Source organism: Terriglobia bacterium (assembly GCA_020072565.1).
Classification (GTDB): Bacteria; Acidobacteriota; UBA6911; order UBA6911; family UBA6911; genus JAFNAG01.
Genome location: JAIQGI010000044.1, coordinates 1 through 54,521 on the forward strand (window position 1 = coordinate 1; position 54,521 = coordinate 54,521).

Consider the following 54,521-nt stretch of genomic DNA (forward strand, 5'->3'; position numbering starts at 1 on the left):
GCGGAAGTTCAAAAAGGCGAGACAATGGAATGGCTGGTGGAGGATCGAAACACTTTCATCCTCAAGCGCGTCCGCTCCCGAAACTCATTTCTCAAAAAGCGACACGCTCCTTAACTTGACGCGCATGCCTGAAGGGGCGACACATTTATTCTCGGGATAGCGTGACAGAAGACAATTCCCAGCCCCGACGGGGCGGAAGCAGCCTAGCCCCGGGCGTGAGCCCGGGGTTGGGAGCAGGTGAAGAAGGAGCCCTGAAGGGGCGACACATCAATCTCGTTATCTTCGCGCCCTCCGCGTTCACCTTTTGCTCTTCTTGGATCCTCAATGAACCTTAGCATCCTCGCCCCGTCGCACTGGCTCGCCAGATCCGGCCGCTATCAGACCGACGATCTCCCCGTCATTGCCGACGAAGGCCTCTTCAACTACCTCCTCGCGCTCGAGCGCAAACGGACCGAGCGCACCGGCGACCCCTTCGTCCTCATGATCCTGGACCTCACCACTCTGAACGGCAGCGCCCCCCCGCCAAGAATATCGGAAATTTGCGCCGCCATCCGCGCCGAAACCCGCGATACGGACCTTTACGGCTGGTACAAATTTTCCTCCGCCATCGGCGTGATCTTCACCACCTTGCGCACCGCGGACCGCGCCACGATCCAATCCGCTCTCGCCGGCAAGACCGACCGGGCGCTTCACGAAGTGCTGCCTCCGGCTGAAGTGAGGAAAGTGGCAATCTCCTTCCACTTCTTTCCGGAGGAGATCGATAAAAACACGCCGGCCTTCAAGTCGGATGAAAAGCTCTACCCGGATCTCAGAGACCAGAAGAGATCGCGAGTCGCATTTCACTTTTTCAAGCGGACAATTGATATTCTCGGCAGCCTTGTAGCCCTGATCATTTTCTCCCCTCTGTTTCTGGTCATCTCGATTTCGGTCAAGCTCACCTCAAACGGTCCCGTGCTTTTCAAGCAGCGCAGAATCGGAAAGTTCGGCAAGGAGTTTGCATTTCTGAAGTTCCGGACCATGCATGTGAACACCAGCCATGAGATCCACGAACAGTACATCCGGAAACTCATCGAGCAGGATAAGGGTATCGCCGCGGCGGGCAAAGCAGGCCCCGTCTATAAGATTGTCAACGACCCGCGGGTCACCCGGATCGGACACTTTCTCAGGAAATCCAGCCTGGATGAACTTCCCCAATTCCTGAACGTCCTGAAAGGGGACATGAGTCTCGTAGGCCCCCGCCCGCCGATCCCCTACGAGGTCACCCATTACCGATCCTGGCACAAGCGTCGCGTGATTGAGGTAAAACCGGGCATCACCGGCCTCTGGCAGGTCTATGGCCGGAGCAAGACGACGTTCGATGAGATGGTGCGTTTGGACATACGGTACATCAAAAACCAATCCGGCTGGCTCGACTTCAAGATCGTGCTGAAAACCCCGGGTGCGGTTTTCTCCGGCTCGGGCGCCTACTAGCCCAGCCTATTCCTGAATGGCAAATATAGATTTATGGACGTCAAAACACGCAGACGCACGTCGATAATCTTTACTTTGTCAGCGAGCAGGAGCTTTTGCCGCCGTGCTTGCCGGGAACGGGCTGTCGAGCGCTCGTGGATTCCGGGCATCCGCTTACCACTTACATGCGCGAGCATTCGACAGCCCGTTCCCGACAAGCACGATCAGCGCGAAGCGCTGACCCCTGCGGGGCGGCAAAAGCTCCTGCCCGCGTCCGTCAGCGTCCAATTCCCTCGTTTTTCTTCTTTCCATCAAGCTTCATGAATATTTCAGGTTAGTGTTCATGCTTTTCCCAGCGTCCTCAGCTTCTTCTGCAGTGATATTTATCTCGGGAGCATTCTCATGTTATCCATTGGCGTTATAGGTTACGGATATTGGGGACCCAATATTGTCCGAAACTTCCAGAACGTCAACCGCGGCTGCGTCAAAGTAATCTGTGATCTCAACCCCAAAGCCCTGGAACGTGCGCAGAAGAGCAGCCCCGGCATCGAGACCACCTCCGACTGCCGTGACGTCTGCACGCGCCGCGACATCGACGCGGTCGCGGTGATCACCCCGGTCTCGACGCACTACCCGCTCGTCAAGAAAGCCCTGGAAAACGGCAAGCACGTTTTCGTGGAGAAACCTTTTACGAACAGCATCGCCGAAGCCGAGGAACTGATCGAGCTTGCCGAAAAGAAAAACCTCAACATCATGGTGGACCACACTTTTCTTTTCACCGGCGCGGTCAAGAAGATCAAAGAGCTGATCGACCAGGACGTGCTCGGGACTCTTTACTACTACGACTCCACCCGCGTGAATCTCGGCTTGTTCCAGACCGACGTCAATGTGATCTGGGACCTCGCCCCGCACGACTTCTCCATCATGCAATATCTCATCCCGGGCAAGCCGGAAGCGGTCGTGGCGACCGGTGAGAAGCATGTGAACGGCATCGAGGACGTCGCTTATATCACTGTCTACTTTTCCAAGAATGTCATCGCCCACTTCAACGTCAATTGGCTGTCGCCGGTAAAGGTTCGGAGCACGCTGATCGGCGGCGAGAAAAAGATGCTGGTCTGGAACGATCTCGAGGCGGACGAGAAGATCAAGATCTACGACAAGGGTGTAAAGACAGCGACCGGGGAACATGTGTATGACCTGCTCGTGAGCTATCGCATGGGGGACATCTGGTCGCCGCGCATTGACCAGATCGAAGCCCTGAAAGTCGAGACCCAGTACTTCGTCGACTGTGTCGAAAAAGGCGAGAGGCCCTTCAACGACGGCATGGCCGGCCTGAACGTGGTCAGGATGCTGGAAGCCGCCGGCAAGTCGCTGTCGCAAAAGGGAGGGATCGTGAATTTATGAGCGAATACCAGTGCATCGCCCCCGACGTAAAGTTGGGCCAGAACGTAAAGATGTCGAAGTTCATCAATCTGTACGGCTGCACCATCGGCGACAACGTCAAGCTAGGCGCCTTCGTCGAGATCCAGAAGAACGCCTTCATCGGCAACAACTGCAAGATCTCGAGCCACACGTTCATTTGCGAAGGCGTCACGATCGAGGACGACGTCTTCATCGGCCACAGCGTAGCCTTCATCAATGACACCTACCCGCGCGCCACCACCGCCGGCCAACTCCAGACGGAGTCCGACTGGAAAGTAGAAAAGACATTGGTAAAGCGAGGCGCATCCATAGGGAGCGGCGCCACCATCCTCGCCAAAGTAACGATAGGCGAGAACGCCATAGTCGGCGCTGGCGCCATCGTAACAAAGGATGTCCCCGCCAACACAATCGTGGCCGGCAACCCAGCAAAAATCCTCCGCCGCGTTGACAAATAAGAAGTCTTTCTCTGCGCCCTCTGCGCTCTCTGCGCTGAGATGTTTTTCAGGAGATAAATAACATGCCAATCCCAATCCCATTCCTAGACCTGATAACCCCTCATAAAGAACTCGAACAAGAATTAATGGAGGCAGTACGCAACACGATAAGAACCGCCCATTTCATAGGCGGCCCTGAGGTCGAAGGCTTCGAAAAAGAATTCGCCACCTTCTGCCAGACAATGCATTGCGTCGGGGTCTCCAGCGGCACCGACGCCGTCCGCTTCGCCCTGATGGCCGCCGGGGTAGGGAAGGGCGACATCGTAGTCACCGTCCCGAACACCTTCATCGCCACCACCGAAGCCATCACCCAGGCTGGCGCCACGATCGCCTTCGTCGACATCGACGAGCGCACATACAACATGGACCCCGAAAAGCTGCGCCAGTATCTCGAGTCCCATCCAGACGCCCCGATAAAGGCAGTCTTACCGGTCCACCTCTACGGCCAGATGGCCAACATGGACCCGATCCTGGAGCTTGCGGAGAAGCATAACCTGATGGTCATCGAGGACTCCTGCCAGGCCCACGGCGCCGAGTATTTCTCGAGAAAAGAAAACCGCTGGTGCCGCGCCGGCTCGATGGGCAAAGCCGCCGCCTTCAGCTTCTACCCCGGCAAAAACCTGGGTGCCTGCGGCGAAGCCGGCGCCGTGACGACGAACGACCCGGCGATTGCGCAGAAAATCAGGATGCTCCGCGACCACGGCCAAGCCAAGAAGTACTTCCACGACATGGAGGGCTACAACGGCCGTCTCGATGCGATACAGGCAGGTATGCTGAGAATTAAATTGCGTCATCTGCCGGAGTGGAACAAACAGCGCCGCGAGGCTGCACAGCGCTACGCCACGCTGCTGCCCGGCGTCAAAGGAATCACCATCCCATACGAGCCAGACTGGTCAAAAGCCATCTACCATCTGTACATCGTTCGGGTTCCAGACCGCGATTCCCGCCAAAAGCGCCTGACCGACCAAGGCATCAGCACAGGCCTGCATTACCCATACCCCTTGCACCTGCAAAAAGCATACGCACACTTGGGATACAGTGTCGGCACCTTCTCGATAACCGAGCAAGTCAGCCGCGACCTCCTGAGCCTCCCCATGTACCCAACCCTGAGCAAGCGCGAGCAGCTCCAAATAACCGCTGCGCTCAGCGAACCGGCCGCCAAATCCGCCACCGCCTGACCCCAAACCATAAACTCGCCGCCCCAATACATTATGCCCACAGTGAACAGCGAACAGCCAATAGCGAACAGCGAACAGCCACAATGTTTTCCTTCCTCCGCCACTTCCTAGCAACCAAAGGCCCCTGGCACGCAGCGGAGCGTTCCCTCGAGGTCATTTGGCGTTTCACCAATGGCGCGCGAAGACTGGATTACATTACAGATTTGCTGGAACCAACGCTTGGCGCAAATGGAATTCGGATGACTTTTTTTGTCAGTGCGGGCGTGCTGGCGCGCCATGCTCCGCGCATCAAACGCCTGCACAAAATGGGTCACGACATCGGCTCTCATGGAATGTTTCACAGTCGCATGGACCTGCTCAGTCCGGAGGATCAGCTGGGGATTCTCGAGGAAAGCCACCGGTTATTGACGGAGGCCGGATTCCAGGCGTCCGGTTACCGCAGTCCTTATCTGAACTACAACGAGGACACCTACGAGGCGTTGACGCGCAGCCCATATTCCTGGAGCAGCGGCGAGGTGATCCTCTGGGACAATGGCTGGGGGCAAAACGCAGGAACAAGGCGCCTGGATTCACTCAGCAACTATATTCCCGCTGGACAGAGAATCTCGCGGCCCAGACTGCGCGGCCGCATGGTCGAGATCCCGGTCACTGCGCCCGATGACGAGATCCTCTACGAGCGGTACCGGGTCCGCCAGAAGGATCGCATCCATGAAACGTGGTTCCACGTTTTTGAAAAAATCCATTCCGCAGGCGAGTTCTTCCATTTGCTCTTTCACCCGGAGCGCTTTTTGTACATCCGAGAGTCGCTCGGTGATCTCGCAAAGCATGTTAGCGAGGTACGCCCCGCAGTCTGGCGCTGCAAACTCAGCGAACTTGCGCACTGGTGGGAGGAGCGCAGCACGTGGCAATGGCATCGGGCAGAAGACGGGAGCATCATCATAGATGGCCCTGCGCAATCCGCAGTCCTGGTGAAGGGAAGCGGTTCAGAACTTCTGCTGCCTGAATCGGATTACTTCTATAAAAAATACCGGCTGCACCCGTCGGCATCTTCCTATCCGGCCTTCATCATCGGCCTTTCGCCTCGGTGCCCCGAATCTCTCGCCCGTTTCCTCCACGAAGAGGGATTTCCAACCGAGAGGGCAGCGTCCGCAAAGGGTTTTTCGATTTTTCTGGACCGTGCCGACTTCAAGCCGTCTGATGCTCGCGCACTCCTGGACGAGATCGACGGTTCCGAAAAGCCGCTATTGCGTCTCTGGCGCTGGCCGAACGGTTATCGGTCCGCCTTCGGCATATCCGCAGACATCTGCGCAGTCGACCTCAAGGATTTTCGCGAACGAACCCGTCACTTCGGAGCGCCATGCCCCTACCGCAAAATAAAGAGTAACTCGTACACAGGGAACAGCGGGGAGCTGGAAGCTAAAAGCCAAAAGCTAAAAGCTAAAAGCTGCATTTGGATCGACCTGGATAACACACCTCACGTGCCGTTTTTCATCCCGATCATTCGCGAATTGGAAACCCGGGGACACCGGGTTGTCCTCAGCGCACGTGATGCCTTTCAGGTCTGCGAATTGGCGACTCAGTCAGGACTCACCTTTGAACAGATCGGCCACCACTACGGAAAGCACATGCTCCTAAAGGTTTACGGCCTGATCTGCCGATCCGCACAAATGCTTCCACTTGCGCTGCGTGAAAAACCGGACCTGGCGCTGTCTCATGGCGCCCGATCCCAGGTGCTGGTCGCGAATTTCCTTGGGATTCCGTCCGTCGTCATCGGTGATTACGAACATTCGAAAACCCTGCCCTTTTGCCAGCCGAAGTGGCATGTTGTGCCTGAGGTCATTCCTGCCGACGCCCTCGGTCATGGCAAGGTTCTGACGTATAAAGGAATCAAGGAGGACGTCTACGTCCCGTTCTTCAGGCCGGACCCCGGAATTCTCAGCGAACTCGGCCTTTCGGAGCGCGATCTGGTAATCACCGTGCGCCCGCCGGCGACGGAAGCGCACTATCACAATCCAGAGGGTGAGGTTCTTTTTCGGGAGTTGATGGATTGGGCTCTCTCCTCTTCGGAGGCAAAGATTGTCATGCTGCCGCGAAACTCCAAGCAGGTAATGCAATATAGTCGAGAACACCCTGTGTGGTTTTCCAATGGGAGAGTCATAGTTCCCAAACATGCCGTGGACGGGTTGAACCTTCTCTGGTACTCGGATCTAGTGGTGAGCGGCGGGGGCACGATGAACCGGGAAGCGGCCGCTTTGGGCGTACCTGTATACAGCATTTTCAGGGGTCCGATCGGCGCCGTCGACAGGCACCTGGAGGACGAAGGCCGCCTGATACTTCTAACTTCAGTTGAGGATGTTCGTACGAGGATCGATCTTCGCAAAAGGCAAAAGCTCGCCAGCGTCGATACTAAATCGCGACCGGCACTGAATGACATTATCGACCACATAGAGTTCCTTCTAGCATCGAATCATAAAACCGTGTAGTAGCCTATCTGGACCAGACAAATCGCATGTTCCGGATCATTCTTAATTTTCACGGGATCGGCCCGATTACCAGGAAGATTTATAACGGTGAGCACAACTGCTGGCTCGATCAGGACTTCTTTGAGGGGGTAATAGATCTCGTACGAGGGCAGGAGCATGTGCGATTGACTTTCGATGATGGTAACGCTTCAGATATAGAGATCGTAGTACCGGCGCTTTTACGACGCGGTCTGAAAGCAACGTTTTTCATTTGCTCGGGCCGGCTCGGGCAACCCACGTTTCTCAACAAGGCCCAAGTTCGTGAACTGCAGGCGCATGGCATGAGTATTGGCAGCCACGGTGTCTCCCATCTCTCCTGGTGCCATCAGCATGCGACTCGGCTATGCGAAGAACTCGAAGGCAGTCGGCAGATTCTCGAAGAGGTCTGCGGTAGCACTGTCGACGCCGCGGCGTGTCCCTTCGGCGCCTATGACCGCACAGTGTTGTCGGGCTTACGCCATGCAGGTTACCGCTTTGTTTATACAAGTGATGGGGGTGTTTCCGCTGCAAACCACTGGCTGAGGGCGCGAAATACTGTTACGCGCTCGATGACCATCGACAGCGTCGCGCTGCTGATTCAGCGCGGACCCGGAACATGGAAACAAACGCTAATTCGTGCTCGTCAGATTGTGAAGCGTCTGTGGTGACAAGGGCGATCGATGCTTTGGCTCTTCTTACCTCGGTTATCGAACCGGAGAAGCTAGGCGCCTTAGTCCGTCAGCACTCAAACGTTTCGGCTGAGCACCATGGCTGAGAAGCTTGAGGTAATGGTGGACGGCCAAACACGCGAATCGTGGGCCGACATACTCGCACAGTTCGAGGATGCCAACATTTACCAGACATGGGCCTACGGTACAGTTCGTTGGGGTAGTCGCAACCTGAGCCACCTCCTCGTGAGCAAGCACGGTCATATCCTGGCCGCGGCGCAACTCCGCATAGCCCGGCTGCCCATGCTTCCAGCGGGTATCGCTTATTTACGTTGGGGACCGCTTTGCCAGCGGAAAGGCCAGGCCCTCGACCCGGTCGTAGTCGTGGACGTAGTAGCGCGGCTACGGGAAGAATACTGCAGGCGTCGCCGGCTGACTCTACAGGTAATTCCTAACGCCTATTCTGGCGAGGCCCGTGGCAATACCTATGATTGGGCATTTGTGCGGTCAGCTCTACGACCTGATCCCCGCGGGTCTCGGTATCGAACAGTGATAGTCGATCTGGTCCCTCCAGCTGAAGTCATGCGCAAACGCCTAGATCAAAAATGGCGCAACCAGCTTAACCGATCGGAGAAGAACGGCCTCGTTCTCGAAGTGAGCGACAGTCCCGAGGCTTACCGCACATTCGTGAAACTGTATGAAGCAATGTGGGTGCGGAAGCGATTCAAAACCTCCGTGGATGTGGAAGAATTTCATCGTATCCTTGAACTCCTTTCTGGTTCCGCACGAATGCAGACCTTTATTGCTAAGACAGGCGGCCAGCCCATTGCAGCTTTGGTCTGCTCACTCCTGGGGGATACCGCGATTTATCTGCTCGGCGCGACCAACGAGAAGGCGAGAGAACTAAAGGCTGCTTACTTTCTCCAATGGCAGGCCATGCTATGGCTGAAGGATCGCGGAGCCTGCTGGTACGATCTGGGTGGAATCGATCCCCAAGCCAATCCCGGAGGGTACCATTTTAAAAGTGGTTTGAGGGGCTCGGAGGTTGCACAGTTGCCGCCATACACCTGCAATGGTAGCTGGCTCAGCCGTGCGGCAGCCTCATTCATCAATCAGCACCGCCGCGCGCTCAATGTCCTTAGGTCGGTTCCTCGCTCAGCTGCCATAGTGTGATCTTGGCAATCACGAGAGACAGTTGGCTCGGCGATCTCGATCGACGCCTTGAAAAGCCATGATTCTTTCCTCTGCGCCACCCATCTTGCCCAGCGCTACCGGACCAGCGCCAGAGATTTCTGTAATCATAGTCAGTTGGAATGCATGCAGATTTCTCGAAGAATGCCTCGAGAGCCTCTCGCGCGGGGTCACGCGCTCCTATGAGGTGATTGTTGTGGACAACGCGTCGAGCGACGGTTCAGCGAACATGGTGACGGCAAGATTCCCCTGGGTGACATTGATTCAGTCAGAGGAGAACCTGGGATTCGCTAAGGGAAATAATCTGGGCATCCGCCGCAGCCGTGGAAGATACCTTGCCCTCATAAACTCCGATGTGAAAGTCCTGCCCGCCTGCCTCGATCGGCTCGCTGCGTTTCTTGACGATCGTCCCCATGTAGGCATGGTCGGGCCAAGAATCATGTACGACGATGGACGCCAACAAAGTTCCTGCCGCCGCTTTCCTGGTCTATGGAACAACATTTGTGAGCTTTTCCGCCTCAACCGGCTTTTTCCACGCTCCGCGTTCTTCGCCGGCGAGCATATGTTCTATTTTTCCTACGACCGTGTTTGCGAAGTGGATGTTCTGGTGGGTTGCTTCATCCTTGTGCGGCGTGTGGCTGTGGAGCATGTCGGCCTTCTGGACGAGAGCTTCTGGATGTATGGCGAGGATCTTGATTGGTGTCGCCGTTGCTGGTCAGCAGGCTGGAAGGTCATGTTCTATCCTGGAGCTGAGGCGATCCACTATTGCGGCGCTAGTTCTGCCAAAGACCCCGTGCGCTTCGGGGTTGCCCAGCAGCAGGCCCGCCTGCGGTTTTGGGCCAAACACTATTCTTGGTTAGCGCAATGCTGGTTTATAGCGATCAACGCGATCCAGTGTTGCTGTCGCCTTTTCGCCGCTGGCTTTGAGGCCTTGGCGAATAAGCCGAGGCGTCAGAACTCCGCCGTCCGTGTGCAAATGCAGATCCAGTGCCTTCGTGCAATTTGGGAATGCCTATTTGTCCGCTGACAGCCGCAGCGGCTTAACTCAGTTAGACTTTCTGGAGCTAACTTGACCAAATGCTTACGTTTCTGCTGGATGAAACGGTCTATCCGCAGTGATTGCGCCCTTTATTGTGCACCCGATGAAATATTGCGGTTTCAGTTGATACCTTCTTGCTATGGCAATTAGCACTATGTTGATCACGAATTCTGTCAATCGCATCGCTTGGTTTTACCGGAGGAACGGTTTACGATGCACTGCTGTCCGCTTTTGTACTGCATTGAGACGCTTCTCATATCTTGGTCGGATGGTCCTCTATGCCTGCCAGTTGCCGGGGGAGTATCTCGCCAAGACCACAGATGTATCTGTCCGACCCGTTACCCCTGCGGGTATATCGAAACCGGATTATGAATGTCTTTTAGATATTTGGAACCCCTCACTTAGGGCACACCAGCTTGCCGACCGGTTCGCGGCCGGAAGTGAACTGTGGCTGGCGAAGGTGGGCGACAAGTTAGCTGGCTTTGGATGGACCATTCAAGGACGAACCATCGAACCCTACTTCTTCCCCCTTCGGCCCGACGACGCGCATCTTTTCGATTTCTTCGTGTTTCCTGAATTTCGTGGCCGCGGCATTAACGTAGTCCTGGTAATGGAAATCCTGGCAATGCTGAGCCAAAAACAGGTTCATCGCGCGTATATCGAATGTGCCGCATGGAATGATGCTGAGATTCGATCCCTTAGCAAAACAGCATTTCGCAGATATGCGGAAGCTACCCAGGTGACGCTTCTTGGCTACACAATTGTTGTTTGGCACTAAACGGTTGCTGTTCAATACACATGATAAGGGTCCGTCCAACTCTGATCGGTCGCATAATAAGGTCCATTCTGCCTTTCCTGCCGCTATTTTCATGAAGGCCTTTGCTTTTAATCCGACTTAATTAACATGCCAACGGAAGAGCATTCAGCCCCATCTCGCATGCTGGTCAAAGGAACCGTGGTTTTGACCACGGGACGCGTCGCTGGATATGTCCTCTCCTTTTTGCGCAACATGATTCTGGCTCGAATGTTGGCCAAGGCTGATTACGGTTTGGCAGTCGTCTTTGGAATGGCGATGACGCTTGTCGAACTGAGCGGAAACATGCTCTTCGGACTACAACTCGTCCAGTCGAAGGAGGGAGAAAACCCGCTTTTTCAAGCTTCCGCCCAGGCCCTTCAGTTTTCCGGCGGTATCTGTAGTGGGGTGCTTCTTGCCGTCATCAGCGTGCCCATGGCACGGCTATTCAAGGTGCCCCAGGCCTGGTGGGCGTTCGCTTTGCTCGCGGTTGTACCGATATGTCAAGGATTGAGTCACCTGGATCCTGCGCGCCGTCAACGCAATCTCGATTATCTGCCGGTGGTATTGGTGGATGTTGTGCCGCAGTTCCTGATTACAGCGGCTGCCTTTCCCCTCGCCTCGTGGCTTGGAGACTATCGCGTCATCATTTGGCTGATGATCTGCAAGGCCGCCTTGGGAAGCGCCATGAGCTTTGTACTTGCCCGGCGACCCTACCGCTGGGCGTGGGAATCCGCGTACGTGCGCAGCATGCTTTCGTTTGGCTGGCCGTTGCTTTTGACTGGCTTCGTTATGTTTGGATGTCAACAAGCAGATCAAGTGCTTGTCGGCGCGGTGTTCTCATTGAACGTGCTGGCGAATTATGCGCTGGCATACTTTCTGGTGAGCATCCCGTGGTTCATTTTTGGCCAAGTGGGAGGATCGCTGATGCTGCCGCTCCTTTCCCGGGCCCAGGACGATCCCGATTGGTTCCGCCGACAATACCGGGTGTGCGCACAAGCCTCAACCGTTGCCGGGGTTGTTATTATCCTCCCGCTCATCGTTGCGGGTGAGCAACTGGTCACCTTGCTCTTCGGGGTGAAGTATCGGGGGACCGGGATGTTTGTCGCGGTCCTGGGCGCCGCCTTTGCTTTGCGCTTTTTACGCGTTGCTTCCGCGACCTCTGCCATGGCAAAGGCGGATACGGTTAATCAGCTCTACTCGTACATCTGGCGGGCTGCCAGTCTCCCGCTTGCTCTCGGCGTTGTGCTAGCCCACGGGACTCCCCTGCAGATCGCGGCCTGCGCCGTCCTGGGGGAGGTGCTGGCCGCAATCGTGTCGCTGGTTCGACTGTGGCGACGCCAGCGCGTGCCGCTACGAGAGAGTTTCGCACCCAGCGCTTATTTACTGACGCTGGTTACCCTTGGAGTGGGATTTTCCTTTTTGGGAGGGGCAAATCTGAGCATTTGGCCCGCGATAATAATTGCAGTAGTAATGTTCTCAATTGCTGTCTGCACCGCCTGGTTCATGTTTCCCGAGGTTGGGCGCTCGTTCCTCGCAGCAATCCGCAGGAATACTCTCCTGCGCACAGTCCAGCCTGCCCGCTCATGACAGGTCGGCGCGATTCAAAGCCCTGGAATATCCGGCGCGGCGGCCTCGGCACACATCGAAGATTATTAGAGTTTCCCCACGAAGTTTGTGTGCGGCACGGAGCGTAGATTAACGTCGGCTTGAGTTTCAATGGCATTAGAATTGCCCCCCACGTCAGTTCTGCTTGTGGCATTGGTACTTAATGTACGCGGTTAAGAGTGCCGCGGTCAACCTTCGAGCCGCGATCTTGGCCGTCCTGAGCCTCCTCTAGTCCCAAAACAAGCGAGGTTTAAACATGACCGTGGTCGTCGTAGTTTTTCTCAGTCGTTGGCCATTTCCCTCGCCTTGATTGTTTCCCATTGACACCACAATACACAATGAAGACAGACTTCCGCCTGCTGTTCGCTATCTTTTCGCTTTGCTTGTCTGTCTTCGATGCGCCCCTCTCTCCCTTTTCTCATGTGCGCCGGCAAACCGGGATATTGCCGATGCTCTGGGTCATGAGAACTTGAGCTCCCGTATGTGGTCGAACGTGGAGAAGAACGTTTCCAGATGCTTGCTATAACTGAGGATACGAAATATCAAGCGTCGGCCGGTCTGCACGATTTGACATGGTATCTGGATGAAGCTCATCAGGAATCGCTTGAATTCCATTCGCAAGATTTCCCGGCGTGCCACGGGCGCCAGGGTCACAAGGCCATACCAGGCTTTCAGATTCCATGCCAGCGCCGCGATGACCATGTAAGCCCAGTTGGACTCCAAACCGTCCGATGGCATTCGCAACGCATTGATCCCGCTTTTCAGTTGACCAATGACGTTTTCCTGGTTGCAGCGGTCGTTGGCGAAAAAGACGACTTCCTGCATGTTCATGGTGCGATCGTTGGTGATATAGAAGAAGCACCTGACATCATCGAACAACCGGCGTTCTCCTTTTTGGATGGTCAGGTTTTTCCGCACGACCACCATCCGATAGGTCTTTTTGCAGTGCCCCGGACGATAGTCGAACTCGGCGACTTGCTCACTCTCCAGACGGATGTTCTCGAACTCCCTCTGCTTGACCACCTGTTCTTTTACGTTATCAGGACGTTGCCGCTCTTCGGTCTTGATCTCATAGCGCGGGGGCCGTTGAAGCGCCTTCCAGTGGCTTTCCGGCAGGGCATCCGCCATATCGACGAGGTTCTTTTTGGCATCGTAGCCGAAGACAAAACCAACCTTCTCGTCCCATCGATCAAAGTTGCTGGTCAAGGAGAAATCCGTGTCGCCCCGCAGCCAGACCTTCTTGAATACCGGGATCGTGAGATCAATCGCACGGTCCATCCATACAGCCGCTCCGTCAGAAGACGGCCGGTTGCCGGGTCGATTGACCAGGTAGAGCGTCTCGCTCGTATTGGCCAGAGTCACAAGCAACGGAGCATAGCCCCAGATCCCGTTATAGGCGATGTCCATTCCTTCTTTGCACTGGCCCGTAGTTTCGGCAACGGTTCCGTCCACGTCGATGATGCCTTCCTTCCGGAAGGAGGCGTCCTGCAAACTCCAGACCTTACGCCTGGTTTCGTTAAACGTCTCCTGGAGTCCGAATATCCAATCCTCGTCGAATCGTCGCAGGAAATCTCCCGCCGTTGTGGGATCAGGAATCCTGTGGGCTCCGAGCGCGTTCATATAAGTCTCATCATGGCGCAGGCGCTCGATATCTTCCAGGCACGTTCCGCCGGCGAGCACGTTGTAGGCGATGTTCAACACGTGATCCGATTCCCAATACGGTACGTGGACCTTGAGCAGCACCACATTCTGGTTGATCGCCTGATCCAATCCCAGCTTGCACACCAGCTTGTGCATAGCCCCGACGCCTCCGCAACCAACGGCACGTGTTCTCTCGGAAATCTCGTAATGGATGTTCGAGTCTTTGAACATGGGATCGAGCTGGTCCGGATACTGCTTCCGTTCCAATCGGGTTTCAAGATTTTGCTTGTCTCTGAGGTAGATTTTGTGGTTTCTTTTGTTCACCTGGAGTGTGCTCCTTTTGGTTGTAGTGGTTATTTGCTAATTCCTATTATAACCAATAAAGACGCACATTCCAGGGTTATTTTACCCTTTCACGCAAACAATCACGCTGGTTTATGGTCTAGTCCTCTACACCAACATGGGCAAAAGTCAGAGCCCCAGAATTTATTTTTCTTTAGTATAATCTCTTAACCAATCTGCGATGATAACAACTTTATTACTCAACCTTTACGCCGTCAATTCCAAGCCGATACAGACAACTGTTATTCGGCTCGTCAAGACCTTAGAAAATGGGGAGATGTACTCGCCGACGCTGCGCCGGATATTCCTTAAATATCATGACATTCGCATAGGCCGATATAGCTATGGCGGATGTTTCGACGCTCAAAATATCGCATCTGGAACAACTTTTGGCGCTTATTGCTCAATCGCAAGACCTATATATATCTTCAATGGCAATCATCCATTACATTTTCGGTCAACGCATCCTTTTTTTTTTAATCCCAAGCTTGGCCTTGTTGAAACCGAGCAAATAACGCGCAAGCATCTTACGGTCGGAAATGACGTCTGGATTGGATGCAACGCCATCATTCTACCAAGTGTGACCAAGATCGGTGACGGTGCTGTAATCGGTGCGGGTTCGGTGGTTATAACAAACGTACCGCCTTTTGCCGTAGTATTTGGCAATCCGGCGACTATTATTAAATATAGGTTCAGCTCTGATATAATTACCGGCCTGCTTGAAGCTAAGTGGTGGACCAAGAGTATCGATGAGATAATAGCAAATAGGGAAATCAACACTTTTACCAAACCGCTGTGGAAGGTCAAGGTTTAGAGCAGTGCTATATGCTGAATGGGTAGTTATCAGTATTTTTACGGTTGAGGATGCTGCTTGTTTTTGCACACACTCATTCTGCGGTAGCATGAAACGTTGTGTCTTGCCAGGGGCTCTCCCATATGGATCTCGCGTGTTTTCCCCATCCGAGACGCAGACTTTGGGAAAGTATTTTTTGCGGAGAACGCCAAAGAGGGACAATGAAAATTGGCATCATGGGGACGCCTGTTAGCTCCGGTAACCGCGGCGTGCTGGCGTTGGGAGCGTCACTTATTAACCTCTGCTCGCAGGCATCTTACGGAGTCGATGTGGCGCTGTTGTTGGCGAACCGCAACAACAAACCCGTGCCCTTCCGAGTGTGCGGTGAGCCACGGCTGATTCAAGTGGTCAACTGCCGCCTTTCGCCTCGATCACGCCCCCAAGACCATTTGGTCTGGATTCTCCTGATGTCGCTCATATACCGTTTTTTGCCTTTGAGAGCTGTGCGGGCTGCCATTGTCCGATCTACCCCTTGGATCTCGGCGCTCGCTGAGGCGGACTTCGTCGGCGACGTGCACGGTGGTGATAGCTTCAGCGACATCTATGGGCTGCAGCGGTTCGCGCTGGGATTCCTGATGGCCTGGACGGTGGTTCTAGTGAAAGGTACGATGGTACAGTTCCCGCAGACCTATGGTCCCTACCAGAATCCGCTGACCCGCTGGCTTGCACGTTTTCTCCTGAAACACTCTTCTGTCATCATGGCCCGCGACAAACAGAGCCAGAAGCTCGCCCAGGAACTGGTAGGTCCTAAAAAGGAAGTGCTACTTAGCCCGGACGTGGCCTTTTCTCTGGAGCTTATCCGGCCGGAGAGAATTGAGTTGGCCCCACCGCTTGTTGGCCCCGTTCCCCCGGATATCATTGGCCTGAACGTGAACGGATTGATGTATCACGGCGGTTACACCCGCGCCAACATGTTCGGCCTCAAGCTGGATTACGCTTCGTTCCTCCCGTCGCTCATTATCGCTCTGCTAAGCGATCATCCTGGCGAACTCTGGCTGGTCCCCCACACGTTCGCCCCGGAGGGTGATGTGGAAAGTGACCCGGAAGCATCACGCCAATTGCGCGATGCGTTGCCCCAGGAACTTCGCGCCCGCATCCGCATCGTAGGCCGCGAATACGATCAACACGAGATCAAGGGGGTGATCGGCGAGTGCGATTTTTTCATTGGGTCGCGCATGCATGCCTGCATCGCCGCTTTGTCGCAAGGGATTCCCTGCGTCGCTGTCGCTTACAGCAGAAAGTTTGAGGGTGTGTTCGATTCCGTGAGCATGGATGATTGGGTGGTGGATGGCCGGTCCGCCACAAATGAGGAGGCAGTCCAACGTATTATACAACTCTACAGTCGGAGAGAGGCTATCCGCGAACGATTGGTGCAAAACGCAGCGGTCGCCCGCTCCCAATTGCAGCAGATTTTTCGCAAGCTGGTGTCGGAAGGGAAATCGGGCTCACTTGTACCACCTTCCCGGGTAGCCCACGCCAGTACTTAAACCCGAAGGTTGCGTTTCGATGGTTGAGTGATTCAAACTCTCGATCATAAGGTCTCCAGCAGATAAGCATTAACGGTTTGCAGGTATCTGATCTGCCATCTGTATTTGTGCATAGGTTAGAAACCCTTTGACATGCCCTGTATTCGAAAACTAACGGACGTCGTGGGTTGGCGTCTTTGCCTCGGCTGTGGCGCCTGTGCCTACATCTGCCCGGACCACAGAGTGCAACTCATCGATTTCTGCGCCGAGGGCATACGCCCGGTAGTCAATTCCGACGACTGCGGCGATTGTCGGCAGTGCCTCGAGGTTTGCCCAGCGGTGCAGAGCGACTTTCGGACATCCGGCCTCCATGCCAGCGGACAATTCGATGACGCCTTCACCAAAGAATGGGGGCCAGTCGTATCAATATGGGAGGGCTATGCCAGCGACGCGGAGATTCGGTTTAAGGGATCTTCCGGTGGTGCGCTCACGGCCATCGCGGCCTACTGCCTCGAGAAACTGGACATGCACGGGGTGCTACACATTGTTCAGGATCCGGCTGATCCCATCCGCAACCACACCTGCTTAAGCCGCTCGCGCTCAGAATTGATCGCAGCCACGGGTTCACGCTATTCACCTGCATCCGTTTGCAACGGCCTCGGGCTTGTAGAGAAGGCTCCTTCCCCATGTGTGGTGATTGGAAAGCCGGCCGAAATGGCTGCCGTTAGGAACGCCCAAAGACTGCGGCCCGAATTGGATGTCAAGGTGGGGGTGACTCTTTCTTTCTTCTGCGCAGAAAGCCCCGCCACCCGTGGGACAATAGCGCTCTTGGAGAAACTCGGCATCGATCCTGGCTCGCTCAGCGATCTGCGGTACCGCGGACACGGGTGGCCGGGACAATTTGCACCCGTAAGAACCGGCGAATCGAAGCCCATCAAGTTGTTGACCTACCGCGAGAGTTGGGCATTTCTGCAGGCGTACCGCCCTTGGTCAGTCCGGCTTTGGCCCGACAGCACCGGAGAACTGGCGGACCTGAGTTGCGGCGATCCGTGGTATGAGGAACCGGACGGCGATAATCCTGGTTTTTCTTTAGTAGTAGCGCGGACCGAGCGCGGCCGCGAGGTCATCCAGGGCGCAATTGCGGCAGGTTACATAATTTTAAAGCCTGCGGAGAGTTGGAAGCTGAAGAAATCGCAGCCTGGTCTGTTGTCGAAAAAGGGGGCAATCTGGGGGCGCCGTCTGGCAATGCACCTATTTGGCCTCCCGCTCACACAGTTCAAGGGTTTGAATCTGTGGCACTGCTGGCGTCAGATCTCCCTTGAAGCCGAGCTGCGATCAATGCTTGGCACGGTTCGCCACATCCTAACTCGAAGACTCTACCGTCCAATGGAGCTGAACTCGCATGACGGTGTTCCAGTCAACCCGCCGACCATCGGCACATGGTCCAATCCTCGCTTGAGGCCATGAATTCATCGGGCAACAACCCAGCGCTCGCGACTCGCCGTATCTTTGTCTTGCGACCATTCAAAAAGACCAGTCTATTTCAATTTTCCGTAAACTATGAATTGCATTTGATCCACTCCAAAGATATAGCACAAGAGTTAGTGATGTCGTCCAAATCAGCCTATCCTGGTCACACAACCCATGCAGGGTCTCACGCGGCATGCCGTGCAGGAAGACCACCCGGCATCATCAGCATTGCCGCGAAAATGCCTGTCTTGGCGGCTGGTAGTCCTCGTCCCATCGTCTCCTTGCTCGATTGGCTAAACCGCACATCGTGCGGCCTTGTCGCACCCAAGACAGCAATGCCGCAGTTTCCACACATGACAAGCAGGTTCCGCCAACGATCATGAGCGCGATGATGTCAAAGGGTCACGACAGCACTGTTGATCTCACTGAACTAATAGAGATCGCGACAGAGGGTCTGGTACCAATGTATGATAGAAACGCCCGGCTTTTTTGCGATCGGTTAGTTCGTACTCGCCATGGCCTTCAGGCGCGATCAATATCGCGTCGATACACAATGATGACGGTACTCGGCCTTCATCGTCTCCAGCAAAGCGGTACTCGCTCTCCCATAGGCATAGAAGCAGTTATCATACGAATTCTGGATGAGATTGATTCCATAACTAATGTAGGAGATCTTGGACTCCTTCTCTGGCTTCTTGCGACCTGCGCACCCTCGCGCCTTGAAGCCATCTATCATTCTCTGCATTTGGAAACCGCTGTTGCACGATATCTTGACGCCACGCAGTTCCAGACGATGCAGCTCAGCTGGTTCCTTACCGGACTCAGTTATGCAATCCTTTCCACAGATCGCCGTCACCCAGAGATTACTGACATCGCCGCCGACACATATCATGCCCTCATTTCAAACCAAACGTCCAAAGGCCTTTTTCATCATCAGACCGCACACCCGAGCTTGCCAGCGGCCCTCCGTCCACGGGTTGCAACTTTTGCTGATCAAATCTATCCTATTTACGCACTGATCGCATTTTATCGCGCCACAAATCAATCGGCGGCCCTGGCTGCTGCCGCGCGCTGTGCCAACGCGCTGTGTCCTCTGCAGGGCCCCCTTGGCCAATGGTGGTGGCATTATCTTCCCGTTAGCGGGACGGTTTGCTCCCTCTACCCGGTGTATTCTGTCCACCAGCACGGAATGGCGCCCATGGCTCTGTTCGCCTTGAGCGAATACTTGGATTCGGATTTCATAAAACGCATAAACAGCGGCCTATCCTGGTTATACGGCAATAATGAGCTGGGGACCAATCTGATTGATTCCCAAGCCCGCATAATCTGGCGGTGCATAGGCCCTGCGCGCGCCACCCGTTATCTTTCCGATTTATTCTGTATCCTTTTTAAGCAATGCCTCCAACCGCGTCACACAGCGCTGTCTATCACGCTCCATTGCCGACCGTATGAGCTGGGCTGGTTACTTTATGCGCTCTGCCCAAGACCATCGTGCATTTCGGGCTCTGCCCCTTTCAATGACAAACGGCAAGTCCGGGCATTGACCTGCCCAAACGCCTAAACTCTAGCAGCCGACATCGTCACGCTCTCCCCAAGACACGCGATGTTACCGCGTGATTTCGAGATATTTACATCATGCATGTCGCCAAGTGGCTTGGTTGTGCCAAGTAATTCTCGAAACTGAGACGCAAATCGTGATCTCCACAAATCGCGACCTTTTTAAGGACCGCAACCAGCAATCACCCCAGCCCGCTCCCTAATTCCAGGCGAACGATCGTACTCTTCAAGAAACGCTATGGAGGCTTTTGCTCACGCATACCGCCTGACCCACCTTCAAGAAAATGCCTGTCTCCATGCTAAGTCTCATGCTATTCGGAATATACAAAGTGAACGATCACTAGTCCCCCTACCCTTACGCACATTTTCCAAGCCTTGCGGTTGCGCAGCTAGACCTGTTTTGCGCCTTCTTCCAAAACAATCACGCTCATATCGGGCCACGAATCATTTCCAGCGAGAAAAATCAGAGTCGACTGTCAAAAGCTGTGATCCCCGTCACACATTTATATCCGGCATGGCCCGATATTCTATTCTGAGAAACCAGGTGAAACCTTGGATGGGCCTAGCCGCCGACTTCAGCTCAACGACGACTTCATCACATTTCCACGGATACAGTTCTTATTCGGCTCTGACGCTACGCCGCCCATTTAAACTGGGAACCGACATTGGGCGCCTTTTATCGCAAGATATTCACCCGCCAAGCGTCTTTAGTGGCCACTTCTAACACGAGGTACCTTTTGGCTTGCAGCGAAACAACAATACACTTGTTAAACACCACACAGCGAAGGAACGCACCAATGATCAGCCGGCGGAATAGAATGTTTCGAATGATTGCTTTTCCAATCGTCGCATATTTTTTCTATTCTCTGCCTTTGTCGGCGGCAAAATATTACATCGATTGGCAGACAGGGACCGACACCAATCCGGGTACATCGATCACGCAGCCCTGGAAACGTCATCCCTTTATGGCCGGGTTTTCGGGCTCATACTCTCACTCTCCCGGCGACGGTTTTATATTCAAGGGCGGCGTTTCCTGGCCAAATTCCTGCTTCCGAATGGACGTTCCGCTGGGTGGAACCTCCGAGCAACAACGTGATTACTACGGCATCGACAAATCCTGGTTTTCAGGCAGTTCGTGGAGCCGCCCAATTTTCGACATGCAATCTCAACAGACCACTAAAGTGTTCAACCAAGTCATCTATATTGAGAACAGGGTCTCTTACGTGACCTTCGATAACATCGAAATCGTCAATTTCTATTGGGCCGGCCCGCAGTCATACGGAAACGCGCTTATGATCTTTTTCCCTGGTGCTCAGTATATCACCTTTTCTAATTTATACGTCCATGCCTGGACTCACGCAACTTACGCGGCCGGAACACGCGATGATCTCAAGGTCTTTGTCGGGCTCAACACCTCGCCATATAACGTAGACAGCGTCATAGAGAATTGCGAAATAACCGGCTTACCAAATGGAACCGACAGTGGGATGGCGACTATTGGTGGAATCCCATCCATACATGATTGCATCATTCATGATATGTCGAATGGCATACTTTCTTCGGGCCTGAGCGGACATCACCTCATCTTTAACAACACAATCTACAATATCAACCAGTCCTTTGACCCAGCAGCGCATGAAAACGGCATTGAGACATTCGGTCCAGCCGTGATTTATAACAACGTCATTCATAACGTCCAACACGGTGTGGTCATATTGACGACTCCTACCGGCCAAAATCCCGGTGACCCCCATGGATACGATTACATTTACAACAATCTAATCTATGGAAACCTCTTTTCAATACCGGCGATCCAGATCGATGAAAATCAAGATCCAATAAGCTCCGGGGCCTATGTCTTTAACAATACCTTGCAGTCCTCAGGCGCTGCACTATGTGTTCGCCTAATTGATCGTGGCACTGGAGCCTTTAACACTGTTTCCATCAGAAACAATCACTTTATAACAGAATATTCAACTCCTATATGTATTAATTCCTCGGGATGTGCTAATGCCACCAATCTGATTGTTGATCACAACCTGCTGCAGAGCAACTCTGCGGCATGCGCCGCTGGCTATTCTGCATCCCAAGGGTATTCGCCCACATCTTCGACGGGCCCTACCGTCGATACTGGAACCGACCTCTCGAGTCTGTTTTCCTTCGATCTCCGCTATGTCGTGCGCCCACAAGGATCTTCATGGGACATTGGCGTCTACGAATATGGATTTTCGCTTTCCCCCCCTACAAACCTGCGAATAATACGATGATTTCGCATCTCGGCGAGCAAGCCGTTTTCAAGTCGCACTATAGTGTTTCACTTCTATTTTACAAATTGCCAATTGCCGCTCAAATGAGGCAGCATCTTTTATTTTGTTTCTTGCCACTGCCTCCATTATGCAACGCTTCTGTTCGAAGCCGAAGCGGTCGATGTTCCATCGCAAACGAATGCTAGACCCATAAATAATACCGACCTCTGATACCACTCTCGCCCAATATCCTCGCCAAGGCGATGCGCCCCACGGCCCTTTACCGTTGCTTCCAGGCACATATACCCGTCAGTAACAAGTATTCCTAGTTACTTCAGGCTTGCATACCTGAAATGGAATTAGGCGTCGTAGTTAGTTTGAGATTCAAACCGACCTTGCCCCTATTTAGAAAATCTCCTCGTGGCAGGAAGCTTGAAAACATGGTTTTCGGAGATTCTCTCACGCGCATATTCGCGTGCGTTCCTATTTAGATATTAACGTTAGCTCCCTCGTTTCTACAGTTTTGCAACGGTCTCGCATCCATCCCGCGCCAAAGGCAAAGCCGGCGACCTTTCGAGCCTCAAATGACGATACCATTCACAGATCCAGATGATCAGAGCATTCGTCGAACAATCGCGACATCAATTGACGGCGCGGCTTTTTCCGTCAGGCCTGTCGCCCTGTAATGCAAGAGCGGATTCCAACCAGGAACATCCAAATGTCGTAACCCTCGTATCAGGAGATTGTCTTGAAGCAAGAGCTTCCAATCACAATATTAAGTTCTCCATCAGAGATCGAGAAGCTTCGAGATATCTGGGCATGCTGGCAAGACCATCCCAACTCGGATATTGATTTTTTTCTCACCATTGCTAACGCACGCAAAGATAGGGTTACGCCGTATGTCATCGTTATAGGCCCTCAACAAAGCCCAAACGCTATTGCCGTAGGACGACTGGAGGACAGCGTTTTTCAGGTGAGAATAGGTTATAAATCCTTGTATCGGATCAAACTCAAGACGATTGTTATAATTCACGGCGGTTTGCTTGGAGAATTTTCGCCGGCTTCATCGCAGACACTCTTATCTGCATTGATGAAGGCGTTAAGAGCACATCAAGCCGAGGCCTTTCAATTTAGTTCAATCAATGTCGATGCAGAGATAGCAAAATTAGTCCGTCATGAAGTTAATCCACTTTGCAGGGAACATTTTGTTAAATCGCAATTTCATTGGAAAATGATGATGCCAAACAGGGTCGAGGAACTCCTATCCGGCCTATCGAGGGAACATAGAAATCAATTGCGCAGAAAGGCTAAGAAACTCGAAGCGGATGTTTCGGCACCGCGCGAGATACGTTGTTTCAGGAAGGTGGCAGAATTGGAACAAATGTTTAAAGATGTCGAACAAATAGCGAGAAAGACTTACCAGCGAGGCTTAGGAGTGGGCTTCATTGACAACGTCGAGAATCGCAATCGTCTGATGCTCGAAGCAGAAAAAGGCTGGCTGCACATGTATGTCCTTTATTTAACAGCCAAACCTTGCGCCTATTGGTGGGGAGTATTATACCGTGACACTTTCCATAGTTGCGCATTAGGTTTTGACCCAGAATGTGGCAGGTACTCGCCAGGAACGTACTTGTTGATGAAGGGATTGGAATCCCTCTGCCAGGAGGGTGTTAAGGAACTTGACTTTGGTCTGGGAGATGCTCGCTACAAGCAGCAGTTCGGTAATAAGAGTTGCAATGAAGCATCCATTTCTATATTTGCACCAACACTGCGAGCCATGAGTTTGAACCTTATTTTGACGCTCACTAATGGAATGGCTTTGATCGCAAGGCGCATTCTCGGTTGCTTTAAGGCAGATGAGATTTTAAAAACTAATTGGCGTCGAAGACTCAGGCCTGTTGATCACGGCGATTGATCTCGCATAACTGTGGGTCAATTTGGATTGGATGCTTTCCGCGGATTGACAGCTATTTGTCTGAAAAAGAGGATTTAAGCAGCATCCGCTGTCATCGGATATGCTAGCAAAGCGAAAAATAGGAATTGTCACTGCACCTCACGCTGGGGCATCTCCGGCCGACACGACTGAGCTATGTGCTGCACTCTCCATGTTGTTTCCGGTGGAATTTTGCTATCGGGATAATAGGGATTGGGGCGATCTTGACGGAGCCATAGTGTTCGGGGAAGAATTATTTTCCGCTCTGGCTGGCGCGGCGCACGGGGTACCAGCGTACGTGGTTTGCGACTCGACCCGAGCGATAGAACGGCCCGGCTCAAGAGATGTCCGTATTGGGACTTCGGAGGAGTTGAACGAATGCCTCCGCGGTCGAGTGCTTGATGATTCCGATACCGAGCCAGTAGCTGGCATTGAGCTGCAGTTCCACGATGTGGGTCTTGCCGACAAAGGCGGGGAACCGATCTGGGTGCGCCGCCGGATCGATAGTGGATGGCTCTACTTGGTCGCACTGGCCCCGCCTAGGTTGGAGCCTGGGGCTTCGCTCTACGACTGTTTCCGAGGCGGATCGTTTCTCAGCCTACTACCTCTCTTGCACTTCCTAATTAAACTGACGCAGGATACAAAATGGCAAGCTCCGCCCGTGCCAGCCTGCCTCGTCATCGACGATCCGAGCCTCTATGCAAAAACATATGGTTATGTTGATTTTTCTAGATTGGCATCGGATACCCTGGGGTGGAATTACTTCGTCGCTATTGCGACCATCCCGATTGATTGCTGGCGACTAAACCGTCGTGTGGTTGACATATTCAGGGCAAACAGGCCACGGCTTTCGCTCTTGGTCCATGGTAACAACCATACCTTTCACGAACTGCGGAGTCCGAGGTCATCCGAGGAGGACATCCGTCTATTGGCGCAGGCCCTGAACAGGTGGACTCGCCTGGAAGCTGAGCAGGGGCTCGAGATTTGCCGAGTGATGGAAGCGCCACATGGTTCCATCGCGGAGAGAATGTTCGCGCTGATGGCGGCGTTGGGTTACGAAGCTGTGTTGGGTGGCACGGAACTGCTGCTCCGCGCGAATTCAAGCGCACGACTTCCAAGAACACTCGGCTTAGACCGAACGTGCCCCATGCGCAGCGGCTTCGCCGTCATCCCTAGAATCAGGGCATCGAAGTATTGGAAAACGGACGTGCTGCTGGCGGCATTCCTTCAGCAGCCTGTTGTTTTGGTGGCGCATCACTGGGATTTCGCTCGGTCCATGTCGCTGCCCCACGAGTTTGCAGACCTTGTAAACAGTCTGCCTGGCCTCTATTGGTCTAGCCCGCGCGGCATAGTTCAGTCCTCTTATAAATTCCGCCACGAAGGCGAAGTATTGCATGTGAAGATGTATTCGGCGCGGATCCAAGTGCCCCTGCCGGAGGGTGTCCGGTTCCTGGTCGTGCATCGACCCTGGCTCGAGGAGTTTCCCGCCGAAGATCTGCTCACTGTGGCTACTGAAGGTGGCAACCAGTCACGCTTTCTCACTTCGTGCGCGGTTGTCGGACCCATGCCGGTTGTGTGCGGGACAACTCTTGTGATAGAAAACTCTCCTGCTCAACTAATCGACTCTCGGGGCGTAACCCCACCGCGGTCGAGATACTGGCCCGTGGTTCGGAAAGTTCTAATGGAGGTCCGCGATCGGAGCGCCCCGTGGCTGGGATTATCGAGAAATGCGGATCGTCGCTCAATTGCTCCCGGAACGATCCGACCGAATTGAAGCCAGAACTACAAAAGATGAAGGATCTCTTTCAGCTATCGGGCGTGTTTCTGGTCACGGGTGGCACGCGTGGAATCGGAAGAGCCATGTCGCTAAGGCTCGGACGGGCTGGCGCCACTGTCGTGGCGAACTATGTAAGGAATGAAAAAGCGGCGATTGAACTCACGTCAGTGGCTGAGAGCGAAGGGCTGAAAGTTGAACCATGTCGCGCAGACTTGACTACGCCGGAAGGACTTCGCAGCATTGAGAGTCGCGTGCAGCAATTGGGGGGGGCGCTTTGCGGGTTGATTCACTGCGCTGCCACGGGGACCCACCGCTCATTTGAGGAATCAACCTCGCGACACCTCGATTGGACGTTCTCCCTCAATGTCCGGGCTTTTTTTGAACTGATAAAGATGTTACTTCCAAGGTTGGTGAGGGGTTCGAGCATCATTGCGGTCAGCTCGCCAGGCGCACTCCGTGCAGTTCAACGCTATGCCGTGATAGGTGCGTCAAAAGGCGCACTGGAGTCTCTGGCGAGACACATGGCCATCGAACTTGCACCCAAGGAGATTCGAGTAAATATTCTTGCACCTGGAGCTGTCGATACCGATACCTGGAGGTCAATCCCAGGAGGTGACACTGTCCTGAATGAAGCGGCAAGACGATCACCCATTGGCCGTCTGGTCACGGCGGAGGAAGTCGCTTTCGCCGCTCATTTTCTTTTATCCCAGGCTGCCTCGGGAATCAACGGACAGACGCTGGTCGTTGATGGGGGCACAGGCGTTGCAGCTTGGTGCTGATTGATAGGGTCAGCCACTAGCGCCTGTTCTTTAGAATTATCAGCATTTTATCCAAACGCGTAAATAACAATCAAGGCTGGAAGAGTAATCTATGGAAGACCTGCTGCAAAAAGTACGCCGAGCATTCTCGGCCACTTTCGACGTTGATCCGTCGTCCGTAAACTTCGACACGAGTCCGAAAAATATTCCTGCATGGGATTCGATGGGGCACGTCGCACTGGCCAGCAAACTGGAGAGAGAATTTGGTCTTACATTCGACGTAGATGAATTGATGGAAATGGAAGATGTACGCCAGATTGTTCGAATCGTTGAGTCCAAATCGGTCAAGTCTTGACATGGCTAAGTCCGAGGAATGGAATTTTGCGGGCCGCCTCATTCAGCGTCTCGGGCCTGGTTCCTGCCTCATCGACGCTTCCTCCGGAGAGACTCTCCGAGGCCGCGCAATCACCGATACGATCATAGCATTCGCCGCCGGGTTTCTATCGACGGGTATGCACGCAGGTGACCGAGTTCTTATCGGTTGTGGTCTGAGCCCGGGAAGCGCCCTTGCGTACCTGGGTGCAATGTACGCGGGCCTTGTTCCCGTGCCGGTCGAGCAGCGCGTACTCCCGATTTACGGCGAGGCACTCTTGGACAAGACGGGCGCAAAGGCAGCCTGGACTGCAAGGGACATTGGGCTCGACTGCACTGGGGATCGTAACGTCGTTCGCGCGCAAGGATATTTCACTGGCAGTGGTGCTTGTTCGTTGAAGCCCTTCCCGTCCTCGGAGACTGATATAGCCGCCTTGATGCCGACGTCGGGGTCGACCGGCATTCCGCGGCTTGTAATGGTTAGTCACGGTAATTTGCTCGCCAACACGGAAGCAATTGTTCGCAGCCAAAAGCTGGGAACCGATGAGAGAGCCATGCTGGTAATGCCGATCAGCTACGTGTTCGGCGCCAGTATACTCCACAGCCACATGTATCAAGGTGGAGCGGTCGTGTTTGATTCGCGCTTCACATTTCCAGACAAGGTGCTCCGTGCCATAAATGCGCACGCTTGCACCACCTTTGCGGGCGTCCCAACAGCTTACAGTATGCTGCTGAGACGCTCAAACCTAAGATCTATTCCTTTGCCGACGTTGCGGCGATTCCTGCAGGCAGGCGGCGCGCTTTCTACACAAAGCATCCAGGAAACCCGCCAAATCGTTCCCAGCGCAGCGTTCTTTGTTATGTACGGCCAAACCGAGGCCACAGCGCGTATCTCCTGCCTTCCGCCCGAAAGGCTCCAGGAGAAACTAGGAAGCGCGGGTGTGCCGCTTGACAACCTCACCGTTCATATTAAGGACGATGAGGGACGAGAATTGCCCGCCGGGCAAACCGGTGAGGTCTGGGTGCGAGGTCCATCGGTCTGTTGCGGTTACTTAGACGATCCCGAAGAAACGAAGCGCAAGTTTGTGGACGGGTGGTTACGAACAGACGACCTGGGCTCTCTTGATAAAGATGGCTACCTGTGGATCAAAGGCCGCAAGGGTGAATTTGTCAAGATGCGCGGACTTCGAGTGAGCTTTGCCGAGGTGGAAGCCAAAGTTGCCGCAGTTTCGGGTGTCTGCGAGTGTGCCGCAACTGCCGTGCCACATCGTGAAGCCGGAGAAGCGTTGGCAGTTTTCATCGTGCCGGAGGCTGGAGACAGCGGAGTGTGCGAACGAGTTCGCCGCTCGTTACCTTTCCATTGGACCTGCGAGAACGTACGGGTCCTTGCGGAGATACCGAAAACGTCCAACGGTAAGATCGCTCGTTCCCAACTGATGAGCTTCCTATGACCGATCTGACAGAGATCGAACGTCGCATCGATACGCTTTTTGTATCTCCGCCGTATGCGGCAGAGCCTTCGCTGCGACTCTCTAACTTACTTGCGCTGCTCCAAGATGAACTGGAGTATGCAGCCGCCAGGAATCCGCACTTTCGCAACTACTTGGACAATTGGCCAGTTGACTACCATACTGCAGAAGCGATTGCTGATCTGCCCTTTTTGCCGGTCGGCGCGTTTAAGGCTAATCCGCCATTAACATTGATTAACACCGATGAGATAAAGCGCATCTTGTCTTCGAGCGCGACGACCGGTCAGGTACCCAGTCGCGTGTTTTTGGATAACGCCACGGCGAGGCGGATGACCAAAGGCATCATAACGATAATCCGCGATTTCATAGGTTCGGCCCGGAGACCTTTCCTCGTGATAGACACTTCGGACAAACTGTCCGGAGAGGCCGAGCTCGGCGCGCGCGGTGCGGCAATTCAGGGACTGATACCCTTCGCGACCGAAACTGTTTGCTGCCTCAATGGCGACACGGTCACGGCCCCGTCGCTCGATCTCAGAAAGCTCATGGATTGTGGGCAAAAGTGGAAACAAGCGGATGTCATCGTCTACGGGTTTACATATGTCATCTGGAATTATTTTGTAAAACCGTTGGAATCGGCGGGCATGAAATTGGACATGCCCAATGTTCGGGTGCTGCATAGCGGTGGGTGGAAGCGTCTGGAGGCACAGGCGGTGACGAAGGATATGTTCGCCGCACGCGTGGCCTCTGTGTTTGGTTGCTCACCAAAGGATGTCATCGACTTCTATGGCATGGTGGAAAACGTGGGAGTCGTGTATCCGGATTGCCCATACAGCAATAAACACGCCCCTACATTCGCAGAGGTGATCATAAGAAATCCCCTGACGCTGCAGCCGGTCGACGTTGGAGAGCAAGGGTTGGTTCAAGTCTGCAGTGCGCTGCCTACTAGCTTCACGGGTTTCCTGGTATTGACCGAGGACATCGGCGAAGTCGTCGACTATGACAATTGTCCCTGCGGACGGCGGGGCATCTGTTTCCACTTTGTCAAGCGTGTCCCAAAGGCAGAGTTAAGAGGCTGCGGAAACATGGACGTCAGCCGCCGCTAGTTTTAGACGACCACAACAAACGATGCGTGAAATGATTCGCAGATTGGATTCTCCTCAGGAATTCGCCGAGACAGCCAGCCGACTTCGACAGGTCGCCACGGAGAAGCCGCTGTCTGCGACTATGGTGCTCGAAATCTTCGAGCGGTGGGCGTCCGCCCTTCATGGTCCCGGGCTGGATGGCGTGCCGGGTTTGGCTTTTTTTCGCTTGTGGTTGCGCCGCGGAACGCTGGAGCCGATCTTGCGAAGGGAACTCGGTTTGGACCTGCTCGATGGCGGGTGGCGAGATGAAGGTCGCACAAGACTCCGGAGTTTTCCTGTTGGAGTGGTTGGACACTGGCCTGCGGGCAACATCGAAATTCAGCCCGTAGTATCGCTCACGTGTGCCCTCCTCGGAGGAAACGCTTGTGTGGTGCGCGTTCCGTCAGGGCTGCAGGAAGCCACACGCTACATAATCGAAAAACTGGAACAGGCCGATGAGAGTGGTGTGTTGCCTCAGCGCATATTGATGACGACATTCGAGCACTCGAGGTTTGATCTTCACCGGGCAATGGCTCAGGTTGTAGACGGCGCTATGATCTGGGGTGGGGCAGAGGCCGTCACGCAGATCCGCGGACTGCCATTTCCTCACTGGGCGCGCATCGCTGCATTCGGCCCAAGGCTGTCCGTAGCAGCGATGGATGCGAGTTCGTGGGGGAATAGGTCTGAGCGAGATTCGTGGTGCCGCCGTATCGCTCGAGACGTTTGGCAGTTTGAGCAGCAAGCTTGTTCCTCACCACAGGCGCTCTTTCTCGAGCGAGATTCCAGATGTGATCTGAATGAATTTCTACAATGTCTCAGGCGGGCCTTTGACGAAGAGAATCGCCTGCATCCGCGACGCATTATCGATCTCGCATTGACTTCCGCAATCTGCCAGGCGCGCTCGTCATGGCTTCTGGATGATATCGCCCATCGTGCGTTATTTCCAAAATCACCGGACTGGACGATCCTTATCGGTGAGGGGCCAGTCATTCCTAACCCGACCCAGGGTAGAACCTTGAACGTCCTCGTTGTGGATAGTCTCTTCGAACCGATTGCCAGGTTTGACGGTACCGTGCAGACCCTGGGACTGGGTGTATCCGATGTCCACAAAGAGGAATCACTCGCACTTGCTGCGGGACAAAGGGGCGTCGACAGGATCGTAAAGCTCGGAAGAATGCACGTTTTCAGCTCTCCGTGGGACGGCGCCGATTTGATTCGCCCGATGGTTCGCCTTGTACGACACCTACGCTCACAAAACTGATGATTCATTTCCCTTCAGAACATCAAGGATCTCATCATGAGAGAAGGTGAGGCCTTTCTAGATGCACTGGATCGTAGAGCCAAGATTCTAGCGCCGGCTGCGAGGGCGACCTACGAAGCAAATCGCAATCTGTGCTCCTGGCTGCTTGATCCACTGGCGCGTTGGTCTGAGGCAGCATACGGTAATCGAGCTTTCGATGATGCCGCCAGAGGATACGCGAAATACTGCATGGCTGTTGGGAAAGCCCAAGAGGTCTACGAGCGCGCTAGAAGGTACACCACTGAAGACATGCCACAAATCATGTCCGGTGTGTACGAAGACGATGGCTACATGGTGCCGTACATGTGGGCCGCAGTTTTAATTTATGCGTTCTGGCCGTCTATGATCAACCACATCGCGATCTTTCGAGACGAGTTCCTGAAGTGCTTGCCCAGAGAGTCAAGGATACTTGAGCTCGCCTGCGGGCATGGTGTGTTGAGCCTACTGGCCGCGGAGGAACGACCGGACGTTCAGGTTCAGGGTGTAGATATCAGCCCGCCAGCGATCGCAATTGCGAATCGCCTTCTTGACGTCTCTGGGCACTCCGCCAGGATCACTTATGCCGTCAAGGACGCGCTCCAATCCGAAGCCATAGCGGGTCAGACAGGATACGATGGAATAATATCCGCGATGCTGGCGGAACATTTGCCCGATCCACGACCTCTTTTCACCGCTGTGTCAAGGCAACTGTCCAAGGATGGCTATGTGTTTTTCAGCACAGCTATTGAGTCTGCGCAACGTGACCACGTCTTCGAAATGAACCATGAGAGCCAACCTATTCAAATGGCTGAGGCCGCACGGCTCCGTGTGACGCGGCTGGTATCTGACGCGGGCACAGTACCGCCCGGCTGTCACTTCCTCCCCAGGGCAACGGCGATGATCTTTAGACCACGATAAGAACAGATCAGACGACGCAAGATCTATATATTTGCACCTAATCTGCGGGCAAACGGATTAACATATGTCCAAACCATTAATGTGTTTCGAGGAAGTGCGGGCCCTACTAAAGCAGCGATTCCCTATGATTATGGTGGACAATGTCCTGGCACTAGAACCCGGAAGGAGCATCCGCGCGACGAAGAATGTTACGGGCAACGAAATTCAACTCCTAGGCCATTTCCCTGAATACGCTGTGATGCCCGGCTCGATGATCCTGGAGGCAATTGGCCAGGCGGCCTCGATACTGTTTTCAAAGACGACTGGCACCGGGACAGGTGCTGGAGAATTTTTGGTGTTGGGGCTTGTTGACGATATGAGATTCCTCGTTCCGGTGACTCCGGGGGATCAAATGGAGATCAGCGTGGATGTGGCAAAAATCGTCAAAGACGTTGCATTTGTAAAAGGGGTTGTTACGGTCGGAGATATCGTCGTGGCAACAGGCAAACTCGGCTTCGCGCGAAGACGACTGCAGGCAATCTGAGGTCGCATTTCATACTTTTTGACGCTGCAATCCAACATCTGACTCCCTACACAGTAGTGGTCTTGGAGTTTGAACGGAAGCAACATCATGCGACGCGTAGCAAGGCAAGTCTTCAATCGAGTCCTCCACCTCATGGCCAGGTTCCTTCCCGGCGCCACAAGCCTCAGGCCATTTCTTCATCGCCTACGAGGCGTAAGCATCAAAGGCAAGGTATTTATCGGAGACGACGTATATCTGGAAAACGAGTATCCCGAAGCAGTGGAACTGCGCGATGGGGCCTTGATAGGATTACGTTCTACGATCGTAGCTCACACTCGTGGAATCGGCCGAATCATTATCGGCGAAAAGGCCGTGATTGGTGCAGGCAGCCTCGTAGTCTGCTCCGTGGGTAAAACCCTTGAAATTGGGGAAGGGTCCGTCATATCCGTTGGTTCTGTTGTCACCAACAACATTCCCCCATTCACTTTGTGCGGCGGTCCCCGGGTCCAGGTTTGTGCCAAGGTCACCGTCCCATTCACGTTACAAACTAGTTATGAGGCGTTTGTTAGAGGCCTCGTGCCAATCCGTGACGTAGAGCCGCCAGAGGACACATGCTCTACAGGCAACAAAAGCGGGTGAGTTAACCCAAGAAAGCCTTGCCAGTTGATCGCCTCGGCGAAACGTGTGGCACCCAATGCTGGGCAGATTAGCCGAATCCAATTAGGCACTATGCCAGACTCACAGTACGTCATCATAACTGCCGCGCATAACGAGGCGCCTTACATTGGGGCGACAATTGAGAGCGTCCTCACTCAGTCGGCTCTCCCCGCCCTATGGATCATTGCCAATGATCGTTCTATAGACGGTACCGCAGATATCGTAAGATTTCATGCAGAAGCCGCATCCTTCATTAAACTGATAGAGGTGCATTCTAACTGCACCGGTCGAGATTTCGCATCAAAAGCCAATGCGCTTAATGCAGCTCTTAGAACATTCTCGCTAGATAGATTTAATTTTCTGGGTATTCTCGATGCGGACGTCTCCATTCCATCTAATTATTATGGGACTCTGATCGGCCGATTTTTGTCCATCCCATCCCTTGGCCTGGCGGGCGGCATGATTCTCGACCGTCGAGATCACAGATACGCCCCTCGCGCTTTCGAGGGCATCCATAGCGTTGCCGGCGCAATTCAGCTTTTTCGAAAGGAGTGTTTTATTCAAATAGGACAGTTTCCACCCTTGCGCCACGGATTCGAAGATACGGTCGTCCAGATCATGGCTCGCATGAATGGATGGCAGACCATGACTTTTAATGATCTCCCAGTGCTTCATCATCGGCCCACAGGTATGGGCGCACCAGGTTTCTTGAGGGCTTGTCTCGATAGCGGGCGCGCAGAGTACTCTGTTGGTTACGGCATGTTCTATTCTCTCGCCAAGTCTCTGAGGCGCATCTTTGAGCGCCCTCCACTTCTGGGGGCAACATGCCATCTCGTAGGTTATCTTGCATCAATGCTCACTCGCCAAAGGCGATGTGTTCCGCCCGACTTTGTCCGATACCTTCGTTTGGAACAACGCAGTCGCATTTATGACTTCTTCACGTTAGGTCATTATTCAAAACGTAGTCGTCCTTGACGACACGCGGCGACAAATTGCCAATAATGTCAGACCGACACTCACAAGCCTGTATCGCAACCAGATCGCACCGCTCAATCGTTGACCGCATGCAACGCGCGCCAAGTCAAAACAGCTCTGCGAATTAGTATGGAACAATCAATCCTACGTTTTGGTGGCGGCACCGACACGACGATAAATCTGCTAACACTCGTCGTACTGTTTGTTTCCGCTCTCATTATCTTGCGTGTTTCTAGACGGCTCGCAGTATTTCCTCTCGTAATCGCTGGATCGATTGTCTCGCTCAGCCAAGTGGTAAATGTGGTTGGCCTGCATTTTACTGCCCTTCGAATTCTGATCTTGTTTGCATGGATTCGTATTGCACTCGATTATGGTCATGGCCGCACAAACAAGCTCCGTTCGCGGTTAACCCAAGTTGATACCGCATTGCTGGCATTTGCGATTTGCCAAGCCTTATGCTTTAACATGCTCTATCACCAAGAGGCAGCCTTAATCAAATCTTTGGGTGTCCTATATGACACGCTGGGCCTTTATTTCCTATTCAGGATATTTCTAACAAATGACCTTGACAACGATCGCTGTATCAACATTCTTGCCATCTTGAGCGTCTTTTTTGCGGCATTCATGACAATCGAACAGATCACGGGACACAACCTCTTAAGTGTATTCGGTGGCGCTCCGCTTGACAGCACACTTCGTGAAGGCAGACTCAGATCCCAAGGATCCTTTGCACACCCCATCCTTGCCGGTGTGTTTGGTGCCACGCTTTTGCCTATTTTTTGGAACGAGTGGCGTCAACGGACTGCGCAACGCAAATCTGCTGCATTTGGCCTGATCGGGTGCACAGTTATGACCTTAACCTGCGCCTCAAACGGTCCTCCTTTAGCATATCTGGCGGGGGTAGTTGCTCTGGGTTTTTGGCCTCTTCGCAGTCGAATGCGGTCTGTTCGCTGGATTCTTGCCGGAGCAATTGTCTCTCTCCAACTAGTTATGAAGGCTCCAGTGTGGGCCCTGATTGCGCGCGTCGATTTTATCGGCGGCTCATCGGGATATCACCGCTATCAACTTGTCGATCAATTCATAAGGCACATATCGTCATGGTGGCTAGTTGGTACAACCGACACGAGCAGTTGGGGTTTTTTTTTGTTCGATACCGCTAATGAGTACATTGATGTAGGTGTGACGGGTGGCATCTTTACTCTAGTCCTGTTTGTATGGATACTAGTGCGGGCGTTTGGACTGCTGGGGACGACGCGCTCAGTTCCTACCGCCAATATCACGAAACAACGTCGGCTTTGGGCTTTTGGAGCAGCACTTTTTTCCCACGCTGTCGCCTTTATGGGCGTCAGCTATTTTGATCAGACACGGATCTTATGGTTTTTACTGTTGGCAATGATTTCGGCGGAAGCGGGGACTCCGCACATAAGCGCATCGTCTCGCTCCGCCACCCATGCGTCTCTCGATATGCCAAATTTCACAAGAAGCTTTATCAATTCGTAGGTCACAAAGCGTCCATATGATCTGGGCAGGCTATGTCATAGGTCAAAGTGTGAATCGTGCTCCTAATCCATGCGCCGGACCGCTCATTCATTTCCGATAAATTGGGTTTTGTCTACTTGGCGGCGTCTGACTTGGCATCAATATTTGCTGTCGTTTTGTGCGTTCAGAAAGGATGGAGAGGTGGCGCGGTGGTTTGTGCGTGCTGATGTGCTAACTGCGAGGATTTATCTCCGTGGCTGCTGACCGTATTGAATCAACAATCTGGATCGACCTGGATAACACGCCTCACGTGCCGTTCTTCAAACCTATATCAGGATGCTGATGAACCAGCTGTTTGTGGCCAATTCATTGCAAAAGGAAATCCCTCCTTTAACGTATTTCTATGGTAAGGAGGCAATCGATGCGCGGATCGGACGAACAGCAAGAATGGATGTTCAGTTACATCTCGGCGGAGAAAGGCGTGCCCAAGGATCATCCACTTGAAGCTATTCGCAATATGGTTGATGTCGTTCTCAAAGATCAATGGCCGCTCCCTCAATACCTGTATCTCAAAACAGGTCGCCCATTGATTGCACAGTAATGATCTCTGCGCACTATTCTGAGCGGCTTATCATGGAACAACTTGACTACAATTTGCCGTTCCGCTGATTCTCGCCACTTCGCGCTTGACGAAACTACGTCTTCGTGGGATCGCCCCGGGAAAAGCTGGCGAACGCGGACCATGCTTGCTGTTCCTCAACGATGCCAGTTTTTGCCATGTTTAAACAGATAGCAATAGCCTTTCTCTTGATCATCGACATGCACCCTGGCCTATGGTGTGCCATCCACGTGCAGGGGCCTGCTACGATACCGGATATCGAGCGCCGGGCGTTGGTCGCACTGTACCAGGATACCAACGGCTCAAACTGGAACACAAAATCTAATTGGCTTGGCGCCGCAGGCAGCGAAGATACATGGTATGGAATCCATATTACCTCCGGGAACGTGACATCGATTGATTTGGCCGACAATAACCTCGTCGGCTCGATCCCTCCGGAACTCTCCGATCTCACCGAGCTGAAAGAGTTAAGGTTGGGGGGGAATAGCCTAGCCGGGACCATTCCCGCAGCGCTGGGGAACCTGGCGCATCTCGAAGTCCTTGCGCTCGAAGTCAATCAGTTGACCGGCAGTGTCCCGGCGGAGCTGGGCAAATTGTCCAACCTGCACTCGTTGTACTTATATGCCAACCGCCTGTCGGGCTCTTTGCCGGCTGAGATCGGGAATCTTACAAACCTGAACATGCTCCACCTCTTTGGCAATCAACTGACCGGGGCGATCCCGGCAACCCTCGGAAATCTCCTGGAACTGGACACCCTAGTCATTAGCAATAACCAGTTGAGCGGATCAGTCCCTGCCGCGCTTGGCCGACTCACCAAATTGCGGTTTCTCTACTTGAATGACAACAACCTCAACGGAACGGTACCGCCGGAACTGGGCGCACTGCTTAATCTGGTCGCGCTCTTCCTCGAAAATAATTCCCTCAGCGGGGGCATCCCGGGGCAGCTGGGCGCGCTGGCGTCATTATGCTGGCTCGATCTCTCCACCAACCAATTCACAGGATCCATACCAGTGGAGCTGTCTGCCCTGCCGAAATTAGAAGGCATGTGGCTGGCGAGAAATTCCCTGACGGGAAGCATTCCTTCACAATTCTCCGCACTTGCCAACCTGGAGAACCTCTGCCTCTCGCACAACAGGCTCTCGGGGACGATTCCCACAGACCTGAGGGCACTATCCAAGCTGCAGACCCTTCAGCTCGATAACAATCAGCTCAGCGGAGGGATTCCTGCAGAGTTTGCGGATCTCACTGCATTGTACGAGCTGGCTCTCAGCAACAACCTGCTTTCCGGGACCATACCGCCCGAGTTGACAAAGCTCACAAAGCTCGCGCTGCTTTCCCTGGACAACAACCAGCTGAAAGGATCGATCCCGAGCCAGATCGGGAATCTCGCCGGCTTGACGCGCCTCGCTTTGAGCGCCAATCTCCTCACCGGCACCATTCCCGACAACCTGGGAAGCCTGGCAAACCTTCAAAGCCTCACGCTCGATGCCAACTCACTCACCGGCCAGATTCCCGTGACTTTTCAGAAGCTTCGCAGCCTTCAATACCTGTCTCTGAGCAACAACCTGCTCGACGGGAACATCCCCTCCGGGCTTGGCGGTCTCTCCGGCATGAATCGCCTGTACCTCGACCATAACCGGCTAAGCGGTGCGATTCCTCCCGAGTTGGCAAACCTCGCCTCCCTGGACATCCTTGATTTGAGCGGCAACTTGCTGAGCGGAATGATCCCGTCCGCCTTCCGCCGGCTGTCCGGGATGTCGCGCCTCGATCTCTCCGGCAATCAGCTCAGCGGAAGTATTCCAAGAGAGTTGGGTGCGCTCCAGAATCTCACCGTTCTCTCGCTCGCCGACAATCAGCTCTCAGGCATCATCCCGCCCGAACTCGGCGGCATTTCGGGTTTGCGGGAGCTTTTGCTGCAGCGGAATCTATTGAGCGGACCCATCCCGGCGCAACTCGGCAACCTCCAGGCGTTGACGAGGCTTGAGTTCCAGGAAAACCAGCTGACCGGGAACCTTTCCCCAGAACTCGGTTCTCTAAAGAATCTAGTATGGCTCTACCTGGACAAAAATAAGTTGATAGGGGGCATTCCGCAGTCGTTTGGAAATCTTACGCAGCTGCAATGGTTGTCCCTCAGCAGCAACCAGTTGTCGGGAACGATCCCCACCTCTCTGGCTAATCTCACCGGCCTCCGATGGCTGGCCCTAAACGGCAATTCTCTTTTCGGGAACATTCCCGATTTTTTCTCCAGCCTGCAGGCTCTCGAAGTCGTGTCGCTGGGAGAAAATCAGCTGAGCGGGTCGATTCCGGGCTCTCTCGCAGGCCTGGGTAACCTGCGGTCGCTGGATTTGAGCGTCAACCTGCTGACTGGCTTAATACCATCGCAGCTGGGCAACCTGCCGAACCTGCAGCAGCTTCTGCTCGGCGGCAACAATCTGAACGGGAACATCCCCACGCAGCTGGGAAGCTTGGCAAAACTTCAGGCGCTCGACCTCAGCGCCAACCAGCTGAGCGGCCAGATTCCCGACGAGCTGGCAAAGCTTACTGCGCTCGACAAGCTCCTGCTTGATCGCAATGCCCTGACCGGATCTATCCCCTCGTCGCTGGCAGCCCTCACGGGCCTGCAGGTTCTCATGCTCGGCGACAATCAAATGCAGGGGAGTATCCCGCCGCAGCTGGGCAGCATGAGCGCGCTGCAAGTACTGAGCCTGGCGCGCAACCGGCTTTCCGGCTCCATCTGCGCCACGCTGTCAGCCCTGGCCGACCTGCGCATCCTCTCTCTTGAAGGAAACGCGCTCTCAGGCACGATCCCGCGCGAACTCGGCGGAATGCCGGCGCTCAAGGTTCTTACACTCGCCGACAATCAATTGAGCGGTTCCATCCCCGTCGAACTTGGAAACCTCGGTGCACTCGAATCCCTCTCCCTGCGGTCCAATCAGCTGCAAGGGACCATCCCGGCGAGCTTCACGCGTCTCACCCAGATGCTTGGCGGCCAGCTTGATGTCGACTGGAACAGGCTGTCCCCCGAAAACGCCTCGGTAAGCGCGTTCATCGATCTCAAATCAACCGACCCGTCCTGGAAGGGAGCACAGGTAGTGCCGCCTGCCGGCATTGCGGCATCCACGGTGACTGCGAGCACGATACGCCTGCGCTGGTCCCCGCTCGACTGGCCGTCCATCGCGGGCAGCAGCGGCAAATATGAGATCTACATCCAGTCAGCCGGCGAATCAGCGTTCAAATCCTGGGGCATGACCAAGGACTTTGCCCAGTCGACCGCCGTGATCACCGGACTAAATCCCTCGACTCAATATCGGCTCAAGCTCCGGTCGATCACTCCGGCCCACGCATACAATTCCAGCGCCCTGACAAGCGACTTCAGCCCCGAAATCCTGGCAACAACTGCGCCAATGACCAACCTGTACTTTCCCATGTTTTCTGAAGACCCGGACGGCTGGACCGGCTTCGCGGTGTCGAACAGCTCGGATGTCGACGCCGCCGTGCGCTTCTCGGCATTCGACGCCACCGGCGCCCCTCTGCCGTACCCCGTCGGGTCCTTCGACTTCGATATCCCGGCCGGCACCCAGCTGGCGCAGATGGGATGGCAGATCTTTCAGGCGCAAAACGTCCTCAGCCATAAAGGCTGGATGAGCTTGATGTCCGATAACCCTTTTCTCGGCTCTTTTTTCCTCTTTGGGAACGGGCGGTTGACGCAGCTGGACGGTGGAGTCCCGTCGACCCGCCTGGCGGCCAAACTTCTCTTCACCCGGGTCTATGAAGGCCCCGGAAGCTATCGCGGTGAAAGCGCTCATACCTACCTGAGTATCGCCAATCCCAACAGTTCGAGTGTCACTCTCCGCCTTACGCTGTTCTATACCGGCGGGGCAAACGGGACTTACGGCACGTTGGTGAGGACGCAGACCGTGCAGCCCAATTGTGAACTCCATGGAACCGTTGCGGAGATCTTTGGAACTTCGCAGCCCGTCCTCGGCGGGTACGTCGTTGTCGAAGCAACCAGCGGCGGAGGAGTGGCCGGATTCGAACTCGTCGAACTCCCCGACAGGCAGACCATCCTGGGAGTGCCGCCATGGGATGATTTCAGCGCACGTTCGCTGTATTCGGCGCAGCTTGCGGAATTTGCCGATTACTTCTATACCAACCTCAAGCTGGTGAATACCAGTGCTTCCACCAGACGGGTCTCCGTGCTGGCAGTCCGCGACAACGGCGTGCCGGTGGCAGCGCCCGTGGCGCTATATCTCCCTGCTGGGGGGACGCTCGAGCAGGATATCAGCGGGATTTTCCCCGCAGGGTCGGAAATGCAGGGGTCACTGAGCATTTCGGCGGACGGGGACGGGGTCGTGGGAGACGTCGTTTTCGGCGATCCACGAACCTCGCAATACGCTGCCTGCCTGCTGCTTCAGAGCCAATCCTTCACCAAGGCAGTTTTCAGCCAGGTGGCCAACGGCGCCGGCTATCAGACGGGGATTGCACTATACAACCCAGGGCAAGTTTCAGGCGATGTTCACGTTTCGGTTTTTGAGCCTGACGGCTCCCTGTACGGTGACGCGATGTTCACACTCCCTGCCGGTCAGCGGGTGTCGAAGCTCCTCGAAGAGGTGGTGAAGGAAAGCGCCGGCCAGGTAAATGGGTATATTGTCATCGAGTCGACGCAACCCCTGATTGCGCAAGCGTTGTTCAGTGATTGGAAGCAAATGCTGGCCGCGATTCCGCCTACGATTTTAAGGAATTAGCAGGGGAAAAAGCAAAAGCTCAACGCAGAGGACGCTGAGGGCGCAGAGGAAACCTCAGGAGAGGCACTGGTAAGTAGGCGATGAAATATCTTATCCGGATGGGGACGCTTTGTTGCTTATGTGGACTAGTATGTACAACCGCATTTGCCGGGCCGCTGCGGATTGCGTGGGACCCGCCTCCCAATTATTGGATCGCGGGATACCATGTGTACCGCGCCGATAGATCAGGAGGTCCATACAAACGCTTGACCAAAGACCCGGTCACGAAGTGCGAATACTCGGATGAGACGGCGGTGCCGGGGAAGAAGTATTTCTATGTCGTGACCACTGTGGGGGCGGACGGCAAAGAGAGCGCGTTCTCTTCGGAGTTGGCGGTCACGCTCGCCAACTACGATGCCGCGCCGGAACCGGGGGCGCTGATCGCGCGCGCCGCCAAAGATCTGACCGTGCACAGCGGGGATACGGTCCTGCTTACCGGAAATCACCGGGACCCGGAAGGGAAGAATGTCACATATCAATGGAGTCAGGTCCGGGATCCTATTCCGGGAGCTATTTCAGTGACACTTTCTGGCAGCGACCGGGCCGAGGCAAGCTTTCTGGCGCCCATCGTCATCGCAAAGACCGAACTGATGTTTGCTCTCACTGTCACGGATGTCCAGGGCGGCAAGACGGTGGACTACATCCGCGTGACGGTGCTTCCCCGATGATTTTTTCGCTATTCGCTGTTCGCTCTTCGCTTTTCGTTCTGGTGGCTCTTGGCTTTCAGTAATTGGAAGCCGAAAATGAAATCGCCTATCTTCGACAGCCTTAATATCTCCCCAAGCCACTATCATTCATTCGGAACGAAGAGCGAATAGCGAACCACTGACGGAAGCTGCATGAATCATCACATCATTGATCCCTTATCGGATCCGAGGTGGGGGCGCCTCGTCGAGAGGCATCCGAAGGCGTCTGTTTTTCACACGGCGGGGTGGCTGGAGAGCTTGAGGCGCACTTACGGATACAGGATATTCGCCTTGACCGCTTCGCTGCCTGGACATGAATTGGAAACGGGCATTCCTTTCTGCCATATCAACAGCTGGTTCACAGGTCAGCGGCTGGTGTCACTTCCGTTCTCCGATCACTGCGATCCCCTGATAGATCAGCCCGGGCGAGTTTCGAGTCTGCTGCGTTCATTGCAGGCGCGCCCGGAACTGGGAAACCGGAAATATGTGGAACTTCGTCCGCTTGATGCCGCATGCGGGGTCGAGACGACGGCGACCGGGTTCACTTGCTGCGCGCGCTTCTACTTTCACCGGCTTGACCTTCGTTCGGGACCCGGCGCGATCTATAAGCGTTTTCACAAGGACTGCGTCCAGAGGAAAATCCGCCGCGCCGAGCGCGAGAAACTGACCGTCGAGCAGGGACAATCGGAACGTCTCCTCAGGGATTTCTATCGGCTGCACCTTCGGACGCGCCGGCGGCAGGGACTTGTGCCGCAGCCGTTTGCCTGGTTCCAAAACCTCGCCGGATGCCTCGGACCGGCAATGCAGGTCCGGGCAGCCTACTTGAAGAATCAGCCCGTAGCGGCCATCGTCACGCTGAGGCATCGGGATCGCATCGTCTACAAATACGGCTCTTCCGACGCAAGGAGCAATGCGCTGGGGGGAACGCAGCTGCTTTTTTGGAGCGCCATTCAGGAAGCCTGCGAACAGGGATTACACGAGTTCGACCTTGGGCGCACCGGCTGTGATAATCCCGGGTTGATCATATTCAAGGAGCGTTTGGGAGCCACGCGCAACGACCTTGCATATGTGAGATGTCCGGCACCGATTACATCAGGTGCCGGAAAACCATACTTTCACGTTCTGAACCGAGTCCTCTCTTGGGCGCCGCTGAATCTCTTGAGGGCCGCGGGCGCACTGTTATATCGACATGCAGGTTAATGCACAACAGTCGAACCCGGGCGCAGCAAAATAATGTTCTCCATGGCGTCTTCGCGTCCTGGCGTCTTGGCGTTTGCTTTTCAAACCGCGAAGTCGCCAAGACGCCAAGCGCAATTTCTGGACAGATCTTCATTGGAATCAGAATGATCCTATGGCTATGACTTTGACTGCAACCGCAAGGATGAGCATTAAGACGAGAGGCTTTCTGTTTACAGCAGTCTTTCTCGCTTCGATATTGGCAAACCTGGCGTTTTTCAAACAGCTGGTTGAGTTTTCGATCCACAATGAGTTTTCATCGCACATTTTCTTTATTCCCTTGCTCAGCCTTGCCCTCATTTTCCGCAAGAGAGCCACGATTTTCAAAGATGTCAGCCACTCCGTGCTTCTGGGAGGGACCATCTCGGTCATCGCAGTAGCTCTTCTGATCTCGGAAAGCCTGGTGAAAAATGGGCTGGACGCTTCGGACGCTCTATCTGCAAGGGCACTTACAATCGTGATTCTGTGGGCCGGGATGTTTCTTTTCTTTTATGGAACTGAAAGCTTTCGGAAGGCGCTTTTCTCAATGCTCTTTCTTGTGCTCATGGTCCCGATCCCAAGGACTCTGCTCGAAGTCATTATATCCGCGCTACAGAGGGGCTCCGCCGATATGACCGCACTGCTGTTCAAGATAACAGGCACGCCTTACTATCGTGACGGCCTGACGTTTGTGTTGCCCAGGATCAGCATCGAGATTGCCACTCAATGCAGCAGCATACGATCCAGTTTGGCCCTGCTGATCAGCTGCCTCCTTGCCGGCCACCTGATTCTTAAGACCTTTTGGCGCAAGTCGTTCTTCGCGCTAGTGGCTGTGCCCATGGCGATGATCAAGAACGCCATACGAATTGTGACTTTGTCACTCCTGTCGATCCATATCGACAGGCGATTCATCGTAAGCAGCGATCTGCACCACGAGGGAGGAATCGTCTTCTTTTTGACAACGCTGCTACTCCTGTGGCCCGTGCTCTGGCTTTTGCGACGATCGGAGCGCGAGACGGGCTTACCTAAAAGAACTGATGTGAAGGCTGCATGAGCTCAATCCTGTACCCGCAGAGCGCAACGCTTTCTTTCATTGCTGCGACTCTCACCCTGTTGCTGGCGTGCCTGGTCACGATCCGCGACCGACGCTCCTTTGCCAGTCGAAGCTTTATCGCGTCTCTCGCACTGCTTGCGTTGGCCCAGCTGTTCAGGGGCCTTAGCGCCGATGCCGGGGCTCCCGAAGACTCGATCTATTGGGAGAAAGTGCGCATTGCGGTTTCGGCCCTGCAGCCGGGAACGTGCTTACTCTTCTGCCTCGCCTTTGCGCGGACGGAATATAGAAAGTATCTGGTGGGCTGGAAGTATGTGGTTGCCGCAGTATTTGCCTTGCCGGTGCTGAGTGTGGTCGCTCTTTCGGAATCCATCTTCGAAGGACTTCCCGTTCAGGGCTCCTCGGGCCAACGCATCATTCCGCTTGGTTATGGCGGCAAGATCTTTTACTCGCTTTTCCTCGTGTCCGCTGTCCTGATCCTTGCGAATCTCGAGCGCACCCTGCGCGCATCCACGGGCCGCATTCGCTGGCAGATCAAGTTCATCGTCCTGGGCATGAGCGGCATTTGCGCCGTCTGGGTTTACATCAGCAGCCAGGCGCTGATCTATTCGGCGCTGGATACGTCGCTGGCTATGCTGGCCCCGGCCGTTCTTATTGCTGCCGACCTGCTGTTTGCCTGGGGGCTCGCGCGTTCGCAGTTTCTCAACGTAGATGTCTATCTTTCGCGGACGACCATCCAATTTTCGCTGACCGCTCTCCTCGCAGGCGTATATCTGGTCACCCTAGGGTTGCTGGCATACATGGTGCGCTTTTTCAACCCGCAGCGCCCTCTTCCGATCGATGCGCTGCTGGTTCTGCTCGCACTGGCCGGTCTCGCAATGCTGCTGCTCTCGGACCGGCTGCGGGAGCGCATCCGGCGCTTCGTGATCTGGCATTTTAAGAGGCCGATGTACGACTATCGCAAAGCCTGGATGGAGCTGACCGAAAAAACCAACTCCCTGGTGCAGGTGCGCGAACTCTGCGCCGCGGTCGCCAGGATCGTGTCGCAGACATTCGGGATACTCTCGGTGAACGTGTGGCTTTGTGACCGGGTAGGAGATTGCCTGACCCTCGAGGGATCAACCGTCTTCACTCCGATCCAGGCCCGGGATCTCGAGAGGAGCGGCGAAAAGGTTTCCGACCTGCTCCGGGCGCTCAAGGGACGTTCGTCGCCCCTCGACCTCACGGAGAGACGAAACGCCTGGGCCGATGAGATCATGCGCGCCAGGCCTGAATACTTTCGTGAATTCGAAATGCGACACATCCTGCCGGTGCAAACCGGCGGGCAGTTGGTCGGGCTCATTACTCTAAACTGCGACCGCGTGGGGAACGCGCCGCTCTCCATGGAAGACCAGGACCTGCTGAATGCCTACGCTTCCCAACTGGCGGCGCGGGTGTTGCAGATGAGGCTGGCGGACGACCTGCGCCGCGCGCAGGAAGTCGAGGCCTTCCAGAGCGCTTCCACCTTCTTCGTCCACGATCTCAAAAACCTGGCTTCGCGCCTGTCCCTCACCATGCAGAACCTTCCTGCTTACTTTGACAATCCGGATTTCCGCAAGGACGCCTTGAAGTTGATTGGGGAAAGCGTCGCCCGGATCGATGCCACCTGCAGTCGGCTGTCTTCCCTAAAACAGAGAATCGAGCTGCGGCTTGTGGAGGGCGATCTCAACGAGCTGGTCGCCAGGATTCTGGACGAATTGGGGGCCAGCATCAAGACACCGCTCAAGCGAAAACTCGGGGCAATCCCACTGATTTCGCTTGATTCCGAACAGCTCCAAAAGGTAGTTACCAACCTGATCCTGAACGCTCACGAGGCGTGCAACGGCAAAGGTTCCATCATCGTCGAGACCGAGACGATCGACCACCAGGTCGTGCTGTCGGTGACGGACAACGGCTGCGGGATAACGCAGGAGTTCATTGAGAACTTGCTGTTCCGGCCATTTCGGACCACGAAAAAGCGCGGCATGGGGATTGGGCTGTACCATAGTAAAATGATTGTGGAGGCGCATCACGGGCGGATCGAGGTGGTCAGCCGCGAGGGAGAAGGAAGCACGTTTCGGGTGATTCTGCCGGTGACGCAAGGGAACCTCTAAGGCTCGAAGGGCTCGAAGAATCTCTAACATCCCCTTCGAGATTCTTCGAGTCCTTCGAGCCTTCGAGGTCATCTTATGACCCTCCGAATCCCATCCTTGATTCGCGCCACATTGAAGTTGATCAGGAATCCAAGATGAAGATCCACCAGCTTCAGCTGTGTCAGGATCTGCGCCAGAAACACCGGCGTCAGCGCCTCGACGGCCTTCAGCTCGCACACGATCCGGTTATCCACCAGCACGTCGAGCCTCACTCCCCAGGGAATCTTCACCCCGTCATACACGAGCGGCACTGAAACCTGGCGAACATGAGGAATGCCCTGCTTCTCCAGCTCGCAGCAGAAGCAGCGTTCATACACCGCTTCGAGCAGACCCGGGCCCAGCGTTGTGTGTACCCTATAAGCGGAGTCGACGACGGCATGTGCGAGCACTTCTTCTCGTGATGTGGGATGATATAGCGCTTGCATGACCCTATTGTTTTGGGAAACCTATAAGTATTTCAGGGATTTTCTCCGAAAAAGGGAACCGCTAAGGCTCGAAGAGTTCAAAGAATCTCTAAGACCCACGTCGAGACCCTTAGAGTCTTTGAGCCTTCGCGGTTAATGATGAGCATGGAAAAGCCGAGAGTGCTGATCACCGAAGATGATGAATTCGTGCGCAATCAGATGAAGTGGGCGCTGAGCGCGCAGTACGAAGTGTCTCTCGCTGAGGACCGGCCATCCGCTCTGGAAATCCTCAAGAGAGAGCAGCCTCCGGCGGTGACGCTGGACTTGGGCTTGCCTCCCTCGCCTGGCGATACCACCGAGGGCTTCCTGGCTCTCGGCGAAATGCTCCGGATCGATCCGTTGCTTAAGGTGCTGGTGATTACTGGTCAAGGCGACCAGGAGAACGCCCTGGAGGCGATCGGGCAGGGGGCCTACGACTTTTTCTGCAAGCCGGTAGATGTCGAGGCGCTGAAGGTTGTCCTCGGCCGTGCCATCCGTGTTTCACAACTCGAGCGTGAGAATCGCGAGCGCATGGCAGGCTCACAGGTCCAGTGCTTTGAAGGCATGCTCGGCAACTGCCCGAAGATGCAGAGTGTGTTTGAGAACATCCGCAAGGTGGCTGCCGCAGATGTGCCTGTTCTGATCGCCGGTGAGAGCGGCACAGGGAAGGAACTGGCGGCGCGCGCGATCCACCGCCTGAGTGCGAGGAACAACGCGCCGTTCGTTACGATCAACTGCGGTGCCATACCCGAAAACCTTCTCGAAAGCGAGCTGTTCGGCCACGAGAAGGGTGCATTCACGGGCGCGCATATGCAGCGCGAAGGCCGGCTCGAGAGGGCGCATCAAGGCACGCTCTTTCTCGACGAGATCGGCGAACTCACTCCGGCTCTGCAGGTCAAGCTGCTACGGTTTCTCCAGGAACACGTCATTGAGCGCGTCGGCGGACGAAAAGGGATTACGGTTGATGCCCGCGTGATTTGCGCTACCAACGCGGACTTGCAAAAGGAGATGGCTGCGGGCCAATTTCGCGAAGATCTCTACTACCGAATCGGGGTCGTGATCATTTCCATGCCGCCGCTTCGAGAGCGCGACGGGGACATCACCCTGCTCGCAGAGGCCCTGCTCCAACGTCTGGCTGTGGAACACAACAAGCCACTAAGCTTCAGCAAGAGGGCCGTGGAAGCCATGGAGGTGTACCCGTGGCCCGGCAACGTGCGCGAGCTGGAAAACAAGCTGAAGCGCGCAGTCATCATGGCCGGCGGAAAACAGATTACGCAGCATGACCTGTCGCTCGTCGGACCCTACGCCGAACTCGAATGCATGGGGCTCAACAAGGCGCGCGAAGCGATCGAGCGCGACCTGATCGAGCGCGCCCTCGCCAGAAACCGCGGCAACCTCACCCGCTGCGCCGAAGAACTCCAGATCGCCCGCTCATCGCTTTATGAGCTGATAGAAAAGCTCGGCATCGCCCGCAAATAGCTGTTGAACCACAAAGACTCAGAGACTCCAAGTTTTAAAAACTCTTTGAGTCTTTGAGCCTTCGAGTCCTCGAGGTTCAGTTCTTCGATAATTCCAGGAGATCCATCCATGAGACCTGCCCTTAAGATCCTTGTTTTTCTGCTTGCAACAACCTTAATCGCCGGCTGCAAAGGCGATCCAAAGGCCCAGCGCGACAAGTACTTCGCCAGCGGCCAGAAATACCTGGACAACAAGCGCTACGAAGAAGCTGCGATCGAGTTTCGTAACGCGCTGCGGCTCGACGGTGGGCACATCAAAAGCCTCTTGGGAATTGCCAAGGCGTTCCAGCAGATGGGTGATCACCAGAACGCGATCGGCGTCTACCAGCAGGTGGTCAAGGTCGACGGGAAAAACGTCGAAGCCAGGCTGCAGCTCGGTCAATACTTGCTGGCCGCGGGCGTCAGGACCCCCGATCTTTTCAAGCAGGCGCAGCAGGATGCGGAGGAGGTCCTGAAGGTCGAGCCGTCGAACATTGAGGCCATCATGCTGCTGGGGAACGCCTACGCCGGCCAAAACAAAAACGACGGGGCCATCGCCCAGCTGGAAAAGGTGCTGTCCCTGGATCCCGCCAACTTGAAGGCTATTTTGAGTTTGGCCGCCGCTCAGTTCCGAAAGAACGATCCGGTGAAGGCCGAACAGGTTTTCAAGGAAGCACTGCAGAAGCACCCGGATTCGCCCCAGGCTCATCTTTCAATTGCCACGTTCTATACCGCCACCCAACGGCTGCAGGATGCCGAGACGAATTATCGCAAGGCCTTCGATCTGGCGCCTACCGATCCGCTCTACCTCTATCCGCTGGTCGGCTATTATATGTCCGCCAAAAAACCTGCCGAGGCAGAAAATGTCTTTAAGGAAGCAGCCGCCAGGCAACCTAAGGCGCGGGAACCACAGTGGGGGTTGGCGGGTTTTTACGCCCAGCAAGGCCACCCGGATCAAGCGATGGCAACTCTCAACGACATGCTGAAGTCGAACCAAAAAGATCGCCAGGTGCTGTTGCGCCAGGCGGAGTTATATCTCGATCAGAAAAACGAAGCCAAGGCGGAGGTGAACATTAGCTCCGTTCTCGCTGAGAACAAGAATGATCCCGAGGCTCATTACCTCATGGGAAAGATTCAACGCCGCCGCCAACAGTTCGACAAAGCGATGGTGGAATTTGAGGCAGCAATCAAATCAAATCCTTCTTTATCCCCAGCATACTTGGAGAAGGCCAGTCTGCTCTTTATGCGCAACGACCTCGACGGCGCTCAGAATACTCTGGATGCGATTCTGCAGCGCGACAACGGATACCTGCCGGCCCGCGGCGCCCTGGCAAAGCTGCTAGCACTACGCCAGAAACCTCAGGACGCGCTCCAACAGGCTGACCAGGTTCTAGCCGCACTTCCGAACAATGAAGATGCGATCGCCGGGCGTGCGGATGCCCTGCGTTCTCTTGGCAGGCTGGACGATGCCAAGAAGGAGTATTTGAGGCTGTGCGACATGCAGCCGCAGAATCCCCTTTACTGGCATGGCTTGGGAACCGTGGAAGCCCTTAAGGGGGATTACACCTCATCCCTGTCCCACTTTCGGAAAGCAATTGAGGTAAAACCGGATCTTATCATGGCAATAAATGATGCTATCTATCTTCACCTTCGAACCAAACAGTACGACGCGGCGATGGCAGAACTCGACCGCGCTGCCAAACTGCGAACACCGCAGGACGAAGTACATCGGTTCCGGGGCCATATCCTGATGGCAAAGGGGGACCTTTCGGGCTCGGAGCGGGAGTTTCAAAAGACGATCGAGCTGAATCCGCAAAACTACCAAGCCTATATCATGCTCGGCCAATTGAACATGCAGCGCAACAATATTCCTCAAGCACTAAAGGAAGTGAATCAGCTGATCGCGAGAAACAGCAAGCTCGCCCCGGCGTTCCTGCTGAAAGCCTTTTACCTCCAATTGGCCAAGGATGTTCAAGGGTCCATGGCAAACTACCGCAAGGTGCTGGAACTGGATCCCGAGAATCCGTATGCCGCTAACAATCTTGCTTGGTTGTTGTGCGAAAACAATATGAACCTCCAGGAAGCGTTGTCGCTAGCGAGGACGGCCCGGAAAAAAGCTCCCGACGATCCTGAAATCGCAGACACGCTCGGCTGGATCTACTACAAACTGAAGAACCATACCCTCGCCGTTGACCAGCTGCTTTTCAGCGTCAACAACCGTAAGCAGCCCACGGCCGAGAATTACTACCATCTGGGCATGGCCTACTACGGCCAGGGAAATATCAGCCGGGCGAAGGAATCCCTGAAAAGAGCACTCGAACTCAACCAGTCCTTTCCCGGCGCCCAGGACGCCCGCAAAATCCTAACCCTCCCCGGCTAATAACCTGTGCTTCCGTCCGTTTATCCGCGTCCAAATGCCTTGGCTCTTTCCTCTTTTCCGAGGCCCATCGCGCTTGAAAGGGGAATCATATGATTCCAAAATGGATCTGAATTGGATCTGAGGATCATATGCCGATCAACCTCTCAATCAAAAACGTCCCCGACGAGCTGGAGGAGCATCTGCGGCACAGGGCTGCGCGCAATCATCGCTCTTTGCAGGGAGAGCTCCTTGCCATCCACGAAGAAAGCGCTTATCCGCCACGCAGGATGTCGGTCGCGGAGACACTCAAGCGCGTGCTTGAACTCGGCCTGCGCACGAGGATGGAGTCGGCTGCCATTATCAGAGCGGCGCGTGATGGGCGTCAAGATTGTTGATTCTTCCGCTGTAGCGGCGATCCTGTTTGGCGAGCGCGAAGGGGAATTCATAGCCGCTGCGCTTGAAGGGGAGTCCCTGGTCACCTGCGCACTGCTGCGATTCGAGGTGGCCGACGTGTGCATAAAGAAGATGCATCATTACCCTGCGAAAGCCGCCGAACTTGTTGGCGCCTTTGGTTTCCTCGAGCAAATGGACCTGGATATCCGCGAGGTCAAAATGGATGAAGTGGTGCTCATTGCTGATAAGGCAGGCTTGACCGCTAACGATGTCGCCTATCTCTGGCTTTCCCGGACCTATTCAGCAGACCTGGTTACGCTCGACTCCAATCTTTCTCGCGCCAGTCAGTCCTTGCAGTGGAGCAGCGCACGCGAGCCAAAGTGGGGCCCGGCCGCCGGACGGATTCTCTTTAGCTATCTTCTGAGAATACCCACTTGCTCAAGCCCCTCGAAGATCCCCGCTGACCTGACCTCATCACCCGCCGTTCCTGGTCCCCCATTTTTTCACGCTAAGCGCTCGTTGGCCGCCCTGTGGCTCAGTTACGGCCTCGAGCCCGCCACCTTCACAAATTGCGCACTCGATCAGGAGCTTAGCAACTTTATCCTCTTTTGCCGCGTGTGCAGGTCGGTAACCGCGACGCTCGAGCTATTATTGAAGCGGGGAATAAGGCGCAGATATCCAATGCCGGAGTTTACGGAGTAGATTCTGCGCTTTCACAACAATGAGCCTGCCCGCATGAGAGCGCAGGGATGGAGCGCTGATTTGCGGTACGGCGTCAACGGGAGGCGCAGTTCCCTGTGAGAGGTCTCTATCTTGTGCGCGATCCGCATAGCGTCAACAACAAAATCAGGACACTTACCCCTTTAGTCTGCGGCAATCGGCATGAGCCATTCTTGATTCTAAGCTGCTCTCTCTCCACGACACTGGCCCATCATTTCATAAAGGCGGGAACGTATTTTTCTGGATACAGATAAATGTGGATGGACGCAGACAGCACAAATATAAGCGGCGTTCACCCCCGTCCCTTGTTGTGGGTCCTTTTCCTGAAAATGGTGTGACAGGATTAATCTCGTCGGATGAGCTCGAAAAAATGGTGTGACAGGATTAATCTCGTCGGATGAGCTCGAAAAACAAAAAGGGGCAGCACACTGCTGCCCCTTTTCCCAAGATTGGCTGCTGCGTCGGTTAAGCACGCAGCCTGCGCGAAATCAAGGCCAGACTTCCCACGCCAATCCCTAGGAGCATCAGCGTCAGTCCGCCATCCGGGACACAGACCAACATATCCTGGCGCGCACCGGCAGTGGTGCCGACTTGGCCTGGAGCCCAGAGATTCAAAACAGCCACTGGAATTGTGGTGTTAAGTGCAAATCCGCCATTTGCGATGCCCAGGTTGCGGAACACATTACCGGCGCCCGGATCCGGTGCAACGCCCATAAAGTACCATATCGCAGTCTGAAGAGCTTGAATTTGAGCAGCGGGTCTATTGGTATAGTCATAGTTGGCTAGTTGACCGGTTTGAAACTGGTGATATAGCCACGCTGCGCCCAGTGTTAGACTTACGTTAGTAAAGATGGACTTATTGCTTATGGTTACGTCGAAAGTAGTATTTGGGTACACGAATTCCGCTTCTTCAACGCAGAATGTTTGGAAGGTGTTCGGTAAGCCTGGCAGGTTCTTGGTTACTCCGTCTACGTAACCTTTATTTAGAACCCAAAGGAAATTAGCACTGGGGCTAAATGTGAACTCGCCACCCGTACCGGTTTGAAATGGTCCATAACCGGCGCCGCCGATGGTTGTGACCTGCAACGGACCAGCCATCAATGCTGGCGTCAAAGCGATGCCGACGAGAAGAGCTACCAATGTCCTTTTCATAGCTCATATTCCTTTCTTTCGTGATTCTTCTACGGCTCAAGCATTCCCCGAATCCGAAATAATTTAAGCATTTAGCGTGCCAAACTGCCAAGTTCACCCATCCCATTTGTCGTGAAACTTGTCATTTTATTGAAAATAAATGGGATATTTGCCACAGCATCGCGGATAAATATATCTTGCGCAGCTGTGCCTTTTATGTTTTGCGGCGCAAAAACGTACGGGTTTGGGACACTGCCCCAAAATCATGTTGTCCCGGATTCGATTATCCATTGATATTTAAAGAGTTCTGCGCGTGGCGCGTGAATAATTGAAAGTGTATGGTTGTCCGAACTGTCTGAGATTATCCCTAGCAGTCAGGTAGGACTAACTGAGCGCATTTGAAATACCCCCTCGTTCCGCAAAGTGAGTTGTGTGAAAACCGTCAGATTTTGCCACGGTGCGGCTGTTGCTCCTTAATCACCAAGACTTGGTTAAGTGCGTCTATCGTGCTGGTGTGCAAGGGCCATCAAACTTATTTTTGTCCAGGCGTCCGGATGGTCCCAACTTCGCTGGAGGCAGATCCTCGCCGAGGTAAGCCGTCGGCTCAGCATCGTCCTCTTCGTGCGGATTGATGCCTCCTCCTTGCCCGGTCAAAAAGGCAACCGCAGCTATTTGACCGGCCCTTGACCGCTTCTGGAATCCACGCTATTCTTGCCCCCTGAAAAAAAGTGCCTGCCGTAATCGCTTGGACCGAATGCGCATCCTCGGGCAACAATTGCAGGGCCAGGGATTTGGCATCCGCGGGAGGGCTCTCTTGAATTTCAGTGTCGCTCCGGGTCAAGCATCCGGGCCTGCGAATCGGAGCCAGCTTCCCCCCGGCGCTGGGGCGCTTCGCCGGTTCTTGATATTCGCGGCGTTGTTAGCGCTGTGCTTCGCAGGGCCTTTCGGTAACCTGGTACGATTTGCTTTCGAATCAAACCTGTTCTCATATGTGCTACTTGTGCCTTTTATCTCCGGCTACCTCGTCTGGGTTCGGAGGAAGGATGTGGCGCTCACGGCCCGCGGGGCTTACTTGCTTGCCGCGATCGCGGCTGCAGTGGGTTTCGGGCTGCTCATGGCTGCACGACCCGGTTTCTCTGGAGTGTGGATTGAAGCGTCGGGGAACCTCCTCACGATTCAAATGCTCTCCTTTTCCTTTTTGCTCTGGAGCGGAGGCTTCGTCTTCCTGGGCTGGCAGACGATGCGTGCGCTTGCATTTCCTGCTCTGTTCCTGGTTTTCGTGGCGCCGATTCCACTCTCGATCGTGGGGACGCTGGAGACGGTTCTGCAACATGCTTCAGCAGACTGGTCCTATAGGCTCATCGAACTCGCAGGAATTCCCGTGTACCGATCCGGCATCAACTTTCATATGCCCGGGATCGCGTTCAGCGTAGCTCAGGAATGCAGCGGGATCCGTTCGACGCTCGTTCTGTTTTTAAGTTCACTCGTAGCCGGTCACCTGTTCCTTCGTACGGCCTGGAGGCGATGGGTTTTTGCCTCGATCGTGATTCCCCTAGGAATAGCCCGAAACGCTTTTCGCATTCTCGTCCTTGCCGTGCTGTGTGCGCGAGTCGACCCGTCCTATATCCATTCCTCTATCCACAGGAACGGTGGCCCGGTATTTTTCGTCCTCTCGCTCGTTCCGTTTGGAATAATCCTGTTCTGGCTTTGGCGAACGGAAAGGAAGGGTAAGCGCTAACGCGGAGCCCGTGCGCAAGCTAAAACCAAAGCGAGGAACGAGGCGAAAAAACTCGGTTACAGGCATTTCCCCAATTTCGGAAACAGGACCAGCTGATTATGGTTCCGGAACCGGGCATCCTGCTGCTCTTGGGGATAGCTTTGGTGTCAATAGCCATCCTTGCCAAGTATCGTCCCTAGCACTTAGGACGCGGCAGTAGGATCAAATTGTTCGAGTCTCCCGGATGCATATTCTGCAGCAGGCCAGCGACCCGTTCCGAAGGAAATCCTGGTGACCAAATTCTTAGCTTCCCATGCTGCGGCCGCAAGAGGCTCTCGCATATTGTGATTTCTCTCCGACCGCCCGTTTTCAGACGGTGCTGCCACCAATAGAACTGGCTCAAAATATATAAGGCGGTGCCGTCGGCAGAACTCGCGAATCCCTCTGTGCCTATGATGCTGAGACACCTACCCCATGCTAATTTAATGTAGAGGGTAGGGTGAAAATCCAAGATGGGAATAGCAGAATTGAAGAGAGAGACGGGGATGGTTGCCCCGGAGCGGAGTGAAGGCGAGCGT

The 54,521-nt window shown here is 54.5% G+C and carries 39 protein-coding genes; 36 read left to right on the plus strand and 3 right to left on the minus strand.

Annotated elements, in window-relative coordinates; all coding sequences use genetic code 11:
* Positions 1–480 precede the first annotated feature (480 nt).
* The 10 genes from LAP85_22085 to LAP85_22130 all read left to right on the plus strand — a co-directional run bounded on the left by LAP85_22085 (position 481) and on the right by LAP85_22130 (position 12,325).
* Entirely contained in the window at positions 481–1,470 is a 990-nt protein-coding gene (locus LAP85_22085) for a sugar transferase (protein MBZ5499097.1), read from the plus strand.
* Positions 1,471–1,851: 381 nt separating this feature from the next.
* On the plus strand, positions 1,852–2,853 hold the full coding sequence (locus LAP85_22090) for a Gfo/Idh/MocA family oxidoreductase (protein MBZ5499098.1): 1,002 nt from the start codon (positions 1,852–1,854) through the stop codon (positions 2,851–2,853).
* A complete protein-coding gene (locus LAP85_22095; GenBank protein MBZ5499099.1) occupies positions 2,850–3,326 on the plus strand; it encodes an N-acetyltransferase in 477 nt (158 codons plus the stop codon). Before LAP85_22090 ends, LAP85_22095 begins: the two co-directional genes overlap by 4 nt.
* Positions 3,327–3,388: 62 nt before the next feature.
* On the plus strand, positions 3,389–4,543 hold the full coding sequence (locus tag LAP85_22100) for a DegT/DnrJ/EryC1/StrS family aminotransferase (protein MBZ5499100.1): 1,155 nt from the start codon (positions 3,389–3,391) through the stop codon (positions 4,541–4,543).
* 239 nt (positions 4,544–4,782) lie between these two features.
* Positions 4,783–7,026 (plus strand): DUF354 domain-containing protein, encoded by a 2,244-nt coding sequence (locus LAP85_22105; GenBank protein ID MBZ5499101.1) that lies wholly within the window; start codon positions 4,783–4,785, stop codon positions 7,024–7,026.
* A 26-nt stretch (positions 7,027–7,052) separates the two neighbouring features.
* On the plus strand, positions 7,053–7,712 hold the full coding sequence (locus tag LAP85_22110) for a polysaccharide deacetylase family protein (GenBank protein MBZ5499102.1): 660 nt from the start codon (positions 7,053–7,055) through the stop codon (positions 7,710–7,712).
* A 99-nt stretch (positions 7,713–7,811) separates the two neighbouring features.
* The gene (locus LAP85_22115) at positions 7,812–8,885 is read left to right on the plus strand and encodes a GNAT family N-acetyltransferase (protein ID MBZ5499103.1); all 1,074 of its coding nucleotides are present in this window, start codon (positions 7,812–7,814) and stop codon (positions 8,883–8,885) included.
* Between the two features lie 58 nt (positions 8,886–8,943).
* Positions 8,944–9,930: a glycosyltransferase family 2 protein gene (locus tag LAP85_22120; protein MBZ5499104.1), complete on the plus strand. Its 987-nt coding sequence runs from the start codon at positions 8,944–8,946 to the stop codon at positions 9,928–9,930.
* Positions 9,931–10,081: 151 nt separating this feature from the next.
* Positions 10,082–10,720: a GNAT family N-acetyltransferase gene (locus LAP85_22125; GenBank protein ID MBZ5499105.1), complete on the plus strand. Its 639-nt coding sequence runs from the start codon at positions 10,082–10,084 to the stop codon at positions 10,718–10,720.
* Between the two features lie 159 nt (positions 10,721–10,879).
* Positions 10,880–12,325 (plus strand): oligosaccharide flippase family protein, encoded by a 1,446-nt coding sequence (locus LAP85_22130; GenBank protein ID MBZ5499106.1) that lies wholly within the window; start codon positions 10,880–10,882, stop codon positions 12,323–12,325.
* A gap of 477 nt (positions 12,326–12,802) precedes the next feature.
* Here LAP85_22130 and LAP85_22135 read toward each other — a convergent pair whose 3' ends face one another.
* Positions 12,803–14,308 carry an IS1380 family transposase gene (locus LAP85_22135; GenBank protein MBZ5499107.1) on the minus strand — a complete coding sequence of 502 codons (1,506 nt, stop codon included), beginning with the start codon at positions 14,306–14,308 and terminating at the stop codon, positions 12,803–12,805.
* A 199-nt stretch (positions 14,309–14,507) separates the two neighbouring features.
* Here LAP85_22135 and LAP85_22140 point away from each other — a divergent pair, with 199 nt between their 5' ends.
* From LAP85_22140 to prsK, 20 genes are all read left to right on the plus strand, one after another.
* Positions 14,508–15,140: a CatB-related O-acetyltransferase gene (locus LAP85_22140; GenBank protein MBZ5499108.1), complete on the plus strand. Its 633-nt coding sequence runs from the start codon at positions 14,508–14,510 to the stop codon at positions 15,138–15,140.
* A 200-nt stretch (positions 15,141–15,340) separates the two neighbouring features.
* Positions 15,341–16,666 carry a polysaccharide pyruvyl transferase family protein gene (locus LAP85_22145; GenBank protein ID MBZ5499109.1) on the plus strand — a complete coding sequence of 442 codons (1,326 nt, stop codon included), beginning with the start codon at positions 15,341–15,343 and terminating at the stop codon, positions 16,664–16,666.
* A 132-nt stretch (positions 16,667–16,798) separates the two neighbouring features.
* Positions 16,799–18,112, plus strand: coding sequence for a Coenzyme F420 hydrogenase/dehydrogenase, beta subunit C-terminal domain (locus tag LAP85_22150; GenBank protein ID MBZ5499110.1), 1,314 nt, complete (start codon positions 16,799–16,801; stop codon positions 18,110–18,112).
* Between the two features lie 2,378 nt (positions 18,113–20,490).
* A complete protein-coding gene (locus tag LAP85_22155) occupies positions 20,491–21,939 on the plus strand; it encodes a hypothetical protein (GenBank protein ID MBZ5499111.1) in 1,449 nt (482 codons plus the stop codon).
* Positions 21,940–22,666: 727 nt separating this feature from the next.
* A complete protein-coding gene (locus LAP85_22160) occupies positions 22,667–23,833 on the plus strand; it encodes a GNAT family N-acetyltransferase (protein MBZ5499112.1) in 1,167 nt (388 codons plus the stop codon).
* Positions 23,834–25,558: 1,725 nt separating this feature from the next.
* The gene (locus LAP85_22165) at positions 25,559–26,407 is read left to right on the plus strand and encodes an SDR family oxidoreductase (protein MBZ5499113.1); all 849 of its coding nucleotides are present in this window, start codon (positions 25,559–25,561) and stop codon (positions 26,405–26,407) included.
* A 91-nt stretch (positions 26,408–26,498) separates the two neighbouring features.
* Positions 26,499–26,741 (plus strand): acyl carrier protein, encoded by a 243-nt coding sequence (locus tag LAP85_22170; GenBank protein MBZ5499114.1) that lies wholly within the window; start codon positions 26,499–26,501, stop codon positions 26,739–26,741.
* Positions 26,704–28,209, plus strand: coding sequence for an acyl--CoA ligase (locus tag LAP85_22175; protein MBZ5499115.1), 1,506 nt, complete (start codon positions 26,704–26,706; stop codon positions 28,207–28,209). The genes LAP85_22170 and LAP85_22175 overlap by 38 nt, the downstream gene beginning before the upstream one ends.
* Positions 28,206–29,330: an acyl-protein synthetase gene (locus tag LAP85_22180; GenBank protein ID MBZ5499116.1), complete on the plus strand. Its 1,125-nt coding sequence runs from the start codon at positions 28,206–28,208 to the stop codon at positions 29,328–29,330. The genes LAP85_22175 and LAP85_22180 overlap by 4 nt, the downstream gene beginning before the upstream one ends.
* Before the next feature lie 31 nt (positions 29,331–29,361).
* The gene (locus LAP85_22185) at positions 29,362–30,609 is read left to right on the plus strand and encodes a hypothetical protein (GenBank protein MBZ5499117.1); all 1,248 of its coding nucleotides are present in this window, start codon (positions 29,362–29,364) and stop codon (positions 30,607–30,609) included.
* A 36-nt stretch (positions 30,610–30,645) separates the two neighbouring features.
* On the plus strand, positions 30,646–31,545 hold the full coding sequence (locus tag LAP85_22190; GenBank protein ID MBZ5499118.1) for a class I SAM-dependent methyltransferase: 900 nt from the start codon (positions 30,646–30,648) through the stop codon (positions 31,543–31,545).
* Between the two features lie 124 nt (positions 31,546–31,669).
* Complete coding sequence (locus LAP85_22195; GenBank protein MBZ5499119.1) at positions 31,670–32,068, plus strand: beta-hydroxyacyl-ACP dehydratase; 399 nt, start codon at positions 31,670–31,672, stop codon at positions 32,066–32,068.
* 708 nt (positions 32,069–32,776) lie between these two features.
* On the plus strand, positions 32,777–33,679 hold the full coding sequence (locus LAP85_22200) for a glycosyltransferase (protein ID MBZ5499120.1): 903 nt from the start codon (positions 32,777–32,779) through the stop codon (positions 33,677–33,679).
* A gap of 129 nt (positions 33,680–33,808) precedes the next feature.
* Positions 33,809–35,179, plus strand: coding sequence for a hypothetical protein (locus LAP85_22205; GenBank protein ID MBZ5499121.1), 1,371 nt, complete (start codon positions 33,809–33,811; stop codon positions 35,177–35,179).
* A 400-nt stretch (positions 35,180–35,579) separates the two neighbouring features.
* Positions 35,580–35,759, plus strand: a complete 180-nt coding sequence (locus LAP85_22210; protein MBZ5499122.1) for a hypothetical protein — start codon at positions 35,580–35,582, stop codon at positions 35,757–35,759.
* A gap of 176 nt (positions 35,760–35,935) precedes the next feature.
* Entirely contained in the window at positions 35,936–40,522 is a 4,587-nt protein-coding gene (locus LAP85_22215; GenBank protein MBZ5499123.1) for a fibronectin type III domain-containing protein, read from the plus strand.
* A gap of 245 nt (positions 40,523–40,767) precedes the next feature.
* Positions 40,768–41,229, plus strand: a complete 462-nt coding sequence (locus tag LAP85_22220) for a hypothetical protein (GenBank protein ID MBZ5499124.1) — start codon at positions 40,768–40,770, stop codon at positions 41,227–41,229.
* A 171-nt stretch (positions 41,230–41,400) separates the two neighbouring features.
* Positions 41,401–42,447, plus strand: coding sequence for a GNAT family N-acetyltransferase (locus LAP85_22225; protein ID MBZ5499125.1), 1,047 nt, complete (start codon positions 41,401–41,403; stop codon positions 42,445–42,447).
* A 151-nt stretch (positions 42,448–42,598) separates the two neighbouring features.
* Positions 42,599–43,516, plus strand: a complete 918-nt coding sequence (gene xrt, locus LAP85_22230) for an exosortase (GenBank protein MBZ5499126.1) — start codon at positions 42,599–42,601, stop codon at positions 43,514–43,516.
* A complete protein-coding gene (prsK, locus tag LAP85_22235; GenBank protein MBZ5499127.1) occupies positions 43,513–45,645 on the plus strand; it encodes a PEP-CTERM system histidine kinase PrsK in 2,133 nt (710 codons plus the stop codon). Before xrt (LAP85_22230) ends, prsK begins: the two co-directional genes overlap by 4 nt.
* Before the next feature lie 68 nt (positions 45,646–45,713).
* Here the strand turns inward: prsK and LAP85_22240 are convergent, their stop codons facing one another.
* Entirely contained in the window at positions 45,714–46,109 is a 396-nt protein-coding gene (locus LAP85_22240; protein ID MBZ5499128.1) for a GxxExxY protein, read from the minus strand.
* Between the two features lie 144 nt (positions 46,110–46,253).
* On the opposite strand from LAP85_22240, the gene prsR reads away from it, so the two are divergent.
* From prsR to LAP85_22260, 4 genes are all read left to right on the plus strand, one after another.
* Positions 46,254–47,606: a PEP-CTERM-box response regulator transcription factor gene (prsR, locus tag LAP85_22245; GenBank protein MBZ5499129.1), complete on the plus strand. Its 1,353-nt coding sequence runs from the start codon at positions 46,254–46,256 to the stop codon at positions 47,604–47,606.
* A gap of 108 nt (positions 47,607–47,714) precedes the next feature.
* On the plus strand, positions 47,715–50,003 hold the full coding sequence (locus LAP85_22250; GenBank protein ID MBZ5499130.1) for a tetratricopeptide repeat protein: 2,289 nt from the start codon (positions 47,715–47,717) through the stop codon (positions 50,001–50,003).
* 128 nt (positions 50,004–50,131) lie between these two features.
* Positions 50,132–50,377 (plus strand): Arc family DNA-binding protein, encoded by a 246-nt coding sequence (locus tag LAP85_22255; GenBank protein MBZ5499131.1) that lies wholly within the window; start codon positions 50,132–50,134, stop codon positions 50,375–50,377.
* Positions 50,358–51,077 carry a type II toxin-antitoxin system VapC family toxin gene (locus tag LAP85_22260; GenBank protein MBZ5499132.1) on the plus strand — a complete coding sequence of 240 codons (720 nt, stop codon included), beginning with the start codon at positions 50,358–50,360 and terminating at the stop codon, positions 51,075–51,077. The genes LAP85_22255 and LAP85_22260 overlap by 20 nt, the downstream gene beginning before the upstream one ends.
* A 483-nt stretch (positions 51,078–51,560) precedes the next feature.
* Here the strand turns inward: LAP85_22260 and LAP85_22265 are convergent, their stop codons facing one another.
* A complete protein-coding gene (locus tag LAP85_22265) occupies positions 51,561–52,247 on the minus strand; it encodes a hypothetical protein (GenBank protein MBZ5499133.1) in 687 nt (228 codons plus the stop codon).
* A gap of 793 nt (positions 52,248–53,040) precedes the next feature.
* Between LAP85_22265 and xrt (LAP85_22270) the strand changes: the two genes are divergently transcribed.
* Together xrt (LAP85_22270) and LAP85_22275 are read left to right on the plus strand one after the other, a co-directional pair.
* Positions 53,041–53,964, plus strand: a complete 924-nt coding sequence (gene xrt / locus LAP85_22270) for an exosortase (protein MBZ5499134.1) — start codon at positions 53,041–53,043, stop codon at positions 53,962–53,964.
* A 98-nt stretch (positions 53,965–54,062) separates the two neighbouring features.
* Positions 54,063–54,143, plus strand: coding sequence for a PEP-CTERM sorting domain-containing protein (locus tag LAP85_22275; GenBank protein ID MBZ5499135.1), 81 nt, complete (start codon positions 54,063–54,065; stop codon positions 54,141–54,143).
* The last annotated feature ends 378 nt before the right edge of the window (positions 54,144–54,521 follow it).

Bases quoted from the DNA above. Each gene is read 5' to 3' on its own strand.
- LAP85_22085 (MBZ5499097.1), top strand. From the start codon at position 481: ATGATCCTGGACCTCACCACTCTGAACGGCAGCGCCCCCCCGCCAAGA.
- LAP85_22090 (MBZ5499098.1), top strand. From the start codon at position 1,852: ATGTTATCCATTGGCGTTATAGGTTACGGATATTGGGGACCCAATATT.
- LAP85_22095 (MBZ5499099.1), top strand. From the start codon at position 2,850: ATGAGCGAATACCAGTGCATCGCCCCCGACGTAAAGTTGGGCCAGAAC.
- LAP85_22100 (MBZ5499100.1), top strand. From the start codon at position 3,389: ATGCCAATCCCAATCCCATTCCTAGACCTGATAACCCCTCATAAAGAA.
- LAP85_22105 (MBZ5499101.1), top strand. From the start codon at position 4,783: ATGACTTTTTTTGTCAGTGCGGGCGTGCTGGCGCGCCATGCTCCGCGC.
- LAP85_22110 (MBZ5499102.1), top strand. From the start codon at position 7,053: ATGTTCCGGATCATTCTTAATTTTCACGGGATCGGCCCGATTACCAGG.
- LAP85_22115 (MBZ5499103.1), top strand. From the start codon at position 7,812: ATGGCTGAGAAGCTTGAGGTAATGGTGGACGGCCAAACACGCGAATCG.
- LAP85_22120 (MBZ5499104.1), top strand. From the start codon at position 8,944: ATGATTCTTTCCTCTGCGCCACCCATCTTGCCCAGCGCTACCGGACCA.
- LAP85_22125 (MBZ5499105.1), top strand. From the start codon at position 10,082: ATGGCAATTAGCACTATGTTGATCACGAATTCTGTCAATCGCATCGCT.
- LAP85_22130 (MBZ5499106.1), top strand. From the start codon at position 10,880: ATGCTGGTCAAAGGAACCGTGGTTTTGACCACGGGACGCGTCGCTGGA.
- LAP85_22140 (MBZ5499108.1), top strand. From the start codon at position 14,508: ATGATAACAACTTTATTACTCAACCTTTACGCCGTCAATTCCAAGCCG.
- LAP85_22145 (MBZ5499109.1), top strand. From the start codon at position 15,341: ATGAAAATTGGCATCATGGGGACGCCTGTTAGCTCCGGTAACCGCGGC.
- LAP85_22150 (MBZ5499110.1), top strand. From the start codon at position 16,799: ATGCCCTGTATTCGAAAACTAACGGACGTCGTGGGTTGGCGTCTTTGC.
- LAP85_22155 (MBZ5499111.1), top strand. From the start codon at position 20,491: ATGTTTCGAATGATTGCTTTTCCAATCGTCGCATATTTTTTCTATTCT.
- LAP85_22170 (MBZ5499114.1), top strand. From the start codon at position 26,499: ATGGAAGACCTGCTGCAAAAAGTACGCCGAGCATTCTCGGCCACTTTC.
- LAP85_22180 (MBZ5499116.1), top strand. From the start codon at position 28,206: ATGACCGATCTGACAGAGATCGAACGTCGCATCGATACGCTTTTTGTA.
- LAP85_22185 (MBZ5499117.1), top strand. From the start codon at position 29,362: ATGATTCGCAGATTGGATTCTCCTCAGGAATTCGCCGAGACAGCCAGC.
- LAP85_22190 (MBZ5499118.1), top strand. From the start codon at position 30,646: ATGAGAGAAGGTGAGGCCTTTCTAGATGCACTGGATCGTAGAGCCAAG.
- LAP85_22195 (MBZ5499119.1), top strand. From the start codon at position 31,670: ATGATTATGGTGGACAATGTCCTGGCACTAGAACCCGGAAGGAGCATC.
- LAP85_22200 (MBZ5499120.1), top strand. From the start codon at position 32,777: ATGCCAGACTCACAGTACGTCATCATAACTGCCGCGCATAACGAGGCG.
- LAP85_22205 (MBZ5499121.1), top strand. From the start codon at position 33,809: ATGGAACAATCAATCCTACGTTTTGGTGGCGGCACCGACACGACGATA.
- LAP85_22210 (MBZ5499122.1), top strand. From the start codon at position 35,580: ATGCGCGGATCGGACGAACAGCAAGAATGGATGTTCAGTTACATCTCG.
- LAP85_22215 (MBZ5499123.1), top strand. From the start codon at position 35,936: ATGTTTAAACAGATAGCAATAGCCTTTCTCTTGATCATCGACATGCAC.
- LAP85_22225 (MBZ5499125.1), top strand. From the start codon at position 41,401: ATGAATCATCACATCATTGATCCCTTATCGGATCCGAGGTGGGGGCGC.
- xrt (MBZ5499126.1), top strand. From the start codon at position 42,599: ATGGCTATGACTTTGACTGCAACCGCAAGGATGAGCATTAAGACGAGA.
- prsK (MBZ5499127.1), top strand. From the start codon at position 43,513: ATGAGCTCAATCCTGTACCCGCAGAGCGCAACGCTTTCTTTCATTGCT.
- LAP85_22240 (MBZ5499128.1), bottom strand. From the start codon at position 46,109: ATGCAAGCGCTATATCATCCCACATCACGAGAAGAAGTGCTCGCACAT.
- prsR (MBZ5499129.1), top strand. From the start codon at position 46,254: ATGGAAAAGCCGAGAGTGCTGATCACCGAAGATGATGAATTCGTGCGC.
- LAP85_22250 (MBZ5499130.1), top strand. From the start codon at position 47,715: ATGAGACCTGCCCTTAAGATCCTTGTTTTTCTGCTTGCAACAACCTTA.
- LAP85_22255 (MBZ5499131.1), top strand. From the start codon at position 50,132: ATGCCGATCAACCTCTCAATCAAAAACGTCCCCGACGAGCTGGAGGAG.
- LAP85_22260 (MBZ5499132.1), top strand. From the start codon at position 50,358: ATGGGCGTCAAGATTGTTGATTCTTCCGCTGTAGCGGCGATCCTGTTT.
- LAP85_22265 (MBZ5499133.1), bottom strand. From the start codon at position 52,247: ATGAAAAGGACATTGGTAGCTCTTCTCGTCGGCATCGCTTTGACGCCA.
- LAP85_22275 (MBZ5499135.1), top strand. From the start codon at position 54,063: ATGGTTCCGGAACCGGGCATCCTGCTGCTCTTGGGGATAGCTTTGGTG.